Below are 54463 nucleotides of genomic sequence, written 5' to 3'. Positions count from 1 at the left end.
TACACCACCACCAAGGAATACGCCGAGATCGAGTTCAGCGGCGCGGTGTGGATGACCGTGGTGTGGGTGGCCTATGCGATCGTGTTTTTCACCACTGTGGTGCAGCGCAAGACCCGGCACATCTACGTCGGCAACTGGTTCTTCGGTGCGTTCATCGTGGTGATCGCGATGCTGCACGTGGTCAATCACCTGTCGATCCCGGTGGACTGGTTCAAGTCCTACCCGGTGTATTCCGGGGCCACCGACGCGATGGTGCAGTGGTGGTACGGGCACAACGCCGTGGGGTTCTTCCTGACCACCGGTTTCCTGGGGATGATGTACTACTTCGTGCCGAAGCAGGTCGGGCGGCCGGTGTATTCCTATCGCCTGTCCATCGTGCACTTCTGGGCGCTGATCACCCTGTACATCTGGGCCGGTCCGCACCACCTGCACTACACCGCGCTGCCGGACTGGGCGCAGTCGCTGGGGATGGCGATGTCGCTGATCCTGCTGGCGCCGAGCTGGGGCGGGATGATCAACGGCATGATGACGCTTTCCGGGGCCTGGCATAAATTGCGCACCGACCCGATCCTGCGCTTCCTGGTGCTGTCGCTGGCGTTCTACGGGATGTCGACCTTTGAAGGGCCGATGATGGCGATCAAGACCGTCAACGCCCTCTCCCATTACACCGACTGGACCATCGGCCACGTTCACGCCGGCGCCCTGGGCTGGGTGGCGATGATCACATTTGGCTCGCTGTACCACATGATCCCGAAAATCTTCGGGCACGCGCAGATGCACAGTGTGGGGCTGATCAATATGCACTTCTGGCTGGCGACCATTGGCACGGTGCTGTACATCGCGTCGATGTGGGTCAACGGCATCACCCAGGGCCTGATGTGGCGGGCGGTGAACGATGACGGCACCCTCACCTACTCGTTTGTGGAAGCGTTACAGGCCAGCCACCCGGGATTTGTGGTGCGATTCGTCGGCGGGGTGTTCTTCCTCAGCGGCATGTTGCTGATGGCGTACAACACCTGGCGCACGGTACGAGTGGCGGATTTGAAGGTGGCGCAGCTTGACGCGCAGATCGCCTGATGTGGGAGATAGCGCTGAACCTGGCGGCGGTGATCGGCCTGTATGGCGCGGTGGAGTATTGCCTGCGGGGCCAGTCGAAGGAGAGCCTGGATGAGGCCAGCCTGACGCCGTTCGCCGATGACCCGGAAGTGGCACGGCGGGTGGAGCGGGCCACGGGCAAGCGGGTCAACGCGGTGGCGCCTGAGGAAACAAAGCAGGACTGGGGCAATATAGAGATCTAATTGTGGGAGCGGGCTTGCTCGCGAATGCGGTGGTTCAGTCAACATATACAGCGACTGACACACCGCTTTCGCGAGCAAGCCCGCTCCCACACAAGCACCATATTGAGCGACTAGCCGCGTTCGCGGGGAATCAGGCTCTGCAACTGCAACGCCAGGAAGTTGGCATCGAAGCCGAACGTATCCGGGTCTTTCAAACCGTTGGTTTTCTTCCACAGCCAGTCGTTTTTCCCCGGCAGCAATACCAGGGAAATGCTGCCGTAGCGGGCGGCGGTCAAGCCCATCACCGACAGCGAAATCAAACCGCCGGCGCCCATCACATCCGGCACGAACTCCACCGGTTTGCCGGCGATATGGATGGTCAGTTTCTCGGTCTTGAAGGTGGAGGTCTCCACCGGCACGCTGGGGCCGGAAGCCACGTACGCCTCGCGCTGCACTTCCAGCAAACCGACCGTCTTCACAGGCGCAAGCCACTGCTCGATCTGGCCGAACAACTCGCCGATCTTCTGCGCCCAATGGGCCGACTGCACTTCGAACTGCTGTTTCTTGTGGGCTTCGCTGTCGGCGTAATGACGCAGCATCTCGCCCAGTTGTTGTACATCGTCCATTGCCGTGTTCCTTGGGTGACCCATGTTGCGAGCCTTGATCATGGCAGATGCCGCACACCGGCGTATGACTAAAGCGCAGCGCGCGGGTAATGTGGTGCCCTCGCCCGTCCAATTCAGGAGCATCGCATGCGCACCATCGGCCTTATCGGCGGCATGAGCTGGGAGTCCAGCGCCGAGTATTACCGCATCATCAACCAGAACGTGCGCGACCAGCTCGGGCCGCTGCGCTCGGCCCAACTGTTGATGTACAGCGTCGACTTCGGCCCGGTGGAGCAGGCCCAGCACGCCGGGCGCTGGGACGATGCGGCGCTGATCCTCGAAGACGCCGCCCGCCGCCTGCAAGCCGGTGGCGCCGAATGCATCGTGCTGTGTACCAACACCATGCACTTGGTAGCGCCGCAGATTGAAGCGGCGGTGTCGATACCGTTTCTGCATATTGCAGATGCTGCCGGCGCGGCGGCCGTGGAAGCTGGCACCCTGAGCGTTGGCCTGCTGGGTACCGCATTTACCATGGAGCAGGAGTTTCTCAAGTCACGCCTGGCGGCGCAGGGGCTGGCCGTGCTGGTGCCGGACGCTGAAGAGCGCCAGGCCGTGCACCGGATCATTTACGAAGAGTTGTGCGTCGGGGTGATCAGCGACGCATCGCGCGAGGTGTACCAGCGGGTGATCGAGTCTTTGGCCGCCCGTGGCGCCCAGGCCATCATCCTCGGCTGTACGGAAATCAGCCTGTTGATCAAGCCGCAGCACAGCGACCTGCCCTTGCTGGACACCACCGCGCTGCATGCGCAGGCTGCGGTGGCGTTTGCGTTGCAGGACGACTAGGCCGGCTTGCGGATGCGCGCCATGGTCAGCGTGTCGACGAATGCGCCGTCACGCACGGCGTAGTCGCGCAGCAGGCCTTCGGTCTCGAAGCCGAACTTGTGGTACAGGCGGTGGGCGGCTTCGTTGTCGGCGTACACCGTGAGTTCCACCCGGTGCAGGTTCATCCAGTTATCCGCCACCTCCAGCGCCGCGCCCAGCAGCCGGGAGCCCACGCCCTTGCCCTGCCAGGCGGTGGCGACGCCCATGCCGAATGAACCGACGTGGCTGCGGCGCACACGGGAATATTGCTCAAGCCCCAGGTTGCCGATCACCTCACCCGCATGCACGGCCACCAGTTGTAGCCGCCGTTCATCCCCGGGTGCCAGGCGTGCGCGCCAGGCTTCAACCGACTGGAAAGGCATTTGCAGCACCTGACGGCAGACAGCCGGGTCGTTGTAGAGCGCAGCGACGCCTTCAAGGTGGGCCTCGGTGAAGCGCGTGATCACGATTTTGGGTTCAGGTGTGTGCATGGTGTTTCGTCCTTTGAAAAACACGTGGCCGACCAGTGTAGGCGGCACAGCGGTTTTTTGGCGAGTACAAATCCTGCCGCACATCATGCATCTGTAGGATAGCGATCAGCCCCCGCAGCGCCGATACTTCACCCAGGCCCTGCCCCGTTTCGGCCTTTAAACCCTGTGACTAGAACAATAAAAAAGTCCCACAGAGGAACGCCCATGAGCCGTCTTGATCCCCCCGGCCTGTTACAGGCTTTCAGCACCCTGACGCTTGATCTGCAACGCCTGGCCCAGCATCAGGACATCGAACAGTTTCATGGCCATGCCCTGTCGCGCATCAGTCAACTGCTGCCCTTCGACAGCGCATGGTGGGGGCGTGCCGCGATCATCGATGGCCTGCCGGAAGAACACAGCAGCTACCTGCATCACCTGCCAGACACGTACTTGGCCGACTGGCAGTCGATCCGCCATGTGGACGTGACGGTCGGGCTGGTGCACGAAGCACCCGGCCAGGCAGTGATTGTCGACATGCTCGACCCCGCCAACGGCCCGGGCCAGAATTGGTTGGGTCAGCGCCATGACATTGGCGAGTTGTTGTGTGTGATCCACGTCGACCCGCAAACCCGCCTCAGTGACCACTTGAGCCTGTACCGCAAACCGGGAGCGCCACGGTTCAACCAGGACGACTGCCAACTGCTGAACAACCTGATGCTGCACCTGGTGGCGGCCGTCTCGGCGAACCAGATCCGCACCCTGGTGGCCATGCGCGAAACCCTTACCAGCCCGCGCAACCTGGCCCTGGCGGTCTGCGACCAGCGCGGGGTGTTGCAGTGTGCCGAACGCGGGTTTGTCGACCTGCTGCTCAGTGAGTGGCCGCAATGGAGCGGCCCCGCCCTGCCGGTGCCGTTGAATCAGCGCGGGCATGAGGGCAAGCACATCCATATCGAAGCCTCGGCCGTGGGCGATCAGTTTCTGTTGGCCGCGCGCCTCAACCGCGCCCTGCCCCAGCTCAGTCCCAGAGAGAACGACGTGGCCCAGGGCTTTGGCGAAGGCAAGACCTACAAGGAAGTCGCCCGCGACCTGGGCTTGTCGCCGAACACCGTGCGCCATCACATCCGCGCCATCTACAGCAAGCTCGGGGTCAAGGACAAGGCGCGCATCGCGCACTTGCTGCACGCCCCGCCCGACTGACCTCACCCCTTAATTCGTTGCTTTTTTGCGCTGTCGTTTTGACGGTCTCGGGCGCCCTTTGCCCATTTTCCGCTGCCATCCATCACATTCCATAAGAGATGCCTCGCGATGAATCACTCCACCTTGCGTCACCTGGCCATGCTGCTGGGCGGCACCCTACTGAGCCTCGACAGCCAGGCCGCCGACCTCAACGCCCGGGACTTTTTCGGCGCGCCGTCCGGTACCAGCCTCGGCGTGCTGTACTTGCCGGCGACGCGCTACGATGATTTCCACGGCCCGGCCGACACCACCGGCAAGGCCGACTTGAAGGTCAACGCCGTGGCGTACCGCCAGGTGTTTTTCACTGACGTCTGCGGCACGCTGTGCACCCCGCAATTTATCCTGCCCTTCGCCGACATCAATGCGCGCTTGCCCGGCGCCAGCCAGCACACCGGCGAGAGCGGCTTTGGTGACCCGCAGGTGGGCGGCACGCTGTTTTTCATCAACGACCCGGCCTCACGCACCTACAGCGGGCTGTTGAGCCTGATCACCGTGCCGGTGGGCGAGTACCACAGTAAAAACCCCGACGTGTCCCCCGGGGCCAATCGCTGGGGCGCGACCTTCGTTTACAACTACACCCAGGGCATTGGCGAGAAATGGGTGCTGGAAGCCAACCTCGAAGCCCAGTTGTACGGCACCAATGACGACTATTTCGGCAGCGACCTCAAGCAAGACCCGCTGTACCGCCTGCAAGCCTTCGCCTCCTACGACTTCAGCCCGGCCACCTACGGCGCCCTGCGTTTGATCCACGCCGATGGCGGCGAGCTGCGCATCAACGACCAGCGCATCAACGACACCCACAAGCGCTACACCCAGGTGGGTTTCGAGGTAGGGCATTGGCTCGACCGGCAGAACCAAGTGATGTTCAGCCTTTCGCAAAACGTCGCGGCATCCAACGGCTACGCAGGCACCGACGCCCTGTTGCGGCTGGTCCATGTGTTCTGAATCACTTTCCCGGAGCTTGCCCATGAACACTCAGACCCACGCTGCAACCGCCGGCCTTTCAGCACGGTCATGGCCGTTGCTGGCGGCGATCATTCTGTTCGCCGCCATCACCCCGACCATCCTGATGACCGCACCGGCGGTGGCCGCGCAACTGGCCAGCCAATGGCAGTTGAGCCCGTCCCACATCGGCGACCTGTTCTCCACCGAGCTGGGGGCGATGAGCCTGGCCACCCTGCCCGCCTTCTGGTGGCTGAAACGGGTGGACTGGCGCCTGGCAGCCCTGGTCGCCGCCGTGGCATTCATTGCCGCCAACCTGTTGTCGATGCTCGCCGACACCTACGCCACCTTGCTTGCCTTGCGTTTTATGAGTGCCTTGGCGGGCGGTTCGTTGATGATCATCTGCCTGGCCAGCGCGGCTGCCACTGCCAATCCAAGCCGGGTCTACGGCTTGTGGGTGATGGGGCAACTGGTGGTCGGAGCGGTCGGCCTTGGCGTGCTGCCCGGACTGTTTGCGCGCTATGGCCTCGGCGCCTGCTACCTGATTCTTGCGGGACTGATGACGCTGCTGTTGCCACTCGCCCGGTGTTTCCCGTCCGGCAGCCCGCCGCGCGAGCAAACCGATGCAGCGCCGATACCTGTCTCCCGGGTGAAGGCTGCGCTGGGCATCGCCGGGATCCTGGCCTTCTACGTCAGCCTCGGCGGTGTCTGGACCTTTATCGGCGCCATCAGCAGTGGCGCCGCAATCTCCGCGCAACACAGCGGTGAAGTGCTGGCCCTGGCCACCGTGATGGGCATCGTCGGCGCCGGCTGTGCCTCGCTGATCGGTACGCGCCTGCCACGCCTGCTGCTGTTGCTGGTGGGCTACGCCCTGATGGCCGGTGCGGTGCTGTTGCTGAGCGGTACGCCAACACTGCTGCGCTTTGCTCTGGCAGCGCTGCTGTTCAAATTCACCTGGACCTTCATCCTGCCGCTGATTCTCGCCTGTCTCGCCGACCTCGACCGCAGCGGCAAGCTGATGAACACCTCCAACCTGGTGATCGGTGCGGGCCTGGCCATCGGGCCGGCCATTGCCGGGCGGCTCATCGAAGCCAGCGGCGGGTTTGCCTCGCTGCTGGTGGGCGGCGCCGCCGTCACCCTGTTGTCCCTGGCGCTGATGCTCGGCAGCCGCGCCACGCCTGACGCTGTTTTAACCCGCTGAACTGGAGACTCTGATGAACCGAACCACCGCGTTTTTCTTTGATGAACTAAGCCTCTGGCACAGCGCCGGCGCCCACGCACTGACCTTGCCGGTGGGCGGTTGGGTGCAGCCGCCTGCCGGCAGCGGGCATGCCGAGTCGCCGGAGACCAAGCGGCGCTTGAAAAGCCTGCTGGACGTATCCAGGCTGAGCCGTCACCTGCAACAGCACAGCGCAGTTCCGGCCACTGACGAGGACTTGCGACGGGTACACGGTGCCGACTACCTGCAACGCTTCAAGGCCCTGAGCGATGCCGGCGGTGGCGAACTGGGCCCACAGGCACCGATCGGTCCGGGCAGTTACGAGATCGCCCGACTCTCCGCCGGGCTGGCCATCGCTGCAGTGGACTCAGTGCTGAGCGGGCAGGTCGAGAATGCCTACTCACTCTCGCGGCCGCCGGGGCATCACTGCCTGGCGGACGGCGCCATGGGCTTTTGCTTCCTGGCTAATATCGCCATCGCCATCGAGGCCGCCAAGGCGCGCCGCGGGCTGGGCAAGGTCGCCGTGATCGACTGGGACGTGCACCATGGCAACGGCACCCAGTCCATCTTCGAAACACGTGGCGATGTATTGACGATCTCCCTGCACCAGGACGGTTGCTATCCGCCGGGCTACAGCGGTGAACAGGACCGTGGCCGTGGCGCCGGCCTGGGCGCCAATATCAATATCCCGTTGCCGCCAGGCAGCGGCCACGAAGCCTATCTGCACGCGATGGAGCGCATCGTGGTACCGGCCCTGGAGCGCTTCGAGCCTGAACTGATCATCGTCGCCTGCGGCTATGACGCCAACGCCGTGGACCCGCTGGCGCGCATGCTGCTGCACAGCGAGTCGTTCCGCCTGATGACCCGCACAGTACGCCAAGCCGCCGAGCGCCTGTGCCAAGGGCGCCTGGTGCTGGTGCATGAAGGTGGTTACAGCGAAGCCTATGTGCCGTTTTGCGGGCTGGCGGCGCTGGAGGAGTTGGCCGGCGTGCGCACGGCGGTGGAAGACCCGATGCTGGAGTTTGTCCAGTTGCAGCAGCCCAAGGACGTACTGCTGGGGTTTCAGCGCCAGTGGATCGACCGACTGGCGCAGGGCTTTGAGGCTTAGACCGCCAGGGCGGCCACACGCCAAACCCGGGCAATGTCCGAGGCGCGCTCGCGCAACAGGCGCGGTGCCTCGCTGCAGGCCTGTTCCAGGGTAGTCGGGCCGGACGGCAAGGCGAACGCGGCATCCACGCCGTGGGCGTACATTTGCTCGTAGCCATCCCCCAATGTGCCGGCGATCACGATCACCGGCACGTTGTGCTGCCTGGCGATTCGCGCCACGCCAAACGGGGTCTTGCCGCGCAGGGTCTGGGCGTCGAACCTGCCTTCGCCGGTGATCACCAGGTCGGCGCCACGCACGGCTTGCTCAAGCCCAACAAGCTCTGCGACCACTTCAACACCCGCGCGAAACTGCGCGCCAAGGAACGCCTTGGCGGCGAAACCCAAGCCACCGGCGGCGCCGCTGCCGGGTTCGTCACGTACATCCTTGGGCAATACCTTGGCGCAGTGATCGGCGAAATGGCCGAGGGCCGCATCCAGTTGTTCGACTTGCTGGGGATTGGCGCCCTTTTGCGGGCCGAAAATCGCCGAGGCCCCGTGAGGACCGCATAGAGGGTTGTTCACGTCGGCGGCGATTTCGAAGCGCACTTCGTTCAGGCGGGGATCCAGTTGTTCAAGGCTGATGCGCGACAGCTTGCCCAGCGCCAGGCCGCCAAGGGGCAGCGCTGCTCCCTCGGCATCAAACAACTGCACACCCAGGGCTAGCATCGCCCCGGCGCCGCCGTCGTTGGTGGCGCTGCCGCCAATGGCCAGGATGATGCGCTGGGCGCCGGCATCCAGGGCGGCGCGGATCAGTTCGCCAGTGCCGAAGGTGCTGCTGGAACACGCATTTCGCTGACCCGGTGGCACGAGTTGCAGGCCGCTGGCTTCGGCCATTTCGATGATTGCGGTGTGGCTCTCGGCCAACCAGCCCCAATGCGCGTCGACACTGCCGCCCAATGGCCCTTGCACACGGCTGGTGCGCAGCTCGCCCTGGCAGGCGGCGAGTACCGATTCCACCGTGCCCTCACCACCGTCCGCCATCGGGCACTTGATCAGCTCGGCGTCGGGCCACACGCTGGCCAGCCCCTCGGCAATGGCGTTCGCCACGCCCTCTGCACTCAGGCTGTCCTTGAACGAGTCGGGGGCGATGATGATTTTCATGGGCTTTCTCCGGTTTTTATAACGCCCATGCTGCCAGTTGGCACCGGCAATAACGCCGGTCCATTGCACAAGAGTGGCTGGGGTTTGTTGTTCATTTGGACAATGCTTGCGGCAATAGCTGCACGCCGAGGTACAACGCGAGCATGCCGTCGAGGGTCAGCGGGTCGACGCCGCTCAGCTCGGCGATGCGTTCCATGCGGTAGCGCAGGCTGTTGCGGTGGATCCCCAGGGCATCGGCGCACGCCTGGCTTTGGCCGTCGTGGTCGCACCAGCTGCGCAGGGTCGCCAGCAACTGGCCGTTGCTGTCCTTGGCCAGCACCTTGCGCAGCGGGTTGAGCAGTTCGTCGAGGGCGTCGTCGTTGCGGTGGCGCCAGAGCATGACCGGCAGGCGGTAGCGATTGAGGGTCAGCAACCGCGATTCGGGCAGCACATCACGGCCATAGGCGAGCAGGTCGCCGACCCGCCGGTAACAACGGCGCAGGCCGGCCAGCCCGTCCGCTTGCCCGCCGACGGCGACCCGCAGGATGTTCCAGCCCAGGCCGTCGAGCTTTTCCAGCAGGCGCGGGTTATCGACTTGCACCGACGCAGGCCGGCACCACAGCAGGGAAAACTGCGCGGAGCTGACGCACCAGCTGTCGGGGTAGCGCGAGGTCAGCCAGGCGCTCAAGGCCTCGGCCGACTGGCCGCTGCCCAGCTCGAACAGGTACGGCGTGCGCGCCAGGTGCGGCTTGAGGCCCAGTTGCTGGGCTTCATCCACCAGGCGCGGCGAATCACCGGTCTCGGCCAGCAGCAGTGCCAGCAGATCATCGCAGCGCTGGCGCCGCCATTGCTGCTCGGCTTGCTGGTGACGCTGGCTGACCAGCATTTCGGCGGTCATGCGCACCAGTTCGGCATAGGTGCGCAGCAATTCCGGCTCACCGGTAATGCCCAGCACGCCGATCAGGCGCTGGTCGTGCAGCAGCGGCAGGTTGATCCCGGGTTGCACGCCCTTGAGGTGCTTGGCAGTCTGGCCGTCGATTTCCACCACCCGCCCGTTGGCCAGCACCAACTGCGCGCCTTCGTGGCGAGTGTTGATCCGCTCGGGTTCGCCGCTGCCCAGGATCAGGCCCTGGCTGTCCATAACGTTGACGTTATAGGGCAGGATCGCCATGGTGCGATTGACGATATCCTGCGCCAGGTCATGATCCAGCTCGAACATGGGGCTAAATTCCTGAAAAAAACCGGTTGTTCATAGGCACAGCGCAAACCATGCTTCACTGTGCGCGAGCACAAAGACAGCACCCCTTGAGGTGGCCGAGACTCGTTGGGCGATCAACGTTACCCTCGCATCGCGAAAAATCATAATAAAGAGAGACTGCCATGTCACAGAGCGCCGCTGTTACCCAGGCCACCGATGACGATAAAAACGCCGTATACAAGCGCATCACCCTGCGCCTGATCCCCTTCATTTTCATCTGCTACCTGTTCAACTACCTCGACCGCGTCAACGTCGGCTTTGCCAAGTTGCAGATGCTCGACGACCTGAAATTCAGCGAGACCGTGTACGGCCTCGGTGCCGGGATCTTCTTTATCGGCTACGTGCTGTGCGGCGTGCCGAGCAACCTGGCGTTGACCAAATTCGGTCCACGGCGCTGGATTGCGCTGATGATGATCGTCTGGGGCGCCCTGTCCACCTGCCTGTTGTTCGTTACCACGCCAACGCACTTCTACGGCTTGCGCCTGCTGACCGGCGCCGCTGAAGCCGGGTTCTTCCCGGGCGTGGTGCTGTACCTCTCGCAGTGGTTCCCGACCTTCCGCCGTGGGCGGATCATGGCGCTGTTCATGTCGGCGATTCCGGTATCCGGCCTGCTCGGCAGCCCGTTCTCCGGCTGGATCCTCAACCACTTCGCCGCCGGCCAGGGCGGGCTTGCGGGCTGGCAGTGGATGTTCCTGCTGCAAGGCGTGCCGACGGTGATCCTCGGCGCCCTCGCCTACTTCCTGCTCAGCGACAGCTTTGCCAACGCCAAGTGGCTCACGCCCCATGAGCGCGCGGTGCTGGAAGCCGACCAGGCGACCGACCTGGCCAACAAGCCGAAGACCACCAGCGACTCGCTGCTGGAAGTGTTCAAGAACCCGGCGATCTGGGCGTTCGGCCTGATCTACTTCTGCATCCAGAGCGGTGTGTACGCCATCAACTTCTGGCTGCCATCGATCATCAAGAACATGGGCTTCAGCGATAACCTGGTGATTGGCTGGTTGAGTGCGATCCCGTACCTGCTGGCGGCGGTGTTCATGCTGCTGGTGGGCCGCTCTGCCGACTTGCGCAAGGAGCGTCGCTGGCACCTGGTGGTGCCGATGCTGATGGGCGCGATCGGGCTGGTGATTGCGGTGAACTTTGCAACCACGCCGGCCATTGCGATCCTCGGCCTGACCATCGCCACCATGGGCGCCCTCACCGGCCTGCCGATGTTCTGGCCGGTGCCAACCGCGATGCTCAGCGCAGGTGCGGCAGCAGGTGGCTTGGCGTTGATCAACTCCATGGGCCAGATGGCGGGGTTCCTCAGCCCGTATATCGTCGGGTTTGTGAAAGATGCCACCGGGTCTACGGACCTGGCGCTGTACCTGCTGGCGGCGGTGATCGTCGCGGGCAGTGTGCTGGCGTTGCGCATGACGCGCACACTCAAGGCTTGAATCAGCGCTGACCGGTGCCGCGATATCGAGGGCGGCGCCGGTCATCTGTCTGCTCATATAAAGGCGTGTTTTTATAGGCAAACAACTGCCTGACAGCCGTATTAACCTTTACGCCCATTCCAGGTAACAAATAGGCTACAACCTTTACCCAGCCTTTACTTTCGTACCCCATCATCCCGTCCGAAACCGCTGTCTGAAGCCTATGCCCGGGGATATTATCAAGACCGGTTCGGTGCATACGTAGAGGACTTATCATGATCAGTCGACTCTCAAAAATGAAAGTAGCCCTGTTGCTCATTGCCACCCTCGCCATCGCAGGGCAAGCAGAAGCCCGTGGAGGATATGGCTATGGCTGGGGTCACGGTTATGGGTACGGGCATGGCGGTGGTTGGGGCTGGGGTGGCCCGGCTTTGCTGGGTGCGGTTGTCGGCGGTCTCGTAGTGGGTTCGGTGGTCGCCAACTCCCAGCCTCCGGTCTATGTGCAGCAGCAACCGGTTTACGTGCAACCGCAGCCGGTGTACATCCAACAGCCGCCGCCGGTCTATTACCAGGCGCCGCCTCCAGGCTATTACTACCCGCCACAACCGGTTCCGGTGCCACGTTATTAAGCACGGCCCTATTACTGATAATGCAGGTCCCGCCTGAAAGCGGGACCTTTTTTATTCAGCTGCCTTTAGAGTAATCCGCCGCCGTCGACATCAATCACGCTACCGGTAATAAACCCGTTCTCCATCGCCAACACATACCCGGCAGCCACTTCTTCGGCCTGCCCCACGCGCCCCACCGGCAACGCCCCGCCCGCCTTGGCAAACATTGCCAGTCGCTGCTCATCGGACAACCCGGCATACGCCTCGGTGTCGATCACCCCCGGGCTGACCACATTGACCCGGCGTGGCGCCAGTTCCTTGGCCAGTTGCTTGCCCAGCGCTTCGGTCGCCGCATTGATGCCGGTCTTGATGAATTGCCCCGCAACCGTTTTGCGCCCCAACTGCCCCGACGTCAGGGTGATGCTGCCGCGCTCGGCGAGAAATGGCAGCGCCGACTGGATCGCCCGCAGCGAACCCCAGAGCTTCACGTTGAAGTTGTCTTGCGCCAGGTTCAGGTCGGTCTCGATCAGGGCCTTGGCCTGCACCGCAGGCCCTGCGGTGTAGACCAGATGGTCAAACGGCCCCACGGTTTCGAACAAGCGCTGTAATGAGGCTGCGTCGGTCACGTCCACCTGCTCGCTGCGCACCCCGTTCTCCACGGTTGAAGACAAGCGCCGCCCGGCCAGCACCACATGGGCACCGCGTGCCACGGCCTGCTTTGCCACCGCGGCACCAATGCCGCTGCTGCCGCCAATGACGATGATGGTTGTGCCGTTGAGGGGAGATGTCATGGGGAAATACCTGGCTGAGAAAATGAGCTTTCATCTTCCCAGCTTGGCAATCGTTGAAAAATCCCGGTAAAACGACAAGATCTTTAAAGGATTTTTACAAATGAGCTCAATCCTCGACCTTGAAGTGTTCGTGCGCACCGCCGACACCGGCAGCCTGTCGGCAGCCGCCCGCAGCCTCAGCCTGACCCCGGCCGCAGCGAGCATTGCCCTCAAGCGCCTGGAAACCCGCCTGGGCATCCGGCTGCTGGCGCGTTCCACCCGCAGCATGCGCCTGACCGAAGAAGGCCGGCGCTACCTCGACAGTGTGCGCGTGGCCCTGGAGGCGCTGTCGGAAGGCGAACAGGCGGTCAAGCAGCAAGGCCAGAGCCTGAGCGGGTTACTGCAATTGGCCGCGCCCTCGGATTTCGGGCGCAATGTGCTGCTGGGCTGGCTGGATGAGTTCAAGCTCGAACACCCGAACGTGCGCCTTCAGTTGCTGCTCAACGACAGCAATGCCGACCTGTTCCGCGAAACCGTCGACATCGCCCTGCGTTTCGGCGTACCACGGGACTCCAGCCTGGTCGCGTTGCCGGTGGTGCCCGACCACACGCGGGTGGCGTGCGCCAGCCCCGACTACCTCGCGCGCCACGGTACGCCACGCCTCCCCCAGGACCTGGCACAACACAGCACGCTGCGCTATATGCGCCAGGGTCGGGCGAACAACACCTGGTACTTTCGCCAGGGCGAGGTGCTGCAGGAAGTCGAGGTCGGCGGCGACTACCTCAGTGATGACGGCGAGATCGTGCGGCGCTGGGCATTGGCCGGGCACGGCATCGCCTATAAAGCGCGGCTGGATGTAGCGCGCGATATCAAGGCCGGGCGCCTGGTGCCGTTGCTCACCGATTGGCAAGGCGAACCGACCCCGTTCAATCTGATGTGTCCCCATCGGTTGCAGGTGTCGGAGCGGGTCAAGGTACTGCATCGCTTCCTGCAACTGCGCTGCGCCGAACTATTACCGCAATAACCGTTGCGGGGCTTGTTCCAGAGCCTTGCTCTCTGGTATTGGATAGGGCCTGTCTCCCCCTTTTGAGGTGTTCACGATGATTTACCGCACACTGGGCCAGTCCGGGTTGAAGGTCAGCGCACTGACCCTGGGCAGCATGATGTTTGGCGAGCAGACCAACACCGAGGACTCGCTGCGCATCATCGACAAGGCCTGGGATCAAGGCATCAACTTTATCGACACCGCCGACGTCTACACCGGCGGGCGCTCCGAGGAAATCGTCGGCGAAGCCATCGCCCGCCAGCGCCAGGATTGGGTGCTGGCCTCGAAGGTCGGCATCGGCCCGGCGGATGGCCTGCCGAACCGCAGCGGCCTGAGTCGCAAGCGGATTTTCAATGCGCTGGAAGCCAGCCTGACGCGCCTCGACACCGATTACCTGGATATCTATTACCTGCACCGCGAAGACCACAACACGCCACTGGAAGTCACGATTTCAGCGATTGGCGACTTGATCCGCGAGGGCAAGATCCGCCACTGGGGCCTGTCCAACTACCGCGGCTGGCGGATCGCTGAAGTGATCCGCGTGGCCGAGCGCCTCGGGGTGGACAAACCGATCATCAGCCAGCCGCTGTACAACATCGTCAACCGCCAGGCCGAGGTGGAGCAGATCACCGCCGCCGCCGCGTATGGCCTGGGCGTGGTGCCTTACAGCCCGCTGGCCCGTGGCGTGCTCAGCGGCAAATATGCGCCGGACGTAACGCCTGAAGCCGGCAGCCGTGCCGGGCGCCAGGACAAGCGCATCCTGGAAACCGAATGGCGCGTTGAATCCCTGCGCATCGCCCAGCAGATCCAGCAATACACCCAGGGCCGTGGCGTGGGGATTGTCGAGTTCGCGATTGCCTGGGTCCTGAACAACTCGGCGGTCAGTTCGGCGATTGTCGGGCCGCGCACCGAGGCGCAGTGGGATGCCTACACCGGCGCGCTGGAGGTGAAGATCACGGCGGAGGACGAAGCATTCATCGACTCGCTGGTCACGCCAGGGCATGCGTCGACGCCAGGGTTCAATGATGTGAGCCACTTTGTGTCGGGGCGAGTTGCCCGGCCATAAGTCCCTTTTATGGGGGGACCTGAGAAATCCTCCCATAAACCGCTCCAAAACAGAGCAAACATCTCACCTCAAAAGCACTATATTCCCTCCCTGAAATCCCCCCTTCTTTTGTATCAATCGGCTTTCGTGAGGACAGTGTGTCTAAAGGTGTTGTGTTATCGGTCTTGGCCTCGGTGTTGTTTGCCGTGATGTATTACTTCACGTCGCTGCTTACGCCCTTGAGCGGCCTGGAGATCTTCGGCTGGCGCATGTTGTTGACGGTGCCCTGCATGACCGTGTTCATGATTGTCAGCGGCGAGTGGCGACGGGTGTGGGAACTGGTTCGGCTGGTTGCGGCCAAACCCGCGCTGATCGGCGGGGTCGTGGTGTCTTCGGCCCTGCTGGGGGTGCAGTTGTGGCTGTTCATGTGGGCGCCGCTCAACGGTCGCAGCCTGGATGTATCGCTGGGCTATTTCCTGCTGCCATTGACGATGGTGCTGACCGGTCGGCTGGTGTATGGCGAACAATTGTCACGCCTGCAAAAGATTGCGGTGTTCTTCGCCGGTGCTGGTGTGCTGAACGAGTTGTATCAGGTGGGCGGATTCTCCTGGGCAACCCTGGTAGTGATCATCGGCTACCCGGTTTACTTCGTACTGCGCAAACGCCTGAAGACCGACCACCTCGGCGGGCTGTGGCTCGATATGGCGCTGATGTTGCCGGTGGCACTGTGGTTCGTGCAAAGCGGCGAACAGGGTTTTGCCGTGCTCGACGCCCACAAGGGCTTGTACGCCTTGATCCCGATGTTGGGCTTGATCAGTGCGTCGGCGCTGGTGTGCTACGTCGTCGCCAGCCGCTTGTTGGCCTTCAGCCTGTTCGGGCTGCTCAGCTATGTAGAACCGGTGCTGCTGCTCGGCGTGGCCTTGTTGTTGGGCGAAAGCATCAAGGCGGGGGAATGGCTGACGTATCTTCCGATCTGGCTCGCGGTGATGGTGCTGGTGTTTGAAGGCTTCAAGCATTTGGTGCGTCAGCAGAAGGCCTGACAGCGCTTTTTTTTGCTGCCATTTCGAGCATTACAGCCGTTTGCGACAACCCCCCTCGGATGGCCCCGTAATACGGAATCCTGCCTTGGATTTCGTCGCCTATTTGCGTCAGTGCGGCGTCCATTTGCGCCTTTTCAACGCCAAACAGCTTACCGAGCCGGTTGTTCTGGTTGAGTTCAAGCAAGGTGCCGGTGACGGGGTTTTTGACGATTTTTTCGATGGACTGCGCCACATCCTCAGGCACGCCCAGTGCGATCAAGGCCGTCCCAATGCCTGAACCCGGATTCTTCAGTTGGCGGATGAACTCGTCGAACAGCCCCCATAAATCGTTGGCACCTACATTATCCAGGCTGACACTGACGACCGTTTTCAAGTATTGCTCTCGCGAGACAGGCGACAGCGGCTGGTCATTGTTCAGGCCGTTTTTCACAAAGTAGAAGTTGCCCTTGTTACCTCCTCCATGGAAGTTGCCGTAGGCATCGTACTGATAGAGTACGGTTTCTCCGTCCGGACGTGTGCCTGCGAAAGTCACCCGGCCATCACGGGTCTCAACTTTCAGGTAGGTCCCCGTCAGCCCGTTGACCGGTACCGGCGGCACGCTTGTGTGCTTGTCCAGGCGATTGAAAATATCGCCCTTTTCGTAGCCAAAAGGCCCGACCACGGCATTGATATCGCCTGCGGCGAAGCGCGTCATCGTGTCTTTTACCCGCTTTGTCTGATCGGCAGGCGCATTGCGGGAAAAATGCCCGGCAAATACATCCAACTTGTCAGGGTCGATGGCGACCTCTTTGAGCCAGGCGTTCATTTCTTCAAGGTTATTGAATTCGAAGAACGAATTGCCCTCCACGTCAGGAATGTACAACAGGATATTCGTTCCGGTTTCAGAGGCGGGTACGCGTTTGACCACCAGAATGTCGCTCGACTGGATCCCGTCCACCGCGAACGTGCAGACCTGCGCGCCGACGGTTGATGAGGTACCCGGGGCCAATACGGCATTGGCCAGTTCGACGCCTGCGGCGGTCAGCTCGCCCTGCGCACTGCTCCATTCCACGTTCGAGGAAAACGTCACGCGGGCGACAGTGGCAGGACTTAATGGGGAGGGAACAGTTGGGGCCAAGGGACTGATGGCGGGTACGTCGTTGACGGCTGCTGCCTGATTCAAACCTGGAGGTGGACTACCGGTGTGCGTAATGACTGTCATACATGAACCTCAACTGGGCATATGACACTGAGTAACGCTGGCAGTGAATTCCGTTCCTGGCCGCTGGCAACCGCCTATGTCCCGATGTTTCTGCCGGGCAACAAAAAGCCCGGCCAGGTGCAATCCCGGTCGGGCTTTTTTGTGTATCGCCCAGGCGATCAGTCAGCGGTCAACACACCACGACGCACTTGGTCGCGCTCGATGGATTCGAACAGCGCCTTGAAGTTGCCTTCACCAAAGCCGTCGTCACCCTTACGCTGGATGAACTCGAAGAACACCGGGCCCATCAGGGTTTCCGAGAAGATCTGCAGCAGCAGGCGCTTGTCCCCCGCCACTGACGAGCCGTCCAGCAGGATGCCCCGTGCCTGCAGTTGATCCACCGGCTCGCCGTGGTTCGGCAGGCGGCCTTCGAGCATCTCGTAGTAGGTGTCTGGCGGCGCGGTCATGAAGCGCATGCCGATCTTCTTCAACGCATCCCAGGTCTTGACCAGGTCATCGGTGAGGAAGGCAACGTGCTGGATGCCCTCGCCGTTGAACTGCATCAGGAACTCTTCGATCTGCCCGGCACCCTTGGACGATTCTTCGTTCAGCGGGATGCGGATCATGCCGTCCGGGGCGCTCATGGCCTTGGAGGTCAGGCCGGTGTATTCGCCCTTGATGTCGAAATAGCGCGCCTCACGGAAATTGAACAGCTTCTCGTAGAAGTTCGCCCAGTAGGCCATGCGGCCGCGGTACACGTTGTGGGTCAAGTGGTCGATGACCTTGAGGCCCGCGCCCACCGGGTTGCGCTCGACACCTTCGAGGTACACGAAGTCGATGTCATAGATCGAGCTGCCTTCACCAAAGCGGTCGATCAGGTACAGCGGCGCGCCGCCAATGCCCTTGATCGCCGGCAGGTTCAGCTCCATCGGGCCGGTTTCGATATGGATAGGCTGGGCGCCCAGTTCCAGGGCCCGGTTGTAGGCCTGTTGCGAGTCCTTGACGCGAAACGCCATGCCGCACACCGACGGGCCGTGCTCGGCCGCAAAGTAGGAGGCGATGCTGTTGGGTTCGTTGTTGAGGATCAGGTTGATCTCGCCCTGCCGGTACAGGTGTACGTTCTTGGAACGGTGGGTCGCGACCTTGGTGAAGCCCATGATCTCGAAGATCGGCTCCAGGGTGCCCGGGGTTGGCGATGCGAATTCGATGAACTCAAAGCCCATCAGGCCCATTGGGTTTTCGTACAGGTCTGCCATTTTCGGTGCCTCATCATCATTCTTGTAATTAACAAATGTTTATTTGCGAGCAAGGATGAGGTCAGCGGGTGGCGCACAGGAGATACCCCGCACGCTGCGGGCGAGGAAGTCACCAAAGATGAGGGGGGACCCGAGTAGCTTCATGGTTACATCAGTCTCTGACGGGCGAGGCTTGCGTTAGCGCAAGCCCTTATTCTTGTATGCGTAAATCGATTCTACACAGCGTAAACAGATTTGTCCGTACTCTTATCAAATCCCCATTGCCCTGGCCCGCGCAAGGGGTTTGTTGCACAGATAGATGCCCAGCAGGATGACCGCCCCACCCAGCAGCATCGGCACGGTCAGTTGCTCGCCAAGCAGCAATGCGCCGCAGATCACTGCCGTCAGCGGATTGAGGGCGATAAATACACCCGCACGGGTGGCGCCGATGCGGCGCAGGCCATCGTAGTAGCCGATGTAGGCCAGTGCCGAGCCCAGCACGCCCAGGTACAGCAAACTCATCAGTTGGGGCAGATCAATCCGGCCCAATGCGGCCACCGTTAGTCGGCCCGTCACCAGCGTGGTGATCGTCAGCATCAGCGTGCCCAGCAGGATCGACCAGGTCACGGTTTGCAATGGCCCCAGGCGCTGGTTGAGACCCCTGGAAAACAGCGAGTACACGCCCCACCCCACCACGCAGCCGAAAATCAGCAAGTCGCCGACCCACGCATCTGCCGTGCCCTGCAGCAACTGCGGGTTGCGACTGACGATCACCAGCCCTGCGCCACCCAGGCACAGCGCGATCCCCACCAGCTTGAAGCAGCCCAGGCGTTCCTTGAACAGCAGCCACGAGGCCAGGCCAATCACTGCCGGGTTCAGCGCCACGATCAACGACGCCCGGGACGCATTGATGTAATGCAGGCCGTAGAAAAAACACAGGTTGTAGAAAAAGATCCCGAAAAAGCCCAGCACCATCAATTGCACCCATTGCGCGGTGGTCGGACGCACCAGGCGAATACGCGCGACGCCCAGGAAGGCCAGCAGCGCCAGGCTGGCCAGTGCAAAGCGCACGGTCGCCGCCAACAGTGGGTCCAGGCCTGCCGCCAGATAGCGCCCGGCAACGAAGGTGCCGCCCCAGATCATGGTCACGGCCGCCAGCTTCAGATACGTCAGACGGTCAGGGCTCGGGTTCATCAGATTTCTACTCACAAGACACGGGATTGGCTTATTGTTTGGTTAATCCCCGATCATCGTAAAATGAGTAAATACTCATGACCCTTACCCAACTGGAAATCTTTTCCCTGGTGGCCGAACTGCAAGGTTTCACCAGCGCCGCCAATCGCCTGGGCATCAGCCAATCGGCGGTGTCCCATGCGATCAAATCCCTGGAGCAGGAACTGGGTGTGGAGTTGATCCGACGTCATCAGTCCCAGGTCGAACTCAGCGATATCGGCCAACAACTGCTGTTGCGCGCCCGGGCCATGCTCGGGTTGGCCAACACGCTGCAACAGGAAGCCGCCGATGCCCGCGGGATGAAGCGCGGCACGCTGCGCATCGGCTCGTTCGGGCCGACCTCATCGATTCGCCTGTTGCCCGCGATCCTGCAGCATTTTCGCGAGCAGCATCCGGGCATCGAGGTGCATGTCGACGAAGGCCCCGATCGCCAGGTGACGCAGTGGCTGGAAGAGCGGCGCGTCGACGTTGGGTTTGTGGTGCTGCCTGAAGAGCGCTTCGATACGTTCCCGTTGATTGAGGACCAACTGGTCGCGCTGCTGCCCTTGGGGCATCACTTGGGCGCGCAGCCAAGTGTCAGCCTGAAAGCGCTGTGTGGTGAACCTTTTATCCTGACCCAGGCCGGTTCGGCCGAACTGGTCTCAAGGCTGTTCGTCGGTGCAGGGTTGCAGCCGGATGTGCGTTACCGCTGCTCACAGCTGCTCAGCACCCTGGACACCGTGCGCCGGGGCGACGGCGTGACCATTGTCGCCGAGTTGTCGCTGCCTGAATCCACGCAGGCGGATTACCTGATCAAACCGCTCAAGCCTGCCGTCAAACGCCAGGTGGGGCTGGCGGTACTGGACCGTCGGCAGTCCTCGCCGGCAACCCTGGCATTTATTCAACTGGCCACACGGTTGAAGCTTTATTGAACATGCACAGACGCCTGCCGCCATCTATCATGGCCAATACCGATACGCTTTGTTGGAAGGCCACCGAGGTTGTCCCGACCGCATTTGAGCGTCCTATTGCCCTCTCCCGCTACAGGCTGCGCAAATGCCACTGACCGTCAAAGGCCCCCGAAAAGCCTTCACTCGCCACCTGATCACCCTGCTCAGTGGCGCGCTGCCCATTTTGCTGGGTGTGCTTATCCTGTATTGGCAAGCCGGGCGCACCCTCGAGCACAGCACCGCGCAAACCGCCCAGGAGGCCGTGCGCCAGTTTGACCTGATGCTCGACAACACCGCCCTCGCCGCCCAGGACCTGCTGCCACTGGCCGGCCATGAATGTGATAACCCGACTCAACTGAAGCTGCGGGAACAGGTCACCCGCCGGCCGTTCGTGCGCGCCACCACCTTGTCCTGGCAGCGCAACATCTATTGCAGCTCGTTGTTTGGTGGCAACTACCAGTCACCGGTCAACCCTGAGGACTACGTCGGCGGCCGTCTCTGGCTGATGAAAGGCAACCCGGTGACACCCGACACCGCATTGCTTGTTTATCGCCTCACCGAGGGAGAACGGGGGGCCTTTGCCTCCATCGATGGCTACCACCTGACAAACGCCTTGCGCCTGATCAGCCGATATACCGACCTGGTGTTGCAGGTGGGGCCTAACTGGCTGGCGGCGGATGGCAAGGTGCACAGCACAACGCTGCCGACATTTTCCGTCGCGCATCATCATCTCGACTCCACACGGTATACCTACAGCGTGGAAGCCGGGATGCCGGAGGGTGAAACCTGGCGCTACATGCAGGCGCGGTATCCTGCACTGTTCGTTCTGGTGGTGTTTTTCGGCGTGCTGGCAGGCATCCTCGCCCACTGGCTGCAAAAGCGCTCATCGGCACCGACCCTGGAACTGCAACGGGCCCTGGGCGCCAATGAATTTGTGCCCTATTACCAGCCAGTGGTGCGTGGCGACAACATCCGGCAGTGGGCCGGCTGTGAAGTGCTGATGCGCTGGAATCATCCCAGGGAAGGCCTGGTGCGCCCGGACCTGTTCATTCCCCTGGCCGAACATTCGGGCCTGATCGTACCGATGACCCGCGCCCTGATGCGCCAGACCGCCGCACAGTTGGCGCCCCACACCGCGCAGTTTGCCGACAATTTTCACGTGGGCATCAACATTACCGCTCGCCATTGTCACGACCTGGAGCTGGTGGAGGACTGCCGGGAGTTCCTCGCTGCCTTCCCGCCGGGCAAGGTGATCCTGGTCCTTGAGTTGACCGAGCGCGAGTTGATCGAGCCCACGGATATCACCCGCCAGCTGTTCCAGGCGCTGCATGAAATGGGGGTAATGATCGCGATCGACGACTTTGGCACCGGCCACTCCAGCCTGGGTTATTTGCGCAACTTCAATGTCGATTACTTGAAGATAGATCAAAGCTTCGTGGCAATGATCGGTGTTGATGCACTCTCGCGGCATATACTCGACAGCATCATTGAACTGTCTGCCAAGCTGGACCTGGGCATCGTTGCCGAAGGCGTCGAAACACAAGAACAATGCGACTATCTGGCGGCCCAAGGCGTTGATTTCTTGCAAGGCTACCTGTTTGGCAAGCCTGTACCTTGCGACGAGTTCATTAGATTCCTGAACAGCCATTGAATAGCCAGCCACTTCAACGGAAATATTGTTATTTATACAAAAGACATGATTTACTCATGACTGATTAACTACTACAATTTTTCCTGCCTGTGCTGAATTGGCAGGAAGGCCACTTTCATTGAGTCGCCTTAAGGCTCTTGGCTTATCGCTTTGTTTGCAGTAGATATCAGCCAAATACACTATTGGAGTATAGATTTTGTCCAGACTCGCCGAATTTCGCGCAGCAGAAAAAGCCCTTCAAGAGCAGCTTGCCCAGCTGGAATCCCTGAAGAACGATGCTGGTTTGAAGAAAGAAATCGAATTCGAAGAAAAGCTGCAAGGGCTGATGAAGACCTACGGCAAAAGCCTGCGCGACATCATCTCCATCCTGGATCCTAACCCGGGCAAGTCCGGCGCTTCCGTCGCTGCCGCACCCAAACAGCGCCGTGCCCGCGTCGTCAAGGTTTACCACAACCCGCACACGGGTGAACTGATCGAAACCAAGGGCGGCAACCATCGCGGCCTGAAGGCGTGGAAAGAACAGTACGGCGCAGCCACTGTAGACTCCTGGCTTCGCGGCTAATGCTTTGCGGCTAGTACAAACGCACTAAGAAAAGCCCTGCACATGCAGGGCTTTTTTGTTTACAGGCATCGATAGTGAAACAAATCAGGACGCTGGCACTTTCAAAAGCGAACTTTAAAAAACATTTCACTTTGTTCAAATCGACTTATTTGTCGCGATGCCTACAACGCTCAAAGTTTAAGGCTGTCACGCACCGAACTGACTTCATCCTTGCTTGATTCGTAAGCGTCGGCCTGGCCTGCGTATGAAAAAACATAGGCCTTATCGGTATCGACAGCCCCCACCAACGTTTGCGACAGCACATGCCGACCGTTCTCGGTGATTACACAGGTAGTTTCCAATGCCTCAAGCCGGCTCAATGTTGTGGGGTGCATCTTGGTGCACACACTTTGATAACCACCCTGGGCAAAGTCCTTCTGGATGGATTTGCGCATTTCCAGCAGCACACCTTGCAGGTTGACCGTATGCCCCGCTTCGATTGGCGTGCCTGTCAACTCCATGACCATCAAGGTCGCGCCATTCTCATCATTCTTTATGGCCCGCTGGCGGGACACCGCCGACGGTTGCGCCGGGGCCTGGTCGTCGGGCGCCACTTCCTCTACCTGCCAGCCGCTGGGCCAATGAATTTCCGGGTCAGACGCCCATGCAGCGGTGCTGCCCAGCAACAGGCCCAGGGTACTCAACAACGGTGCGCGAAATCCGGTCATTACGAAAAACACTCAAGGTTCAAGCGACAAAGTTTGGGCCCCTGCACCCGCTGGCCGCAAGGGTTGCGTGACCTTTTTCATTTGGCGCAACCGGCAGGGCTGCGTATCATGGACCGGCTGCACGGATGCCAGCCGCAAGCCAAGGGATGCTCCAACCGGAGCCACGTTTGCCCCATTTTTCTCTGGAGGGCCCATGAGCCTGCACGAACTGAACACTTTCCCGGGCGTCACCGCCCAGCCTGACGCCGCCACCACGAACTTCGTATTCAACCACACCATGCTGCGGGTCAAGGACATCACCAAGTCGCTGGATTTCTACACCCGCGTACTGGGTTTTTCCCTGGTTGAAAAACGTGACTTCCCGGAAGCCGAATTCAGCCTGTACTTCCTGGCCCTGGTCGACAAGGCCCAGATCCCGGCCGACGCTGCCGCCCGCACCCAGTGGATGAAGTCGATCCCGGGCATCCTCGAACTGACCCACAACCACGGCACCGAAAACGACGCGGACTTTGCCTACCACAACGGCAACACCGACCCGCGTGGCTTTGGCCATATCTGCATCTCGGTGCCGGACATCGTTGCTGCCTGCGCGCGCTTTGAAGAACTGGGCTGCGACTTCCAGAAGCGCCTGAGTGACGGCCGCATGAAAAGCCTGGCCTTCGTGAAAGACCCCGATGCGTACTGGGTTGAAATCATTCAGCCAACGCCGCTGTAAGGTTCCGCCGGCAATAAAAAACCCCATGATCACTCATGGGGTTTTTCATTTCCGGGCCGGAATTTACGCCGGGGCGGAAGTGCGGATCAGGTGATCGAAAGCACTCAGGGAAGCCTTGGCGCCCTCGCCTACTGCAATCACGATCTGCTTGTACGGCACAGTCGTTACGTCGCCGGCGGCAAAAACGCCTGGCAGCGAAGTCTCACCACGTGCATCGACGATGATCTCGCCACGTGGAGTCAATTCCACAGTGCCTTTGAGCCAGTCGGTGTTGGGCAGCAAACCGATCTGTACAAAGATGCCTTCCAGGTCGATAGTCTTGAATTCGCCACTGTCGCGATCCTTGTAGGCCAGGCCGGTAACTTTCTGGCCATCCCCCTTGACCTCACTGGTCAGCGCGCTGGTAATCACGTCAACGTTCGGCAGGCTGTACAGCTTGCGCTGCAACACGGCGTCGGCGCGCAACTTGCTGTCAAACTCAAGCAAGGTCACGTGGCTGACGATACCGGCCAGGTCGATGGCTGCTTCAACGCCGGAGTTACCGCCGCCGATCACCGCCACGCGCTTGCCCTTGAACAGCGGGCCGTCGCAGTGCGGGCAGAAGCACACGCCTTTGGCCTTGTATTCCTGCTCGCCCGGTACACCCATTTCACGCCAGCGGGCACCGGTGGCCAGGATCACGGTCTTGGACTTGAGGGTCGCACCGCTTTCGAAACGGATTTCGTGCAGCTCACCGTTGTTTTTCGCCGGGATCAGCGCAGTAGCACGCTGCAGGTTCATGATGTCCACGTCGTACTGACGCACGTGGGCCTCCAGGGCGCTGGCGAGTTTCGGCCCTTCGGTTTCCTGTACCGAGATAAAGTTCTCGATCGACATGGTGTCCAGCACCTGCCCGCCGAAGCGCTCGGCTGCAACACCGGTACGGATGCCTTTACGTGCAGCGTAGATAGCCGCTGCCGAACCCGCTGGGCCACCGCCGACGACAAGTACGTCGAACGCATCTTTGGCGCTGATTTTCTCGGCGGCTTTTTCGATACCGCTGGTGTCGAGCTTGGCGAGGATTTCTTCCAGGCCCATGCGGCCCTGGCCGAAGTTCACACCATTCAAGTAAACGCTGGGCACGGCCATGATCTGACGATCATCGACTTCTGCCTGGAACAGCGCACCGTCGATGGCGACGTGGCGGATGTTCGGGTTCAATACTGCCATCAGGTTCAGCGCCTGGACCACGTCCGGGCAGTTCTGGCACGACAGCGAGAAGTAAGTCTCGAAGCTGAACTCGCCTTTAAGGGCGCGAATCTGTTCAATCACTTCGACACTGGCCTTCGAGGGGTGGCCGCCGACTTGCAGCAGCGCCAACACCAGCGAGGTGAATTCATGGCCCATTGGGATGCCGGCAAAACGCAGGCTGATATCGGCACCCGGGCGGTTGATGGAGAACGATGGCTTGCGCGCATCATTGCCATCGCTTTTCAGGGTAATCAGCGTCGAAAGGCTGGCTACATCCTGCAAGAGGGCAAGCATTTCCTGGGATTTCGCACCGTCATCGAGGGAGGCGACGATCTCGATCGGCTGGGTGACCCGTTCCAGGTATGACTTCAACTGAGCTTTAAGATTGGCGTCCAACATACGGGCGATTTCCTATTAATTCGGTTTATTGCAGACAAAAAAACGCCCGAGCGAATCTCGCCCGGGCGTTTCGAGGGCGGATGCAGCTTACTTAGGTGCGGTAACCCGCCCTTGGCATTTCACAGACTTAGATCTTGCCGACCAGGTCCAGGGACGGAGCCAGGGTGGCCTCGCCTTCTTTCCACTTGGCTGGGCAGACTTCGCCCGGGTGAGCAGCAACGTACTGGGCCGCCTTGATTTTGCGCAGCAGCTCGGAAGCGTCACGGCCAACGCCGCCATCGTTCAGTTCAACGATTTTGATCTGGCCTTCAGGGTTGATCACGAAAGTGCCACGGTCTGCCAGGCCAGCTTCTTCGATCAGCACGTCGAAGTTGCGGGAGATGGTCAGGGTCGGGTCGCCGATCATGGTGTACTGGATTTTGCCGATGGCTGGCGAGGTGTTGTGCCAGGCAGCGTGGGCAAAGTGGGTGTCGGTGGAAACGCTGTAGATTTCGACGCCCAGTTTCTGGAATTCGGCGTAGTTGTCAGCCAGGTCTTCCAGTTCGGTTGGGCAGACGAAGGTGAAGTCGGCTGGGTAGAAGAAGACGACAGACCATTTGCCTTTCAGGTCAGCATCAGTCACGTCTACGAAGTTGCCGTTTTTGTAGGCGGTAGCTTTGAACGGTTTTACTTGGCTGTTGATGATAGGCATCGTTGACTCTCCGTCAGGTTTGTAGAAGGGCTTAGTAAGTTGATGAGGTGAATCCTACCCACTCTCCCGGCCGATGGCTCATTGGCAAACCTGATGCTGACGATTGGTTTTCACTATCAAGAGACTGTATTAATAGAAGAAACCTTGAATCATTCGAGGGATGCCCGGGTCATGCCGAGAAAGGGCGTCGCTTCAACATAGCGCATGGCCGATTTCATGTCTTTCCAGCCGACGTAAGTCATCAACGACTTCAAGTCCCAGCCACTGCGATGAGCCCAGGTAGCGAAGCCCCGGCGCAGGGAGTGGCTGGTGTACTGATCGGCCGCAATCCCGGCGCGCTCCAGCGCCTGGCGCAATAGCGGGATCACGCTGTTGGCGTGCAAGCCCTCCTCGCCCAGGTTGCCCCAGCGATCAATGCCACGAAACACCGGGCCGCGTACCAGCGCTGAAGCGCTGAGCCATTCGCCGTAGGCTTGCACCGGGCACAGCCGCAGCAGCGCCGGCGTCTGGTAGGTGCGGCCGATATTTTCCCGATCACTTTTGCTGCGCGGTAGATACAGGGTGATGCCCGAACCGGGCAACGCCTGCACGTGCTCGATATTCAACCGGCATAACTCATCGCTGCGAAAGCCACGCCAGAAACCCAGCAGGATCAACGCCGCGTCACGCTTGGCCCGCAGCCATCGAGGATGGTCTTCTGCGCGCCGGGCGTCGTGGCCTTCCTGTTCGAGGAACTGGATGACCTGCTCCAGGTGCTGCAGTTGCAATGGCTCTGCCTGCTTTTCCTGAGCCGGGTGCAGGGCACGAATGCCTTTCAGGACTTTGCGCACCACTGGCGCCTTGGTCGGATCAGGAAACCCCTGGCTGGTGTGCCACTGGGCCAGCGCCGATAAACGCAGCTTCAACGTGTTGACCGACAGCACGCCCGCATGCGCCACCAGATAGCGCGCCACGCTGTCGCTGGTCGCCGGCAGGAATCCACCCCAATTCACCTCGAAATGCTCGATTGCCGCTCGATAGCTGCGGCGGGTGTTATCGCGGGTGGCCGCATTCAGATAACGGTCCAGCTCACTCATGCCTGTACTGCCATTGGCTGTTGTCCATTTCAAAACCTGTATCACACGGGATAATACGCCAATATCCCATCTGATAAATCATCAATTTCGACTTTAAAACAATCGTGATATAGTACGTATATACATACTACGTACCACAGTACTAAATCGACGGAGACTCCATGGCTCGCGGCGGCATCAATAAAGCAGTAGTTCAAACGGCACGCCTGGCAATCCTTGCCCGTGGCGAAAACCCGAGCATCGATGCAGTACGCATCGAGATGGGCAATACCGGCTCGAAAACCACGATTCATCGCTATCTGAAGGAGCTGGACGAAAGCGAAACCCGCCAGACCATCACCGAAGCGCCCATTGACGACGAACTGGGTGAACTGGTGGCGCGACTGGCCCAGCGCCTGAAGGAGAAGGCCCAGGAGCCTATCGACCTGGCCCTGGCGCAGTTCCAGCAACAGAAAACCGCCCTGCTCGCCCAGGTTGAGGAGCTGGAAGCGGCCCACTCCCAGCTCAAGCAGCAGTTCGATATCCAGTCCGCCGCCCTGGCCGATGAAAGCGCGGCCTTGCAAAGCACTCGCTCCAGCCTGCAAACCGAGCAAACCCGCAACGCCGGGCTGAGCCAGGCGTGCAGCGATTACGAGTTGCGGATCAACGACAAGGACGAGCAGATTCGCTCACTGGAAGAAAAGCACCTGCATGCCCGGGACGCCCTGGAGCATTACCGCAATGCGATCAAGGACCAGCGTGAGCAGGAACAGCGTCGCCATGAAGGCCAGTTGCAGCAGGTCCAGGCAGAGCTGCGCCAGGCCCAGCAGAGCGCGATGGTGCGCCAGGATGAAATCACTCAGTTGCACCGCGATAACGAGCGCCTGCTGATCGAGCATCGAGTGACCGTAAAGGAATTGAGCGCACTGCAGGAACAGGCTCGCCAGGACCGTGAACAGCAGCGTCAATTGAGCGAGCAAGTGAGTGTGATCGACAGCGAGCGTACCCTGTTGCAGGAGCGCTTGCGGGTTGCCCAACTGGAGAATCAGGCGCGCCAGGAAGCGCTGGCCGAGCATCAGAAGGCCAACAAAACCCTGGAACTGGACCTGGTCAAGGCCCAGGCCAGTATTGATGCGCTGCGCCTGGCAGCCGTCGTTGCGACGGTGCCAGACGCAACTATTGAGGGCTGATCATTGCGCCACTGGCGTGCGCATGGTGACGAATTCTTCCGCCGCCGTTGGGTGCACGCCGATGGTTTCATCGAAATGCTGCTTGGTCGCGCCCGCCTTGAGCGCGATCGCCAGGCCCTGCACGATCTCGCCAGCGTCGGGGCCGACCATGTGGCAACCCAGGACCTTGTCGGTCTCGGCGTCGACCACCAGCTTCATCAGGGTCTTTTCCTGGCAGTCGGTCAGGGTCAGTTTCATCGGCCGGAAGCGGCTTTCGAACACCTGCACCTTGTGCCCGTCTTCACGGGCCTGCTCTTCGCTGAGGCCCACGGTGCCGATATTCGGCAGGCTGAACACCGCCGTCGGGATCATCGCGTAGTCCACCGGACGATATTGCTCAGGCTTGAACAAGCGACGTGCCACGGCCATGCCTTCAGCCAGGGCCACTGGCGTCAGTTGCACGCGGCCGATCACATCACCAATCGCCAGGATCGACGGTTCGGCGGTCTGGTACAGCTCATCCACTTCGACAAAGCCGCGCTTGTCCAACTTGACGCCAGTGTTTTCCAGCCCCAGGTTATCGAGCATCGGGCGTCGGCCAGTGGCGTAGAACACGCAATCGGCTTCCAGCACGCGGCCATCTTTCAAGGTGGCCTTGAGGCTGCCATCGGCCTGTTTGTCGATACGCTCGATGTCGGCGTTGAACTGCAGGTCCAGGCCACGCTTGGTCAGCTCCTCCTTCAAGTGCGTACGCACCGAGCCGTCAAAACCGCGCAGGAACAGGTCGCCGCGATACAGCAGCGAAGTCTGTGCGCCCAGGCCATGGAAAATCCCGGCGAACTCGACGGCGATATAGCCACCGCCGACTACCAGCACACGCTTGGGCAGCTCCTTGAGGAAAAACGCCTCATTGGAGCCAATGGCGTGCTCGCGCCCCGGGATGTCCGGGATCTGCGGCCAGCCACCGGTGGCTACCAGAATGTGTTTGGCGGTAAAACGCTCGCCGTTGATTTCTACCTGGTGCGGGTCCACCAGCCGCGCATGCCCTTCGTGCAGGGTCACGCCGCTGTTGACCAGCAGGTTGCGGTAGATGCCATTGAGGCGGTTGATTTCACGATCCTTGTTGGCGATCAGGGTCGCCCAATCGAAATTCGCTTCACCCAGGGACCAGCCAAAACCGCTGGCCTGCTCGAAGTCTTCGGCGAAATGCGCGCCGTATACCAACAGTTTCTTCGGTACGCAGCCCACATTCACGCAGGTACCGCCCAGGTAGCGGCTTTCAGCCACTGCCACTTTGGCGCCAAAACCCGCAGCGAATCGTGCAGCGCGCACACCGCCGGAACCGGCACCAATTACATAAAGGTCAAAATCGTAGGCCATTTCACTCTCCTCGGCAGGACAACAGCATACCTGCTGCCGCGCCAGAGGTCAGCGCCTTACCAGCGATACGTCGCGCTGGCCTGCAACGAACGGGTTGCGCCCCAGTAGCAAAGGAAACCGTTGCTGCAGTAGGCCAGGTATTCCTTGTTGAACAGGTTGCTGGCGTTGAGGGCCAGGCGCCAGTTCTGCACGTCATAGTGCGCCGCGGCATCAAACAGCGTGCGCGATGATACCTCCAGCGTGTTGTCGGCGCTGCCGTAGCTCGGCCCGAAGTAGCGCGCACCCGCCGCGAAACCGACGCCCTGCAGCGGGCCGTCGTGGAAGGTGTAGTCCGCCCACAGCGAGGCACTCTTGCCCGGGATGCCGGTCGGGTGTTCGCCCTGGTCGCCGTCATTGGATTTGAGGATGCGCTGGTCCATCCAGGTGTAAAAACCGATCAGGCTGAGGTTCGAGGTGACCTCGGCATGGGCTTCCAGTTCGATGCCGCGGGAGCGGATTTCGCCTTTCTGGGTGGCAAAATTGGGGTCGACATCGTCGGTGGTCAGGACGTTTTGCTGACGCAGGTCGAACACTGCCGCGCTGTACAGGCTGCGGGAGCCCACAGGCTGGTATTTAACGCCGGCTTCGTACTGCTTGCCGGTGGTCGGCACAAATGTCGCGCCCAGCCGGTCAGTGCCCAGTTGCGGCTGGAACGATTCGCTGTAGCTGACATACGGCGCAACGCCGTTATCAAACACGTAGCTCAGGCCCGAACGCCAGGTGAGTTTCTCGTCGTGCTGGCGCGTGTTGCTCAGGTTGGCGCCGGTCAACGCGCTGTCCTGATTGTCGTAGGTACGCGCCCAGTCTTGCCGCACACCGATCAGCCAGCGCCAATGGTCGAAGCTGAGCTGGTCCTGCAGGTACACGCCAAACTGGCTCTGGGTGGTGTATTGGTTGATGGACACCGGCACCCTCGGCAAGGCGCTGAAGTCGGGGTTGTAGATATTGATCGCACTCGGGAAATACTGACCGCCCCGGTTGATGGTCTGCAACAGCCGCTGGAAGTCCGCCCCCATCAGCACAGTGTGCTTGACCGGGCCGGTGCTGAAGTCGGACTGCAACTGGTTATCAAGGGCGAACTGGCCAAGGTGCTCATGATTGACGTTGGCCCACAGCGGCGCGGTGGCAAGGTTGGCGTCCAGCGGCCCGGTGAGGGAAGTCTGGTAGTAGTCGACGTCATCATGCATATAGCGCAGGTGCTGGCGAAAGCTCCAGGTGTCGTTGAACCGGTGGCTGAACGCGTAGCCCAGGGAAAACTGATTGCGCTTGAAGCGATCGCGGTCCGGGTCGCCCAGGTAATCATCGGGGCGCAAGCGCCCATTCGGGTTGTGCAGCGCGGTGCCATACGCGGGTACCGGGTTGAACAGCCCACCTTCCGGGTCGTATTGATAGTTGGCCAGCAGGGTCAGGCTGGTGTCGTCGTCGATGTTCCAGGTGATGGCCGGCGCGATGGCGATGCGCTGGTCCTTGATGTGATCGGTCTGGGTATCGGCCATGCGGCCCAGCCCGGTCAGCCGATAGGTCACATCGCCCTGCTCGTCCAGGCGCCCGCCAAAATCGAAGCCGGCCTGATAGCGGTTGTCATTGCCCACGCTCATTTGCAACACGTGCAGTGGCTCATCCGTCGGCCGCTTGCTCTGCATGTCCACCAGGCCGCCCGGCCCGCTCTGGCCGTACAGCACGGAAGCTGGCCCGCGCAGCACGTCGATGCGCTCCAGAAACCAAGGGTCGACCCGAGGCGTAGCGAACCAGGTCGTGCGATTGAGCTTGAGCCCGTCGAGGTAGGAGTCGGCATCGAAGCCGCGAATGCTCAACTGGTCAAACCGCAGGTCGTTATCCTGGGAGTAAACCCCTGGTGTGTAGCGCAATGCCTGGTCGACGGTTTGCGCCGCCTGGTCATCCATCTGCTGGCGGCTGACCACCGAGATCGATTGCGGCGTCTCCACGATCGGCGCGCCGGTTTTGGTGCCCACGGTGGTGTTGCGCGCCACATAGCCTGGCACCACGCCGTCTGCCGGCTCGGCCTCGGCGGCTGTCACCGCGGTGTCCTTCAACACGATGGGCGCGTCATCGGCCCACACAACAGGAGCAAGCGCCAACACCACCAGCGCCAGCCTGGAAAGGTAAAACGGAGGAGAAGACAACGCACCGGACATGACGATTCCTTGAAAAGTCTTTTTGTTAATCGTTCTTATTTAATATTGAATCGCGTTAAAGATCCGGTCATTCTTCTACGCGCACGGGTCAATTAATGACCGTTCCAACCTACATCTCAGGAATCATTCTTGATTGGACAACATCTGGCGTAAACGCTTTGGGGCGCCCGCTCGCAGCACCAGCGAGGAATTGCGGGTTCGGGCCCATGACTATGTCGATGGCGCACGAGAGATTTGGCACAGCCATGAATATGGCCAACTGGTGCACGCCACCCAAGGCGTGATCCGGGTGTTGACCCGCATGGGCGCCTGGACCGTCCCGCCGGCATACGGCTTTTGGATTGCGCCGGGTGTCGACCATGAATTGCACATGGTCGGTGAGGTTGCGATGCGCGCACTGTACGTGGAAAGCGATCAATTACCCACGGCGTGGCAATCCTGCCGATTGATCAGGGTAGAGCCGCTGCTGCGGGAGCTGATTCTGGGCATGCTCGCACCCGACGCCCACACTGCCCTGCTCACGCCATTGCTGCTGCACCAGTTGATATCCGCAACTCAAACCGAAGGCTGCAGCCTGCCATTGCCCCGGGACAAACGCCTGCTCAGTGTGTGTGAAATGCTTCTGGAAGACCCGGCGAACCCGGCCACCCTGGAAGACTGGAGTGAATCCATCGGCGCCAGCGTGCGCACCCTGCGCCGGCGGTTTCGGGATGAAACCGGGCTGAGCTTCAACCAATGGCGCCAGCAGCTACGGATTGCCGAAGCCGTTTGCCAGTTAGCCCAGGGCCGACCATTGGGGGCTATTGCACGGGACATGGGCTATGCCAACGGCAATGCGTTTGGTGCAATGTTCAAGCGGGTACTGGGCGAAACCCCCAGCCGCTATTTGGGCAAGGCATAAAAAAACCTGCGGTCTTTCGACTCGCAGGCTTTTTCAACGGGCTGGCAACGATGAATCAGTAAGCCTTGCCAGTCTTGTAGAAGTGCTCGTAGCAGAAGTTGGTCGCTTCGATGTAGCCTTCAGCGCCACCGCAGTCAAAACGACGACCCTTGAACTTGTAGGCAATCACGCAACCGTCTTTTGCCTGCTTCAGCAGGGCATCGGTGATCTGGATCTCGCCACCCTTGCCTGGCTCGGTTTCTTCGATCAGCTTGAAGATGTCAGGGGTCAGGATGTAGCGGCCGATGATCGCCAGGTTCGACGGAGCATCTTCCGGCGCTGGCTTTTCAACCATGTCGCGTACGCGGATCAGGCCATCACCGATATCGTCGCCGGCAATCACGCCGTACTTGTTGGTTTCCTGAGGATCGACCTCTTGAACCGCGACGATGGTGCAACGGTACTTCTGGTACAGCTTGACCATCTGGGTCAGGACGCCGTCGCCTTCCAGGTTTACACAAAGGTCATCGGCCAGTACCACGGCGAACGGTTCGTCACCGATCAGCGGACGACCGGTCAGGATCGCGTGCCCCAGGCCTTTCATTTGGGTCTGGCGGGTGTAGGAGAACGAACACTCGTCGAGCAGCTTACGGATGCCGACCAGGTATTTTTCCTTGTCGGTGCCCTTGATCTGGTTTTCCAGCTCGTAGCTGATGTCGAAGTGGTCTTCCAGGGCGCGTTTGCCACGGCCGGTCACGATCGAGATTTCGTTCAGGCCGGCATCCAGTGCTTCTTCCACGCCATACTGGATCAGTGGCTTGTTCACCACCGGCAGCATTTCTTTGGGCATGGCCTTGGTCGCTGGCAGGAAGCGAGTGCCGTAACCGGCTGCTGGGAACAAGCATTTCTTGATCATATGAGTCCTTACAAAGGGCTGTGCGTACGAAATTCGGCGCAGTCTAATCAGGCCGCAGTCACCTTACAATGGGTCCTGCTGGCGTTGCGATGTCAACATAGAGAAAAAATGTCGGCGTAAGTTCCGCCGGCATTCAATCAAGTACCTTCGCCGCTGTTAGAAATCGTCGGCTTGTGCCCGTCATTCAAAGGGCTCCAACCTTTTTAGCACGCTTTATGACGATCGGCACTGACCTGCAACAACTTGCGCCGTCCCACGCCGTTTGGCGCTATCATTACGCCCTTGAACCAGACAACGAGATTGATAGATGTCAGAACCAAAAGGCGTGAACGGCTACCTGATCACCAAGCGAGCGGACGGCTGGCACTTGATCAACTTCCATGGCGACAGCGTTGCCGGCGCATTCGCGACCGAAGCTCAAGCCTGTGCCGTGGCCGAAGTGTTTGTGGATGAGGCCGGCCACGCGTCGAGCAAGCGTCCGAAAACCAAGTAACACCGCGGTAACGCCAATCAAGCCTCGTTTGACGGGGCTTTTTTGTGTTTGTCTGTACGTTGATGGCGGTTCGCTATAATCTCGCCTGTAACGCCCCACGACAGTGTCAGCGCTCCCCTCCAACACCCTGATGACGACTCCTACATGAACAAGATCCTGGCACTGATTGCGGTACTGGCGCTTACCGGTGGCTGCACCACCACTTCCGACACGGTCCTGAAGAACGGCGAACAAGGACTGGCCATCGACTGCTCCGGCGAAGCCAACTCCTGGGCCAGCTGTTATGAAAAGGCTGATGCGTCCTGCGCGGGCACCGGCTACCGGATTGTCGGCACCGAAGGCACACCGGCCCTGAAAGAAAGCGACAAGACCCTGGGCAAGGATGTCGGCAACTACAAGACCCGCAGCGTGACGGTGGTCTGCAAATAATTACATGTGAATTTCGGCGAACTTGATGCCCAGGCCGCGAATGGTCTCGATCAAGTCGTCCAGGCGGGAGAAGGATTCGACTTCATCCTGGTCATCCACCAGGAAGTAACTGCGACCGCCGCTCTTCTTGAAGAACACGATCCACTCGCCCGTATCCGCGGGATTTTGAATCACATGGGTCGCAGAAATATGCCCCCCTGCATGCTGTTCCCTGACTTGCTCACGTTTCATGACTGAGTTTCCGAAAAGACAATGCCGCTGATTCAGCGGCATTTTTCATGGGTTATCGACAGTTTAACGGATGCCTTGCCCGATCAGTACGCCATCGACCGTCTGCCCGTAAAGATTGACGCCGTCATTGGCGTGGAACTTCACCCGGGTTTTCTCCACGGAGCCGTCCACGAGGCGCGGGTCCTGAGGACGCTCGTGACGGTTGACGTAGGCCGCCACGTCCCAGGCTTGCTGGTCGGTCAGGCTGCCGCCCTGGCCCAGGGGCATGTTGTGCTTGATGAAGGACGCTGCCGTATTGATTCGATGCATCCCGGCGCCCCAGTTGTAGGAGTCTTTACCCCAGAGCGGCGGCATCACGTAGTTGTCGCCCACTTTCTGGCCCTGGCCTTCGGCGCCATGGCACACCGCGCACTGGCCCTTGTAGACCTCTGCGCCCTGGGCCAGGTCGTAACCCTTGGCGGGTGCCGGCACGTCCGGGTAGCCACGGCCCGGCAGTTCGACGCCCAAGGGAGCCTTGCTCGCCAGCCAGTAGGCATATACCGACAGCGCGGTAATCTCCGGGCTGTCTGCAGCCGGTGGCGTGCCGCCATTCATGCTGAACTGGAAACAGCCCTGCAAACGCTCGGCGAAGGTGTTGACCTTGTCGTTCTTTTTTCGATACGCCGGGTACATCGGGTAGGCACCCCACAGCGGCGCCGAATTGGCCAGGCGACCCTGGTCCAGGTGGCAATTGCTGCAATTGAGGCCATTGCCGACAAATTGCGGCGCCAGGCGCTTGGTGTCGACAAACAGCGCGTAGCCCTGTTTCACCAGCTTGCCGTAGGCGTTGTCCGGCAGCTCGCTTTCTTTGGGCGGCTGGAACTGCACGGCAGCCCCATGAGCGCCGGCTGGCTGCAACTGTGACTGGTCTTCCATGGCAATAGGGGCGGCATGGACGGGTACGCCGATCAGGCTTCCCAGCAGCGGAGCAAACAAGAAGCGCTTCATGGCTTGGCCTCCTGGCCGCTCAACGAGGCAAAATAGGTGGCCACGGCCTGCACTTCTTCAGCGCTGAGGGATTTGGCGATATGGCCCATCAGATCATTCGGATCGTTATGGCGCGTGCCGCTGCGCCAGGCGTTCAACTGCGCCGCGAGGTAGGCCGCAGATTGTCCGGCCAGGGGTGGAAACCCGTCGCCGACGCCCACGCCGGCCGGGCCATGACAGCTGACACAGGCCGGAATCTGGCGCTCCCACGCACCTTGCAGGGCAATCTTTTGCGCAGCGTCAGCAGGCATCTCGCTGCGGTGCACCGGCACAGGTGCGGGCGCAGGCATTGCCGCCAGCTGCCGGGTTACAGCGCTGACTTCCTCTTCCGTCAGGGCGTTGGCCAGTGGCTGCATCACCGGGCTGTTCCGGGCGCCACTTTTAAAATCCTGCAGCTGCTTACGCAAATACACCGCCGATAAACCGGCCAAACGGGGAAAAACCCGCGGCTGCCAGCCCCAGGCCATCAGCCCCGTGGCAGGCCGCGCACGGCGCAGCTCCCGGCTGCGAGCCGCCCTGCATATAAACGTTTTTCCCCTCCAGCGCGTGGGCATTGCCCAACATCAGCAACAACGCGCTACCCATCAGAACTCGTTCCAGAGACATCATCACGACTCCATTTTTATAGTTATATGCTTAGGCGAATTAGGCATAAGCCTACAAATGGTAGGGCAATGGCCCGGTCGCGACAACACTCATCCGCGAGCAAATGGACGGTGTACTGAACCTCGCGCACAAAAAAGCCCGACGCTGCGGCAGCAGGGTCGGGCTTCTTGATCGGATTCGAGGTGGGCGGCTAAAGACTCAGCCGGAAATGCACGCTTCCCCCGCAGCCTTCACGTCACCTGGACGAATAGGCACATTGGACATGCTCTCGTAGAGCTTGATACTGCTCCCGCTGGAGCGCTCTTCAATTTCAAAAATGGCCGACGGGTCGGCAGAAAACTTCTGCGGTACGATAACTTGAACACCATCCTTGTGAGGCTCGATCTGCGAAGGCCTGCGGGTTTTAGACAATTTCTGGACAACGCACGCCGCGTATTCCTGTGGTTTTTTCCCGGAGATCACTGCCAGCGTTGGTGGGGTCTGCTTGATATCCGCCACCGAAGCACATCCACCCAACGCCAGGGCCAGAACCAACACACTCCACTTCATATAAAAACCTCCGATAAAGACCCTACGACAGCGAAGAAGGTATTTTTCTCCCGCCCACGTAGGATTTATCCCTGATAACTCGGTAAATAACTGTTTTAAATTGTCGAAGTCGTCGACGACGGTCCGATAATAAACGTGCTGGGGCTGATAAACTCCATCTTAACCTACGTATCGTTCTGATTTTTCAGAAAAAGCCCTTCTGGAGACACCTTATGAAATTCATCCACCAGCGTGAGCACCTCAATGAAGGAGATATTGTCGTCATTGAATGCTCGCAAACCTGCAACATCCGCCTGATGAGCGATGCCAACTTTCGCAGCTTCAAGAACGGCGGCCGCCATACTTACCACGGCGGCGCGTTCGACAAGTTCCCGGCAAAAATCACTGCGCCCAGCACCGGGTTCTGGAACATCACCCTGGACGTCGTGACCCGCCGCGCCATCAGCGTGACCAAAAAGCCGACCTTGTCCCACAAGATCCGCATTGTGCGCCGCACCAATTCGAAACTGAGCTGACAGGAATGCCCGTGACTACCACCAAATATGTGATCAAGTACAAACTCAACGGTGAGCGCCGCTTCGAGTTCGCCCAACTGCAAGCAGGCAGCGTGGAGGAAGCCAAGGAAGCCCTGGCGAAAATCCACGATGCCAGCGATGAGATTACCGACATCAATGTGAGCAAGGCGCTGTAATTCGAGCGCAAGCATCGGAGTGTTCTGACCCTGACGACTTTCTAGACTGGCAGCCCTAATGCGCTGCCACAGGAACTTGTCGATGCCTTCCACTCCACTGCATGAACGCCTGGCCAAGCTGGACTGGGCCGCCATCGAGCAAGCCCTCGATGAACAGGGTAACGCACTGATTCCGGCCCTGCTGGATCAGCAGGAATGCGCTGAACTGAGCGGCCACTACCCCCGACCCGAACTGTTTCGCTCCCATGTGATGATGGCCAGGCACGGCTTTGGCCGGGGCGAATACAAATATTTCCGCTACCCGCTGCCAGCGCCGATCTGCGCGCTGCGTGAACAGCTGTATGGGTTCCTGGCGCCCCAGGCCAATCGCTGGAACGAACAGATGAACCTGCCGATCACCTATCCGGCGCACCATGCCGACTTCATTGCCCGCTGCCACGCTGCCGGGCAGCAACGCCCTACCCCGTTATTGCTGCAATACGGCCCAGGCGACTACAACTGCCTGCATCAGGATCTGTACGGGGAACATGTGTTTCCCCTACAAGTAGCCATCCTGTTGTCGCAGCCGGGAGAGGACTTTCGTGGCGGGGAGTTGGTGCTGACGGAGCAGCGGCCAAGAATGCAATCCCGGGCTCAGGTCGTCCCTCTTAACCAGGGTGACGCGGTAATCTTCGCGGTCAATCAGCGACCCATGCCGAGTGTGAGGGGGTTTCATCGGGTGACCTTGCGCCATGGGGTCAGTGTTCTGCACAGTGGTACCCGGCATACCTTGGGAGTGATTTTTCACGATGCGCAGTAAGACCCTTCCCGGATCAACCGCCGATTTGTTCGCCGATGAGGCGCTGCAACAGCCCCCGGGGCGCGAGCAAATCGGTGAACAATCCTACGTCCTCAGGGGCTATGCCCTGCCCTGGCTCGAGCGTTTGCTACCGGAGCTGCGACAGGTATTGGCTCAGTCGCCCTTCCGGCAAATGGTCACGCCCGGTGGTTTTACCATGTCGGCGGCGTTAAGCAGTTGCGGTGAATTGGGCTGGACGACCGACTCCACCGGTTATCGCTACTCCCCGATTGACCCGAATAACCAACAACCCTGGCCAGCCCTGCCGGCCGCATTGCGCGAACTGGCCATGATGGCCGCAGCAGATGCAGGTTTCGACGATTTCGAGCCGGATGCCTGTCTGATCAACCGCTATGTGCCAGGCGCGAAAATGTCCCTGCACCAGGACAAGAACGAGCGTCGCTATGCCGCCCCGGTGGTCTCGGTGTCATTGGGTTTACCGGCGATCTTCCTGTTCGGCGGCCATGAGCGCAGCGACAAGACGCAAAAAGTCTCGCTGTTCCATGGCGACGTAGTGGTATGGGGCGGCGTGGACCGCCTGCGCTTTCACGGCGTGATGCCGATCAAGCCCGGCACGCATCCGGTCATGGGGCCGCAGCGCATCAACCTGACGTTTCGCACGGCCGGATGAATTTGACCGCAAGCATCGGAGTGATGGGAATGCCCCACGGGACTAACCTGGCATTCTTCAACCAGGAGCCACCACCATGACCGCGCGCCACGCCACCGAACAAGACCCCCGCTGGGCCGCGATTGTCGCCCGTGACGCCAAGGCCGACTTGACCTTCGTCTATGGTGTGAAAACCACCGGTGTGTACTGTCGCCCCAGCAGTTCCGCACGGCGCCCGCGCCCGGAGAACGTCGAGTTCTTCGACACCCCGCAACAGGCTGAAGCAGCGGGCTACCGGCCCAACAAGCGCGCGTCGGGGGACCAGACCCAGGTGGCCGCACGCCATGCGCAACTGGTGGCAGCGGCCTGTCGGCACATCGAACAGGCCGAAACCCTGCCGCCCCTTGAAGATCTGGCCGCCCTCGCCGGCTTGAGCCCGTTCCATTTTCATCGGGTGTTCAAGGCCGTGACCGGCCTGACGCCAAAGCGTTACGGCAGCGCTCATCGCTCGCGCAAGGTGCGCGACGGCCTCAAGGACCAGCACTCGGTGACCGATGCGCTGTACGACGCCGGCTTCAATTCCAACAGCCGCTTTTATGAGGCTGCCGACCAATTGCTCGGCATGAAGCCCCGCGACTACAAAGCCGGCGGCACCAACACGGATATTCGCTTTGCCGTTGGCCAATGCTCGTTGGGCGCCATTCTGGTGGCCCAGAGCAATCGCGGTGTGTGCGCGATCCTGCTGGGGGATGACCCGGACAAACTGGTGCGCGACCTGCAGGACCAGTTTCCCCGCGCCAATCTGCTGGGTGCCGATCACGACTTTGAACAATTGATCGCCCAGGTGGTGGGCTTCATCGAAGCGCCGGCCCTGGGCCTGGACTTGCCCCTGGACTTGCGCGGCACTGCGTTTCAGGAACGCGTGTGGCAAGCCTTGCGGGAAATCCCGGTGGGGTGCACCGCCAGCTACGCCGAGATCGCCCAGCGCATCGGCGCGCCGACCGCCTATCGCGCCGTGGCCCAGGCGTGTGGTGCCAACAGCCTGGCGGTGGCGATTCCCTGCCATCGCGTGGTGCGCGCCGACGGCAATCTGTCGGGCTACCGCTGGGGTGTCGAGCGCAAGCGGCAGTTGCTGGAGCGCGAAAGCCCGGCAGAATCCTGAGGACGTCTACACCAGTTTGCGCTTGCGAAACTCGGCCACCTTATGCCGATTGCCACACAGCGCCATGCTGCACCAGCGGCGCCTGTGGCCCTTGGTGCGGTCGTAGAACCACAGCACGCACTCGGGATGTTCGCAGGTGCGGACCAGGCCGAAATCCCCTTCCACCAGTAACGTCGCGGCGGCTTCGGCAATCGGCGCCAGGAACTGCTCGGCAGTCTGCACCTTGCGCTGGCGCTCCAGCCGCAACTCGCCAGGCGCCGGCCAAGCCAGTTGCGGGTGACTGACCGCCTTGCGCAGGAACGCATTCAGCGCGCCGGGATCGCCCTGCTGGCCGGCCTTGCGCTGTTCCAGTAACACGCGGATCACTTCCCGCAATCCCCGCGCCGCGCCCAGCAGTGCCCCCTCCTCAAATACCGGTACTGCGCCCTCCTCGGCCCAGCCAAGCCGCACCAGCCAGCGCTCGACATCGGCATCGCCTTGCCAGAATTCAAAGGGCACACCGTCGACATTCGCCCGGGTATTGAGCATGTCCAGCACGGGATGATCAGCCAGGACGTAGGGTTCCAATGGGGATGGGGTGATGGCGGGCATGGCGAATCCTCTTCAAGTCCGCGCCATCGTAACCGCTGATTTCGCTTTTGAATAGTTACTAAATTCGTCAATCAGTAACCCATTAAATTAATTTGACAGGTTACATTTTCAAGCGCAGCCTGCAAAACCAGTAACCCAACAAATCAATTTAACCAGTTACAAAAAGGACTCCGATCATGTCGATTTCAGCCCCGGTTGTTCGCTATCAGCACGTTGATGCCGATGGTGTGCGCATTTTCTACCGTGAAGCCGGCGACCCGTCCGCGCCGGTGTTGCTGCTGCTGCATGGCTTTCCCAGTTCGTCCCATATGTACCGTGACCTGATCCCGCTGCTTGCCACCCGCTACCGGATCATCGCCCCGGACTTGCCAGGCTTCGGCTTCACCGAAGTCCCCGCCGAACGCAATTACCACTACAGCTTCGATAACCTGGCGATCACCGTTGGCCACTTCGTCGACGCCCTGAACCTCAGTCGCTATGCCCTCTATGTGTTCGACTACGGCGCACCGGTGGGCCTGCGCCTGGCCGTGGCCCACCCGGAACGGGTCAGCGCGCTGATATCGCAAAACGGCAATGCTTACCTGGAAGGTTTGGGTGACGCCTGGGATCCGATCCGGGCCTACTGGGCCGAGCCGAGCCCGGCCAATCGCGAGGTGATCCGCAACGCGGTCATCAGCCTGGAAGGCACGCGTTATCAGTACCTGCATGGCGTGTCGCAACCGGAGCTGGTGGCGCCGGAGTCCTACATGCTCGACGTGCTCCTGATGCAGCGTCCAGGCAATGACGAGATCCAGTTGGACCTGTTCCTCGACTACCGCAACAACCTGACGCTGTACCCGGCGTTCCAGGCGTTTTTCAAGGCCACGCAAGTGCCGGCGCTGGTGATCTGGGGCCAGAACGATCCCTTCTTCATCCCGCCGGGCGCCCATGCCTACAAAGGCGACAACGCCAACGCCGTGGTGGAATTACTCGACACCGGCCACTTCGCCCTGGAAACCCACGCCGCGCACATTGCCCAGCGGATTCATGCAGTACTGGGTGACGCCATCAACTGATAACCGCCCATGAAACACTGGATTCGTCCAGTGAATAATACAGACTGGCCTGGTGCTGCCTGGCCCTGCTAAAACGACGGAACAGCATTCCACCGTTGGAGAAGCGTCCCATGAGCACCTGGCCAGACACCCGAATTCTTGACCTGCTGGGCATCGAGTTACCGATCATTCAGGCGCCCATGGCCAATGCCACGAGCACGGCCATGGTGATTGCGGCCAATCAGGCCGGCGCCCTCGGTTCAATGCCGGCGGCGGCGCTCAGCATCGAGCAACTGCGCGAAGCACTCACCACGATTCGCCAGGCCAGTTCGCGGCCGCTGAACGTAAATTTCTTCTGCCATCAGCCACCGACGCCGGATGCTCACCGCGACCTTCAGTGGAAGAACCTGCTGGAAACCTACTACCGCGAGCTGGGCGCCGATTTTGACGCGCCGACGCCCGTCTCCAACCGCGCACCGTTCAACAACGCCGCCTGTGAAGTGGTGGAAGAATTCCGCCCGGAAGTGGTGAGCTTTCACTTCGGCCTGCCGGAAAAATCCCTGCTGGACCGGGTCAAGGCCACCGGGGCGAAAGTGCTGTCGTCGGCTACCACCGTCGAAGAAGCCATCTGGCTGGAACAGCACGGCTGCGATGCAATCATCGCCATGGGCAGCGAAGCCGGTGGCCATCGCGGGATGTTCCTCAGCGACGACCTGAATAGCCAGATCGGCACCATGGCGCTGGTGCCACAGGTTATCGATGCCGTGCGCGTGCCGGTGATTGCGGCCGGCGGCATCGGGGATGCCAGGGGCATTGTCGCGGCCTTCGCCCTTGGCGCGTCAGCGGTGCAGATTGGCACCGCGTACCTGTTTACCCCCGAGGCCACCGTCTCGAAGTCACACCACCACGCCTTGCGCACTGCCCAGGCCAGTGAAACCGCGCTGACCAACCTGTTCACCGGGCGCCCGGCGCGGGGCATCATCAACCGCGTAATGCGTGAGTTGGGCGCGATCAACCCCACGGCGCCGGCGTTCCCGCTGTCCGGCGGTGCGTTGATGCCGCTCAAGGCCAAGGACGAAGCCGGCTTCAGCAACTTGTGGTCGGGCCAGGCGCTGCGCCTCGGCAAAGACATCTCCAGCCATGACCTGACGCTGCAACTGGCCGCGCAAACCCTGGAAAAACTCGGCCGACGCTGAACCTGAACTCCCGGGACAACTTTGCGCTGTACCGGCAGTGGCCAACCGCTATATATTCCCATACATAGCGGTAGTCCCCCTCTGCCTAACAAGCCGCAAACCCCAAGGAGCTTCTTGATGATGATTCGCGCCTCACGCCTGGCCCCCACGGCCCTCGCCACCCTGATCGCCGCGTTTGGCTTCTCCTCGGCGAATGCCGATGAAGTACAGGTGGCCGTGGCTGCCAACTTCACCGCACCGATCCAGGCGATTGCCGCCGACTTTGAAAAAGACACCGGCCATAAACTGGTCGCTGCCTACGGCGCTACCGGCCAGTTCTACACCCAGATCAAGAACGGCGCGCCGTTTGAAGTGTTCCTCAGCGCCGACGACACCACCCCGCAGAAGCTCGAAGCCGAAGGCGACACCGTCAAGGGCTCGCGCTTCACCTACGCGGTCGGCACCCTGGCGCTATGGTCGGCCAAGGAAGGCTACGTCGATGGCAAGGGCGAAGTGCTGAAGAAAAACCAGTTCCAGCACCTGTCCATCGCCAACCCGAAAGCCGCGCCTTATGGCCTGGCCGCCACCCAGGTGCTGGCGAAGGAAGGCCTGACCGAGAAGGTCAAGGACAAGCTCGTTGAGGGCCAGAACATCACCCAGGCCTATCAGTTCGTCTCCACCGGCAACGCCGAACTGGGTTTTGTAGCGCTGTCGCAGATCTACAAGGACGGCAAAGTCACCAGCGGTTCGGCCTGGATCGTGCCGTCGTCGATGCATGACCCGATCAAGCAGGACGCGGTAATCCTCAACAAGGGCAAGGACAGCGCCGCCGCCAAGGCCCTGGTTGAATACCTGAAAGGTCCGAAAGCCGCCGCGGTGATCAAGTCCTACGGTTACGAGCTGTAAATGCCGCTGTCGAGTGCCGATTTTTCCGCGATCTGGTTGACCCTGAAACTGGCATCGCTGACCACGGTCATCCTGCTGATCATCGGCACTCCGATCGCCCTGTGGCTGTCGCGCACCCGCTCGTGGTGGCGCGGCCCCATTGGCGCGGTGGTGGCCTTGCCGTTGGTGTTGCCACCCACGGTGATCGGCTTCTACCTGCTGCTGACCATGGGCCCCAATGGCTACTTCGGCCAGTTCACCCAATGGCTGGGCCTGGGCACCCTGACCTTCAGCTTCGCCGGGCTGGTGATTGGCTCGGTGATCTATTCGATGCCGTTCGTGGTGCAGCCGTTGCAAAACGCCTTCTCCGCCATTGGCACTCGCCCGCTGGAAGTGGCCGCGACCTTGCGGGCCAATCCCTGGGACACCTTTTTCACGGTGATCCTGCCCCTGGCGCGCCCGGGGTTTATCACCGCGTCGATTCTCGGTTTTGCCCACACCGTCGGCGAGTTCGGCGTGGTACTGATGATCGGCGGCAATATTCCCAACAAGACCCGGGTCGTCTCGGTGCAGATCTACGACCACGTCGAAGCCATGGAATATGCCCAGGCCCACTGGCTGGCCGGGTCCATGGTGGTGTTTTCTTTCCTGGTGTTGCTGGCGCTCTACTCCAGCCGTAAAACCAAGGCGGGCTGGAGCTGATGTCGATGATCGAGGTACGCCTGCAACTGAAGTATTCCGGGTTTGCCCTGGACGTCGACCTGCACCTGCCCGGTCGCGGGGTGACGGCGCTGTACGGCCATTCCGGCTCCGGCAAGACCACCTGCCTGCGTTGCATCGCCGGGCTGGAGCGGGCTGAAGAGGGTTTCGTGCAGATCAACGACGAGGTCTGGCAAGACAGCCGCAAAGGACTGTTCGTGCCACCCCACAAACGCGCCCTGGGCTACGTGTTTCAAGAAGCCAGCCTGTTCCCGCATTTGTCGGTGCTGGCCAACCTGGAGTTCGGCCTCAAGCGCATCCCGCGCCAGCAACGCCGGGTGGAGATGAGCCACGCCACCGAACTATTGGGCATCGGCCACCTGCTGGAGCGCCATCCGCAGCACCTTTCCGGCGGTGAGCGCCAGCGCATCGGCATCGCCCGCGCCCTGCTCACCAGCCCGAGCCTGTTGCTGATGGATGAACCGTTGGCCGCGCTGGACAGCAAACGCAAAAGCGAGATCCTGCCGTATCTCGAACGCCTGCATGACGAACTGGAGATTCCGGTGCTGTACGTCAGCCATGCCCAGGACGAAGTGGCGCGCCTGGCTGATCACATCGTGTTGCTCAGCGACGGCAAGGCCCTGGCCAGCGGTCCTATCGGCGAAACCCTGGCCCGGCTGGACCTGCCAATGGCCCTGGGCGACGACGCCGGTGTGGTGATCAACGGCACCGTCAGCGCCTACGACGCGCACTACCAGTTGCTCACCCTGCAATTGCCCGCGAGCCAATTGCAGATGCGCGTGGCCCATGCACCATTGGCGCTGGGCAAACAGTTGCGTTTCAAGATCCAGGCGCGGGACGTCAGCTTGAGCCTGCAGGCCGAGGAACACAGCAGCATCCTCAATCGCCTGCCGGTGACGGTGACCCAGGAAATCCCGGCGGACAACGCAGCCCACGTGCTGGTGAGCCTGGACGCCGCCGGCACGCCGCTGCTGGCGCGCATCACCCGTTACTCGCGGGACCAGTTGCAGCTGCATCCCGGCCAGACGCTGTGGGCGCAAATCAAGGCGGTGGCGGTACTGGCCTGACTGCCCGACAGCTGCTACGGGGGAGCAAACTTGTTGGCACGACCGCAAAACCCTGCGGTCAATCAGAAATACCTGCCAAGGAATTTGCGCCATGCCCGATCCTGCGTTGCTTGCCGACCTGCCCCGCGACCTGCATTACGTCGACGATACCCAGCCCGGGATCTCCCGCAAAAAGCTGCGGGGCAAATTCCAATACTTCAAGGCCGACGGCACACGCATAACCGATGCCGACGAAATCAAACGCATCAACGCACTGGCAGTGCCGCCGGCCTATACCGATGTGTGGATCTGCGCCGACCCGCGCGGCCATCTGCAGGCCACCGGGCGGGATGCCCGGGGGCGCAAGCAGTACCGCTACCACCCGCGCTGGCGCGAGGTGCGCGACACCGACAAATACTCCCGGCTGCAACAGTTCGGCAGCGCGCTGCCCAAGTTGCGCAAACAGTTGGAAGCACAGATCGAGGCGCCCGGGTTCAATCGGGAAAAGGTCCTGGCCACGGTGGTGCTGCTGCTCGACGCCACCCTGATCCGCGTCGGCAATACCCAATATGCCCGCGACAACCGCTCCTACGGCCTGACCACCCTGCGCACCCGCCATGTGGACATCAAGGGCAGTGAGATCCTGTTCCAGTTTCGCGGCAAGAGCGGCATCGAGCACCAGATCAGCGTCAAGGACCGGCGCCTGGCCACGGTGATCAAGCGTTGCCTGGAGTTGCCGGGGCAGAACCTGTTCCAGTACCTGGACGAGAACGGCGAGCGCCATACCGTCAGTTCCACCGATGTGAATGCCTACCTGCACACCCTGACCGGCGCGGATTTTACCGCCAAGGACTACCGCACCTGGGCCGGCAGCGCCCTGGCGCTGGCAGTGCTGCGCGAGCTTGAGTGGCAGCCGGAATCCGACGCCAAGAAACATGTGGTGGAGATGGTCAAGAACGTTGCCAAGCAACTGGGCAACACGCCGGCGGTGTGTCGCAAGTGCTACATCCACCCGGCGGTGCTGGAGCATTTCAGCCTGGGCGAACTGGCGAAACTGCCCAAGCCCCGAGTGCGCAAAGGCTTGAAAGCCGAGGAAGTCGGGCTGGCGATGTTTCTGGAGCAACTGGCCGAACGCCTGTAAGTGCGCCAAGTCATTGCAGCGGAGCACGAAGCGCCCTACGGTAGTGGCCGGATAATCTCACCGAGGAACCCGGCCCCATGCTGCCTTCATCCCTGAAGCCCTACACCAACGCCGCCTTGCTGCATCGCCACAAATGGCGCGGGCGTGTCGGGTTGCTGCTGGTGGCCAGCCTTTCCGTGCTGGCGGGCATGACCGATGCGATTGGTTTCATGGCCAGCGGGGATTTTGTGTCGTTCATGAGCGGCAACACCACGCGCCTCGCCGTGGCGATCAGCGAAGGCGACCTGGGCCTTACCGCGCGCCTGACACTGCTGGTGGCGACGTTTATCGCCGGGAATGCGCTGGGCGTGATGGTCAGCCGCGTCAGCCGGCGCCACGCCCTGCCCCTGTTGCTGTGCATCGCCACCCTGCTGTGCGGGGCTGCGGCCTGGCCGTTCGCCGATCAATTGCCGGCGTTGCTGGCAGCGATCATCGCCATGGGTATGCTGAATGCCGCCGTCGAAGAAGTGAACGGGTTGCCCGTGGGGCTTACCTATGTCACCGGGGCGCTGTCACGCTTTGGTCGCGGACTGGGCCGCTGGATCCTCGGTGAACGCCGCAACGGCTGGCGCGTGCAACTGATCCCGTGGGCCGGGATGTTTGTGGGTGCGGTGATCGGTGCGTTGCTGGAGCACCACATGGGGATTCGTGCGCTGCTGGTCAGCGGGGTGCTGTCGGCGCTGTTGGGGCTGGTGTCGCTGAAGATTCCGCGGCGCTGGCACCTGGGGTACATGCCCCGCTAGAAAACAGCTGCCCTCCCGACGCTCCGGCCTCGACATCCCTGTACCGGTAAAGAGCCGTCACGCCGGGTGAGCGGGAAAATACTAAAACAATGCCTGCGGGACTGTCCGCAGGGCATTTCTGAACTTTTCTAACGGAATGGATTACAGGCAGGTCGCCAGTGCCGCCAGGCGGCGCTTGGCCGGATAGTCATCCTGGGCCGCGTAATAGTTGACGGAGGCGCCGGCGCCGGCACTGCGCACGTCGACAAAATAGTCACCTGCCGTGGTGTAGATGGTGAAGCCACCAGCCTGTGCAGGCTCCATGAAACCACCGGCATCCACCCCGAACACCGCTTCATCCTGCCAGCCGAACTGGATGCACTGGGCAACCACCAGCGGAGCCTTGTCCGAGGCCAGGGTTTTGTAGGGCGCGCCGGTACGCGCCTCTTTCATCTTCGAGCCCGCGCAACCGGCCAGCGATGCCAGGACCAAAGCGCCAATTACCACCATCCGCATACCGAAGCTTCCTTGGAAAAAACGCGACTGTACCATTAGCAGGCGACACCGAAGGATTATTGCGTCACCCTGCCGCCTACTTACGAACCCGCTTTTACCCGGAAACCCCATGACACCCAATGCCGAGCGCTACAACCCCTCCACCGACTACGCCGACAAGCTGATCAGCCGCATCGGCCAGACGCCTTCGTGGATCGCCAAACGCATCGGCGTGACCGACAAGCGCATCCGCTACATCCTTGACGGCGAGCGCACCGTGAAGGGCGAAAGCACCCCGATCCAGATGACCTACACCGAGCAGTTTGCCCTGGAATGCCTGGCGGCCGAGGCGAAAGCCAACAAGAAAGCCGCCGCCCCGGTTATCGAATAGCTGACAGATTCATGAACTTTGTTTCACTGTGAAGGAAGACCTCGCCGCCTATAGTCGGCAGGCTCATTTTTAAGAAGTCTCCCTTCCAGCCTGCCCTCCCGCAGGCTTTTTTTTGCCTTGGTTTTGCTCCCTCCGTAGCAGGAGTTTGTTGGTCAGAGCAGCCAGCGGAACAGATAGAACAGCGCCATGCTCAGCAACACGGTGATCAGCACGCTACGGGTCCAGAACATCAGCGCCACGGCGCTGATTCCGGCCAGCAGGTAGGGGTTGCCCACACTCAGGTTGAGCTTGTGATCAGCCAGGAAAATGATCGGGCCGCAGATGGCGGTGAGCATCCCCGGTACGGCAAACCCGAGAAACTCCCGCGCCCCGCGATTGAGGCGCACCGGCAGGCGCGGCTCGAGAAACAGGTAGCGGTTGAGAAACACGATCAGGCCCATGCCAAAAATCATCACGAAGATCATTGCTGCCCTACTCCCAGCCGCTTGCAGGCATACCCTGCGCTCATCCCCAACACACCGGACACCACCACCGCCGATTCCCAGTGCAGGTAGCTCAGCCAAACCGAGCACAGCAACGACACGGCTACGCAGACAATGGTCGGCACGTCGCGCACTACCGGGGTGATCAGGGCGATAAAGGTCGCGGCAATCGAGAATTCCAGGCCCAGTTGATCCAGCCCGGGAATGCTTTTGCCGAGCACGATGCCGGCGAAGGTAAAGACGTTCCAGATGATATAGAACGTCAGGCCGACGCCCAGGGCGTACCAGCGATTGAAGGTCTGGCGGTCGTACTGGCTGACCAGGGCGAAGAATTCGTCGGTCAGCAAAAAGCCCAGGCTCATGCGCCACCGTGGCTTGAGCGGCGACAGCGTGGGACGCATGTGCATGCCGTAGAGCAAATGCTGGGAGGTCAGCAGCAAGGTGGTCAGCAGGATCGAAATCAGGCTGGCGCCGCTCTTGACCATGCCGATGGCCACCAATTGTGCGGCACCGGCAAACACGATGGTCGACAGCCCCTGGGCTTCCAGTGGCGTGAATTGGGCATCAATTGCAGTCGAACCGGCCAGCAATCCCCACGGCGCACACGCCAGGGACAATGGAATGATCGCAATCGCGCCACGGGAAAAGGCATTCAGAGGCAGAGCGTTAGGCATACACAACAAGCTCATCGACAGTCAGTCGACAAGCATGCCAGCGGTATCAGGGATTGTCTTGAACGATCGTGCTCAAGCCAGTTTGACCGACACCCGCTCCACCGCGTCCCGGGCTTCGCGCAGTTCGTGGGCGTCCTGGTTGAGCCGGTGGATGGTATTGAGCAGGCGCTGGCGCAGCACTTCATCGCTGAGCTTTTCGACGGCGCGCATCAGGTCAAACGCCGCGGTTTCGTTATTGTCCGCGACGGAATCCAGGGTCTTGCGCAGGTTGCGAGTGGCACGGGTCACACGTTTTCTTCCTTCATCACCAATGGGCAGGCACTTTAGGACATTTGTGTTTCAGTTTAATTTCAACCACTTGTCATCGATTGTCGGGCACTTGACGCAGGTCAATCGAAACAAGGTTTGACCAATACATATGGAAATACGTATATTCGTATTTCCATATGTATCAAGGCACTGACCATGTCAGATCTTTTCTCCCCGCCCAACGTCTTCAAATGCCTGGCCGACGCCACCCGCGCCAGGCTGACGTTGTTGATCCTGCGTGAAGGCGAACTTTGCGTGTGCGAATTGATCCATGCTCTGGACGACAGCCAGCCGAAAATCTCCCGCCACCTGGCGCAACTGCGCAGTTGCGGGTTGCTGCTGGACCGTCGCCAGGGCCAGTGGATTTATTACCGCCTCAACCCGGCCTTGCCGGAGTGGGTGACGGCAGTGCTCGACACCACCCTGCAAGCCAACCAAGCCTGGTTAAAAACAGACGCCCAGCGTCTGGAAACCATGGGTGACCGACCACAACGGGCCAGCGCCTGCTGCTGATCCTGCGGAGAGCTTTTCATGCTTGTTGCCGTTGCTATCTTTCTGTTCACCATCATTTTGGTCATCTGGCAGCCCAAGGGCCTGGGCGTGGGCTGGAGCGCCACGATGGGCGCGATCCTGGCCCTGGCGTGCGGGGTTATCAGCCTGGCCGACATCCCGGTGGTGTGGCACATCATCTGGAACGCCACCGGGACCTTCGTCGCGCTGATCGTCATCAGCCTGCTGCTGGATGAGGCGGGCTTCTTTGCCTGGGCTGCCTTGCATGTGGCGCGCTGGGGCCATGGGCGCGGTCGGCGACTGTTCGCGTACATGGTGCTGCTGGGCGCGCTGGTATCGGCTTTGTTCGCCAACGACGGCGCGGCGCTGATCCTCACGCCCATCGTGATGTCGATGCTGTTGGCGTTGCGCTTTTCTCCGGCGGCCACCCTGGCGTTCGTCATGGGCGCCGGGTTTATCGCCGACACCGCGAGCCTGCCGCTGGTAGTCTCCAACCTGGTGAACATCGTCTCGGCCGACTATTTCAAGATCGGCTTCAACGAATACGCCGCAGTGATGGTGCCGGTGAACCTGGTGAGCGTCGCCGCGACCCTCGCCGTATTGCTGTGGTTTTTCCGCCGGGACATTCCGCAAACCTACGACCCGGCAGACCTCGACGACCCTGCCAGTGCGATCCACGACCGCGCCACCTTCCGCGCCGGCTGGTGGGTGCTGGGCATCCTGCTGGTGGGCTGCTTTGCCCTGGAACCGCTGGGCATTCCCATCAGCGCAATTTCTGCCGCCTGCGCCATATTACTGCTGGTGATCGCCTCCAAGGGCCACAAAATCTCCACCCGCAAGGTGCTGAAGGAAGCGCCCTGGCAGATCGTGATTTTCTCCCTGGGCATGTACCTGGTGGTCTACGGCCTGCGTAACGCCGGGCTGACCGACTACCTCGCGACCTGGCTCGACACCTTCGCAAGCTATGGCGTATGGGGCGCGGCCTTGGGCACCGGTGTACTCACCGCGCTGCTGTCTTCGGCGATGAACAACCTGCCAACCGTGCTGATCGGCGCGCTCTCCATCGAGGCCAGCCACGCCGTGGGCGTGGTCAAGGACGCGATGATCTACGCCAACGTGATCGGCAGCGACCTCGGCCCCAAAATCACCCCTATCGGCAGCCTGGCGACCTTGCTCTGGCTGCACATCCTGGCACGCAAAGGCATCACCATCACCTGGGGTTACTACTTCAAGGTCGGGATCGTGCTGACCCTGCCGGTACTGTTGATCACCCTCGCCGCCCTGGCCTTGCGCCTGAGTTTCTGACGGAGTTCGCTTGATGAAAGTCCTGTTCATGTGCACCGCCAACAGCTGCCGCAGCATTCTTTCGGAAGCCTTGTTCAACCATCTGGCGCCGGACGGTTTCCAGGCCATCAGCTCCGGGAGTTTCCCCAAGGGCCAGGTGCTGCCACGCAGCCTGACCACGCTGAAAGCCGCCGGCATCAGCACCGAAGGCTTGTACAGCAAGGGCAACGACGCCTTTGAAGGCAGCCCGCCAGACATCGTCGTCACCGTGTGCGACAAGGCTGCTGGAGAAGCTTGCCCGGTGTATTTCGGCCCGGCCATGAAGGCACATTGGGGGTTGGAGGACCCGTCGGATGTTCAAGGCGATGAAGCCCAGGTCGACGCCGCGTTCCGCGCCACCCTGGAAATCATTGAACGGCGCTGCCGGGCTTTTTTCGAGATTCCGTTCGCCAGCCTCAGTCCCATCGAAATCAAGGCCGAGCTTGATCGCATCGCCACGCCGTAACCGAAGAGCCGGGCGAGTAGTCGATCTGAAGGTCTTTTCCGGCGTATGCTCGCGGGCAACGGTCACAGCGAGCCCCCTCAATGAGTTCCATGCAGCACGCCTGGCTGGGCAACTACGAAGTCAGCAGCACCACCTGCACCGGCCTGACATTTGCCCGCCACAGCCATGATGAATGCGTGATCGGCGTCAACCTGCTCGGCGAGGAACAGGTGTGGCTGGATCGTCGCACCTTCGAGGCCGGCCCCGGCAGCATCACCCTGTACAACCCGGGGCAGATTCAAGGCGGCGGCGCGGCCGAAGGGCAGCCGTGGCGGTTTGTCAGCTTGTATGCGACTGCCGAGCAATTGGCGGCTGATCTGGGTCTGGCGCACCTGGAGTTCGACCGTTCGCTGTGCTTCCAGCCGGCGTTGGCGATGAAACTCGCCGGGGCGATTGAAGGTGCGTTGAGTGTCGATCCGCTGGCCCGGGAGCTGAGTGAGGAAGCCCTGGTGGTGCTGCTCGGCGAAGTCGTCGGTTGCAGCGGCGTCCGCTTGCCTGGCAGCACTGCGGTGGGACGCGGGTTGGTGATCAAGGCCCAGGAATTGCTGGCTGAAAACCTGCACCAGGCGGTGGCACTCGAGACCCTTGGTGACGAGTTGGGCCTGTCGAAATTCCATCTGCTGCGGGCTTTTCAGAAAGAAACCGGGCTGAGTCCACGCCAGTGGGCGATGCAACTGCGTACCCGGCGCGCCAAGGGGCTGTTGCGCTCAGGCGTTGCGGCGTCGCAGGTTGCCCATGCCTTGGGGTTTGCTGACCAGAGCCATCTGAATCGGCATTTCCGGGCGGCCTACGGGATCACACCGGGGCGCTATCAACGCGTGCTCAAGGGCTGAAAAGCGCAATCTGGTTCAAGACGACTTACACACCCTTCCCTAAAATGCCGGCCATCACTTGAAGGAAGGCAGGCATGTTGACGATCTTTTTTTCGGCGCTGGTGTTTGGGTTTGTGTTTTGCCTGTCGCCGGGGGCGGTGCTGGCGGAGACGCTGCGCCGTGGGCTGCTGCATGGGTTTGCCCCTGCGCTGTTGGTGCAGATCGGTTCGCTGGTGGGCGATGCCGTGTGGGCGGTGATCGGGCTTACGGGCATGGCGTTGTTGATCCAGCATGAGTCGGTGCGGGTGCCGCTGACGGCCGTTTGTGGGCTGTATCTGGCCTGGCTCGGGATTCGCAGCCTGATGGATGCCTGGCACTTGCCAGAGGCCGGGAGTGCGCCGGCCAGGTCCGGGCAGAATGCGCTGGTGGTGGGGGCGGCGATTTCCCTGGCCAATCCGAAGAACATTGTCTATTGGGGGGCGCTGGGGAGTGCGTTATCGGGGATAGTCGGGGCGGCGCCTAGCCATGGGCAGACGTTGATGTTTTTTGCGGGGTTTATGCTGGCTTCGGTGTTGTCGTGCTTTTTGATTGCGGGGTTGGTCAATTTGCTGCGGCGGAATGCTTCGCCCATGTGGCAGAGGGTTAGCTATGGGGCTTGTGGGGTAGTGCTGCTGTATCTGGCGATGTTGGCGTTGCGGGGGATTTGAGGGGGCATATCCGCTATTTGGGTGACGGCGGCCTATGGTTCCGCTCTTACAGCGGCTCACTTTGGAAAAGCCGGAATGCCGGCCCAGCCCAAAGTGGGCAAAGGGCTCCGCAATACCTGCGTTCGG

60 protein-coding genes and 2 pseudogenes (1 of these 62 running past the window's edge) are annotated in these 54463 nt (G+C 61.0%); 38 read left to right on the top strand and 24 right to left on the bottom strand.

All coding sequences use genetic code 11. The features are described 5' to 3' along the window. Window positions 1-1077: pseudogene (gene ccoN, locus HX817_RS06105) on the top strand (cytochrome-c oxidase, cbb3-type subunit I); it begins 350 nt to the left of the window's first position. Continuing rightward, entirely contained in the window at window positions 1077-1298 is a 222-nt protein-coding gene (locus HX817_RS06100; protein WP_003212553.1) for a hypothetical protein, read from the top strand. The pseudogene ccoN and the gene HX817_RS06100 overlap by 1 nt, the downstream one beginning before the upstream one ends. A gap of 110 nt (window positions 1299-1408) precedes the next feature. Here the strand turns inward: HX817_RS06100 and HX817_RS06095 are convergent, their stop codons facing one another. Further along, window positions 1409-1903, bottom strand: coding sequence for a hypothetical protein (locus HX817_RS06095; RefSeq protein WP_003212554.1), 495 nt, complete (start codon window positions 1901-1903; stop codon window positions 1409-1411). A 126-nt stretch (window positions 1904-2029) separates the two neighbouring features. Between HX817_RS06095 and HX817_RS06090 the strand changes: the two genes are divergently transcribed. Beyond that, window positions 2030-2725 (top strand): aspartate/glutamate racemase family protein, encoded by a 696-nt coding sequence (locus HX817_RS06090; RefSeq protein ID WP_177039955.1) that lies wholly within the window; start codon window positions 2030-2032, stop codon window positions 2723-2725. Here HX817_RS06090 and HX817_RS06085 read toward each other — a convergent pair. After that, window positions 2722-3234, bottom strand: coding sequence for a GNAT family N-acetyltransferase (locus HX817_RS06085; RefSeq protein WP_177039954.1), 513 nt, complete (start codon window positions 3232-3234; stop codon window positions 2722-2724). The two genes, HX817_RS06090 and HX817_RS06085, sit on opposite strands and share 4 nt — an antisense overlap. Window positions 3235-3438: 204 nt before the next feature. Here HX817_RS06085 and HX817_RS06080 point away from each other — a divergent pair, with 204 nt between their 5' ends. The 4 genes from HX817_RS06080 to HX817_RS06065 all read left to right on the top strand — a co-directional run bounded on the left by HX817_RS06080 (window position 3439) and on the right by HX817_RS06065 (window position 7718). After that, a complete protein-coding gene (locus HX817_RS06080; protein ID WP_087693883.1) occupies window positions 3439-4410 on the top strand; it encodes a helix-turn-helix transcriptional regulator in 972 nt (323 codons plus the stop codon). A gap of 138 nt (window positions 4411-4548) precedes the next feature. Continuing rightward, the gene (locus HX817_RS06075) at window positions 4549-5394 is read left to right on the top strand and encodes a transporter (protein WP_371317770.1); all 846 of its coding nucleotides are present in this window, start codon (window positions 4549-4551) and stop codon (window positions 5392-5394) included. Window positions 5395-5416: 22 nt separating this feature from the next. Further along, the gene (locus HX817_RS06070) at window positions 5417-6592 is read left to right on the top strand and encodes an MFS transporter (protein ID WP_134326581.1); all 1176 of its coding nucleotides are present in this window, start codon (window positions 5417-5419) and stop codon (window positions 6590-6592) included. 13 nt (window positions 6593-6605) lie between these two features. Beyond that, a complete protein-coding gene (locus HX817_RS06065) occupies window positions 6606-7718 on the top strand; it encodes a class II histone deacetylase (RefSeq protein WP_177039952.1) in 1113 nt (370 codons plus the stop codon). Here the strand turns inward: HX817_RS06065 and HX817_RS06060 are convergent. Further along, complete coding sequence (locus tag HX817_RS06060) at window positions 7715-8857, bottom strand: glycerate kinase (RefSeq protein ID WP_177039951.1); 1143 nt, start codon at window positions 8855-8857, stop codon at window positions 7715-7717. The two genes, HX817_RS06065 and HX817_RS06060, sit on opposite strands and share 4 nt — an antisense overlap. Window positions 8858-8948: 91 nt before the next feature. Beyond that, the gene (locus HX817_RS06055) at window positions 8949-10055 is read right to left on the bottom strand and encodes a sugar diacid recognition domain-containing protein (protein WP_177039950.1); all 1107 of its coding nucleotides are present in this window, start codon (window positions 10053-10055) and stop codon (window positions 8949-8951) included. Between the two features lie 161 nt (window positions 10056-10216). Between HX817_RS06055 and HX817_RS06050 the strand changes: the two genes are divergently transcribed. Next, window positions 10217-11527, top strand: a complete 1311-nt coding sequence (locus HX817_RS06050; RefSeq protein WP_003212559.1) for an MFS transporter — start codon at window positions 10217-10219, stop codon at window positions 11525-11527. A 275-nt stretch (window positions 11528-11802) separates the two neighbouring features. Then, window positions 11803-12135, top strand: a complete 333-nt coding sequence (locus HX817_RS06045) for a hypothetical protein (RefSeq protein WP_256348660.1) — start codon at window positions 11803-11805, stop codon at window positions 12133-12135. Between the two features lie 65 nt (window positions 12136-12200). On the opposite strand, the gene HX817_RS06040 is transcribed toward HX817_RS06045, so the two are convergent. After that, the gene (locus HX817_RS06040) at window positions 12201-12905 is read right to left on the bottom strand and encodes an SDR family oxidoreductase (protein WP_003212561.1); all 705 of its coding nucleotides are present in this window, start codon (window positions 12903-12905) and stop codon (window positions 12201-12203) included. Window positions 12906-13005: 100 nt separating this feature from the next. On the opposite strand from HX817_RS06040, the gene HX817_RS06035 reads away from it, so the two are divergent. From HX817_RS06035 to rarD, 3 genes are all read left to right on the top strand, one after another. Beyond that, window positions 13006-13908, top strand: a complete 903-nt coding sequence (locus HX817_RS06035; RefSeq protein ID WP_008432540.1) for a LysR family transcriptional regulator — start codon at window positions 13006-13008, stop codon at window positions 13906-13908. Between the two features lie 76 nt (window positions 13909-13984). Continuing rightward, window positions 13985-14995 carry an aldo/keto reductase gene (locus tag HX817_RS06030; RefSeq protein WP_008432538.1) on the top strand — a complete coding sequence of 337 codons (1011 nt, stop codon included), beginning with the start codon at window positions 13985-13987 and terminating at the stop codon, window positions 14993-14995. A 137-nt stretch (window positions 14996-15132) separates the two neighbouring features. After that, window positions 15133-16014 carry an EamA family transporter RarD gene (gene rarD / locus HX817_RS06025; RefSeq protein ID WP_023658818.1) on the top strand — a complete coding sequence of 294 codons (882 nt, stop codon included), beginning with the start codon at window positions 15133-15135 and terminating at the stop codon, window positions 16012-16014. On the opposite strand, the gene HX817_RS06020 is transcribed toward rarD, so the two are convergent. The 3 genes from HX817_RS06020 to HX817_RS06010 all read right to left on the bottom strand — a co-directional run bounded on the left by HX817_RS06020 (window position 15983) and on the right by HX817_RS06010 (window position 19623). After that, a complete protein-coding gene (locus HX817_RS06020; RefSeq protein ID WP_256348659.1) occupies window positions 15983-17215 on the bottom strand; it encodes a dermonecrotic toxin domain-containing protein in 1233 nt (410 codons plus the stop codon). The two genes, rarD and HX817_RS06020, sit on opposite strands and share 32 nt — an antisense overlap. A 158-nt stretch (window positions 17216-17373) precedes the next feature. Further along, entirely contained in the window at window positions 17374-18450 is a 1077-nt protein-coding gene (gene hppD / locus HX817_RS06015) for a 4-hydroxyphenylpyruvate dioxygenase (RefSeq protein WP_003212566.1), read from the bottom strand. Between the two features lie 249 nt (window positions 18451-18699). Beyond that, window positions 18700-19623 carry a DMT family transporter gene (locus HX817_RS06010; protein ID WP_177039948.1) on the bottom strand — a complete coding sequence of 308 codons (924 nt, stop codon included), beginning with the start codon at window positions 19621-19623 and terminating at the stop codon, window positions 18700-18702. A gap of 77 nt (window positions 19624-19700) precedes the next feature. On the opposite strand from HX817_RS06010, the gene HX817_RS06005 reads away from it, so the two are divergent. The 3 genes from HX817_RS06005 to HX817_RS05995 all read left to right on the top strand — a co-directional run bounded on the left by HX817_RS06005 (window position 19701) and on the right by HX817_RS05995 (window position 22804). After that, on the top strand, window positions 19701-20573 hold the full coding sequence (locus HX817_RS06005) for a LysR family transcriptional regulator (RefSeq protein ID WP_003212568.1): 873 nt from the start codon (window positions 19701-19703) through the stop codon (window positions 20571-20573). 124 nt (window positions 20574-20697) lie between these two features. Next, entirely contained in the window at window positions 20698-22242 is a 1545-nt protein-coding gene (locus tag HX817_RS06000; RefSeq protein WP_177039947.1) for an EAL domain-containing protein, read from the top strand. Between the two features lie 196 nt (window positions 22243-22438). Beyond that, on the top strand, window positions 22439-22804 hold the full coding sequence (locus tag HX817_RS05995; protein WP_003212570.1) for a histone-like nucleoid-structuring protein, MvaT/MvaU family: 366 nt from the start codon (window positions 22439-22441) through the stop codon (window positions 22802-22804). Window positions 22805-22974: 170 nt separating this feature from the next. Here HX817_RS05995 and HX817_RS05990 read toward each other — a convergent pair whose 3' ends face one another. Next, on the bottom strand, window positions 22975-23511 hold the full coding sequence (locus tag HX817_RS05990; RefSeq protein ID WP_177039946.1) for a DUF4946 domain-containing protein: 537 nt from the start codon (window positions 23509-23511) through the stop codon (window positions 22975-22977). 193 nt (window positions 23512-23704) lie between these two features. Between HX817_RS05990 and gloA the strand changes: the two genes are divergently transcribed. Then, complete coding sequence (gloA, locus tag HX817_RS05985; RefSeq protein WP_008432524.1) at window positions 23705-24226, top strand: lactoylglutathione lyase; 522 nt, start codon at window positions 23705-23707, stop codon at window positions 24224-24226. Window positions 24227-24289: 63 nt separating this feature from the next. Here the strand turns inward: gloA and ahpF are convergent, their stop codons facing one another. The 3 genes from ahpF to HX817_RS05970 all read right to left on the bottom strand — a co-directional run bounded on the left by ahpF (window position 24290) and on the right by HX817_RS05970 (window position 27622). Continuing rightward, entirely contained in the window at window positions 24290-25855 is a 1566-nt protein-coding gene (gene ahpF, locus HX817_RS05980) for an alkyl hydroperoxide reductase subunit F (protein WP_003212573.1), read from the bottom strand. Window positions 25856-25982: 127 nt separating this feature from the next. Continuing rightward, window positions 25983-26546 carry an alkyl hydroperoxide reductase subunit C gene (gene ahpC / locus HX817_RS05975; protein WP_003173835.1) on the bottom strand — a complete coding sequence of 188 codons (564 nt, stop codon included), beginning with the start codon at window positions 26544-26546 and terminating at the stop codon, window positions 25983-25985. A gap of 149 nt (window positions 26547-26695) precedes the next feature. Then, entirely contained in the window at window positions 26696-27622 is a 927-nt protein-coding gene (locus tag HX817_RS05970; RefSeq protein WP_177039945.1) for a site-specific integrase, read from the bottom strand. Window positions 27623-27783: 161 nt separating this feature from the next. Between HX817_RS05970 and HX817_RS05965 the strand changes: the two genes are divergently transcribed. Then, window positions 27784-28791 (top strand): DNA-binding protein, encoded by a 1008-nt coding sequence (locus tag HX817_RS05965; RefSeq protein WP_177039944.1) that lies wholly within the window; start codon window positions 27784-27786, stop codon window positions 28789-28791. On the opposite strand, the gene gorA is transcribed toward HX817_RS05965, so the two are convergent. After that, a complete protein-coding gene (gorA, locus tag HX817_RS05960; RefSeq protein ID WP_102369015.1) occupies window positions 28792-30150 on the bottom strand; it encodes a glutathione-disulfide reductase in 1359 nt (452 codons plus the stop codon). A 56-nt stretch (window positions 30151-30206) separates the two neighbouring features. Further along, window positions 30207-32345: a TonB-dependent siderophore receptor gene (locus HX817_RS05955; RefSeq protein ID WP_134326572.1), complete on the bottom strand. Its 2139-nt coding sequence runs from the start codon at window positions 32343-32345 to the stop codon at window positions 30207-30209. A gap of 133 nt (window positions 32346-32478) precedes the next feature. Between HX817_RS05955 and HX817_RS05950 the strand changes: the two genes are divergently transcribed. After that, the gene (locus HX817_RS05950) at window positions 32479-33246 is read left to right on the top strand and encodes a helix-turn-helix domain-containing protein (RefSeq protein WP_177039943.1); all 768 of its coding nucleotides are present in this window, start codon (window positions 32479-32481) and stop codon (window positions 33244-33246) included. 55 nt (window positions 33247-33301) lie between these two features. On the opposite strand, the gene galU is transcribed toward HX817_RS05950, so the two are convergent. After that, window positions 33302-34141 (bottom strand): UTP--glucose-1-phosphate uridylyltransferase GalU, encoded by an 840-nt coding sequence (gene galU / locus HX817_RS05945; RefSeq protein WP_003212579.1) that lies wholly within the window; start codon window positions 34139-34141, stop codon window positions 33302-33304. A 307-nt stretch (window positions 34142-34448) separates the two neighbouring features. Between galU and HX817_RS05940 the strand changes: the two genes are divergently transcribed. Beyond that, window positions 34449-34634, top strand: coding sequence for a hypothetical protein (locus HX817_RS05940; RefSeq protein WP_003212580.1), 186 nt, complete (start codon window positions 34449-34451; stop codon window positions 34632-34634). Between the two features lie 144 nt (window positions 34635-34778). Then, the gene (locus HX817_RS05935; protein WP_003212581.1) at window positions 34779-35063 is read left to right on the top strand and encodes a hypothetical protein; all 285 of its coding nucleotides are present in this window, start codon (window positions 34779-34781) and stop codon (window positions 35061-35063) included. On the opposite strand, the gene HX817_RS05930 is transcribed toward HX817_RS05935, so the two are convergent. The 4 genes and pseudogenes from HX817_RS05930 to HX817_RS05915 all read right to left on the bottom strand — a co-directional run bounded on the left by HX817_RS05930 (window position 35064) and on the right by HX817_RS05915 (window position 37475). Beyond that, window positions 35064-35294, bottom strand: coding sequence for a hypothetical protein (locus tag HX817_RS05930; protein WP_003212582.1), 231 nt, complete (start codon window positions 35292-35294; stop codon window positions 35064-35066). Between the two features lie 63 nt (window positions 35295-35357). Beyond that, a complete protein-coding gene (locus tag HX817_RS05925) occupies window positions 35358-36281 on the bottom strand; it encodes a c-type cytochrome (RefSeq protein WP_003212583.1) in 924 nt (307 codons plus the stop codon). Beyond that, window positions 36278-36929: pseudogene (locus HX817_RS05920) on the bottom strand (cytochrome c). The gene HX817_RS05925 and the pseudogene HX817_RS05920 overlap by 4 nt, the downstream one beginning before the upstream one ends. A gap of 195 nt (window positions 36930-37124) precedes the next feature. Further along, window positions 37125-37475 (bottom strand): hypothetical protein, encoded by a 351-nt coding sequence (locus HX817_RS05915; protein WP_003212585.1) that lies wholly within the window; start codon window positions 37473-37475, stop codon window positions 37125-37127. Window positions 37476-37687: 212 nt separating this feature from the next. Between HX817_RS05915 and HX817_RS05910 the strand changes: the two genes are divergently transcribed. The 5 genes from HX817_RS05910 to ada all read left to right on the top strand — a co-directional run bounded on the left by HX817_RS05910 (window position 37688) and on the right by ada (window position 40776). Further along, entirely contained in the window at window positions 37688-37990 is a 303-nt protein-coding gene (locus HX817_RS05910) for a DUF1883 domain-containing protein (RefSeq protein ID WP_003212586.1), read from the top strand. Between the two features lie 11 nt (window positions 37991-38001). Next, window positions 38002-38166 carry a hypothetical protein gene (locus HX817_RS05905; RefSeq protein ID WP_166742130.1) on the top strand — a complete coding sequence of 55 codons (165 nt, stop codon included), beginning with the start codon at window positions 38002-38004 and terminating at the stop codon, window positions 38164-38166. Window positions 38167-38248: 82 nt separating this feature from the next. Further along, window positions 38249-38965, top strand: a complete 717-nt coding sequence (locus tag HX817_RS05900) for a 2OG-Fe(II) oxygenase (protein ID WP_008432503.1) — start codon at window positions 38249-38251, stop codon at window positions 38963-38965. Then, window positions 38955-39635, top strand: coding sequence for a DNA oxidative demethylase AlkB (alkB, locus tag HX817_RS05895; RefSeq protein ID WP_177039942.1), 681 nt, complete (start codon window positions 38955-38957; stop codon window positions 39633-39635). Before HX817_RS05900 ends, alkB begins: the two co-directional genes overlap by 11 nt. 76 nt (window positions 39636-39711) lie before the next feature. Continuing rightward, window positions 39712-40776, top strand: a complete 1065-nt coding sequence (gene ada / locus HX817_RS05890) for a bifunctional DNA-binding transcriptional regulator/O6-methylguanine-DNA methyltransferase Ada (protein WP_008432501.1) — start codon at window positions 39712-39714, stop codon at window positions 40774-40776. 6 nt (window positions 40777-40782) lie between these two features. Here the strand turns inward: ada and HX817_RS05885 are convergent, their stop codons facing one another. Then, window positions 40783-41367 carry an ABATE domain-containing protein gene (locus tag HX817_RS05885; RefSeq protein WP_177020092.1) on the bottom strand — a complete coding sequence of 195 codons (585 nt, stop codon included), beginning with the start codon at window positions 41365-41367 and terminating at the stop codon, window positions 40783-40785. Between the two features lie 176 nt (window positions 41368-41543). On the opposite strand from HX817_RS05885, the gene HX817_RS05880 reads away from it, so the two are divergent. The 7 genes from HX817_RS05880 (at window position 41544) to HX817_RS05850 (ending at window position 48150) form a co-directional block, all read left to right on the top strand. Continuing rightward, window positions 41544-42422, top strand: coding sequence for an alpha/beta fold hydrolase (locus HX817_RS05880; RefSeq protein ID WP_177039941.1), 879 nt, complete (start codon window positions 41544-41546; stop codon window positions 42420-42422). Window positions 42423-42532: 110 nt separating this feature from the next. After that, window positions 42533-43597, top strand: coding sequence for a nitronate monooxygenase family protein (locus HX817_RS05875; protein WP_177039940.1), 1065 nt, complete (start codon window positions 42533-42535; stop codon window positions 43595-43597). A gap of 117 nt (window positions 43598-43714) precedes the next feature. Continuing rightward, a complete protein-coding gene (modA, locus tag HX817_RS05870) occupies window positions 43715-44482 on the top strand; it encodes a molybdate ABC transporter substrate-binding protein (RefSeq protein ID WP_256344303.1) in 768 nt (255 codons plus the stop codon). Beyond that, window positions 44483-45163 carry a molybdate ABC transporter permease subunit gene (gene modB, locus HX817_RS05865; RefSeq protein ID WP_003212595.1) on the top strand — a complete coding sequence of 227 codons (681 nt, stop codon included), beginning with the start codon at window positions 44483-44485 and terminating at the stop codon, window positions 45161-45163. Continuing rightward, window positions 45163-46248, top strand: coding sequence for a molybdenum ABC transporter ATP-binding protein (gene modC / locus HX817_RS05860; protein WP_177020089.1), 1086 nt, complete (start codon window positions 45163-45165; stop codon window positions 46246-46248). Before modB ends, modC begins: the two co-directional genes overlap by 1 nt. Before the next feature lie 91 nt (window positions 46249-46339). Then, a complete protein-coding gene (locus tag HX817_RS05855) occupies window positions 46340-47368 on the top strand; it encodes a DNA topoisomerase IB (protein ID WP_008432490.1) in 1029 nt (342 codons plus the stop codon). A 77-nt stretch (window positions 47369-47445) separates the two neighbouring features. After that, on the top strand, window positions 47446-48150 hold the full coding sequence (locus HX817_RS05850) for a YoaK family protein (protein WP_177039939.1): 705 nt from the start codon (window positions 47446-47448) through the stop codon (window positions 48148-48150). A gap of 141 nt (window positions 48151-48291) precedes the next feature. Here the strand turns inward: HX817_RS05850 and HX817_RS05845 are convergent, their stop codons facing one another. Further along, window positions 48292-48645 carry a hypothetical protein gene (locus HX817_RS05845; RefSeq protein WP_087693907.1) on the bottom strand — a complete coding sequence of 118 codons (354 nt, stop codon included), beginning with the start codon at window positions 48643-48645 and terminating at the stop codon, window positions 48292-48294. Between the two features lie 109 nt (window positions 48646-48754). Between HX817_RS05845 and HX817_RS05840 the strand changes: the two genes are divergently transcribed. Further along, window positions 48755-49015: a hypothetical protein gene (locus HX817_RS05840; RefSeq protein WP_003212600.1), complete on the top strand. Its 261-nt coding sequence runs from the start codon at window positions 48755-48757 to the stop codon at window positions 49013-49015. Between the two features lie 152 nt (window positions 49016-49167). Here HX817_RS05840 and HX817_RS05835 read toward each other — a convergent pair whose 3' ends face one another. From HX817_RS05835 to HX817_RS05825, 3 genes are all read right to left on the bottom strand, one after another. Continuing rightward, window positions 49168-49479 (bottom strand): AzlD domain-containing protein, encoded by a 312-nt coding sequence (locus tag HX817_RS05835; RefSeq protein WP_008432487.1) that lies wholly within the window; start codon window positions 49477-49479, stop codon window positions 49168-49170. Next, window positions 49476-50171, bottom strand: coding sequence for an AzlC family ABC transporter permease (locus HX817_RS05830; RefSeq protein ID WP_087693909.1), 696 nt, complete (start codon window positions 50169-50171; stop codon window positions 49476-49478). The genes HX817_RS05835 and HX817_RS05830 overlap by 4 nt, the downstream gene beginning before the upstream one ends. A gap of 72 nt (window positions 50172-50243) precedes the next feature. Continuing rightward, complete coding sequence (locus tag HX817_RS05825; protein WP_003212603.1) at window positions 50244-50459, bottom strand: hypothetical protein; 216 nt, start codon at window positions 50457-50459, stop codon at window positions 50244-50246. A 177-nt stretch (window positions 50460-50636) separates the two neighbouring features. On the opposite strand from HX817_RS05825, the gene HX817_RS05820 reads away from it, so the two are divergent. The 5 genes from HX817_RS05820 (at window position 50637) to HX817_RS05800 (ending at window position 54337) form a co-directional block, all read left to right on the top strand. Continuing rightward, window positions 50637-50993, top strand: coding sequence for a metalloregulator ArsR/SmtB family transcription factor (locus HX817_RS05820; protein WP_003212604.1), 357 nt, complete (start codon window positions 50637-50639; stop codon window positions 50991-50993). Window positions 50994-51011: 18 nt separating this feature from the next. Then, on the top strand, window positions 51012-52295 hold the full coding sequence (locus tag HX817_RS05815) for an arsenic transporter (protein WP_177039938.1): 1284 nt from the start codon (window positions 51012-51014) through the stop codon (window positions 52293-52295). A gap of 13 nt (window positions 52296-52308) precedes the next feature. Continuing rightward, window positions 52309-52779: an arsenate reductase ArsC gene (locus HX817_RS05810; RefSeq protein WP_087693911.1), complete on the top strand. Its 471-nt coding sequence runs from the start codon at window positions 52309-52311 to the stop codon at window positions 52777-52779. 80 nt (window positions 52780-52859) lie between these two features. Further along, window positions 52860-53651 carry an AraC family transcriptional regulator gene (locus tag HX817_RS05805; RefSeq protein WP_177035512.1) on the top strand — a complete coding sequence of 264 codons (792 nt, stop codon included), beginning with the start codon at window positions 52860-52862 and terminating at the stop codon, window positions 53649-53651. Window positions 53652-53725: 74 nt separating this feature from the next. Continuing rightward, the gene (locus HX817_RS05800; RefSeq protein ID WP_177039937.1) at window positions 53726-54337 is read left to right on the top strand and encodes a LysE family transporter; all 612 of its coding nucleotides are present in this window, start codon (window positions 53726-53728) and stop codon (window positions 54335-54337) included. The last annotated feature ends 126 nt before the right edge of the window (window positions 54338-54463 follow it).

Origin of the sequence: Pseudomonas sp. C6002 (assembly GCF_013385805.1) — a bacterium.
Classification (GTDB): Bacteria; Pseudomonadota; Gammaproteobacteria; order Pseudomonadales; family Pseudomonadaceae; genus Aquipseudomonas.
Note: the sequence above shows the minus strand (reverse complement) of the source record. Positions and strands in the feature narration are given on the sequence as shown.

What these genes read in the sequence shown, in the direction of transcription:
- HX817_RS06100 (WP_003212553.1), top strand. Translation starts at nt 1,077, where the DNA reads ATGTGGGAGATAGCGCTGAACCTGGCGGCGGTGATCGGCCTGTATGGC.
- HX817_RS06095 (WP_003212554.1), bottom strand. Translation starts at nt 1,903, where the DNA reads ATGGACGATGTACAACAACTGGGCGAGATGCTGCGTCATTACGCCGAC.
- HX817_RS06090 (WP_177039955.1), top strand. Translation starts at nt 2,030, where the DNA reads ATGCGCACCATCGGCCTTATCGGCGGCATGAGCTGGGAGTCCAGCGCC.
- HX817_RS06085 (WP_177039954.1), bottom strand. Translation starts at nt 3,234, where the DNA reads ATGCACACACCTGAACCCAAAATCGTGATCACGCGCTTCACCGAGGCC.
- HX817_RS06080 (WP_087693883.1), top strand. Translation starts at nt 3,439, where the DNA reads ATGAGCCGTCTTGATCCCCCCGGCCTGTTACAGGCTTTCAGCACCCTG.
- HX817_RS06075 (WP_371317770.1), top strand. Translation starts at nt 4,549, where the DNA reads ATGCTGCTGGGCGGCACCCTACTGAGCCTCGACAGCCAGGCCGCCGAC.
- HX817_RS06070 (WP_134326581.1), top strand. Translation starts at nt 5,417, where the DNA reads ATGAACACTCAGACCCACGCTGCAACCGCCGGCCTTTCAGCACGGTCA.
- HX817_RS06065 (WP_177039952.1), top strand. Translation starts at nt 6,606, where the DNA reads ATGAACCGAACCACCGCGTTTTTCTTTGATGAACTAAGCCTCTGGCAC.
- HX817_RS06060 (WP_177039951.1), bottom strand. Translation starts at nt 8,857, where the DNA reads ATGAAAATCATCATCGCCCCCGACTCGTTCAAGGACAGCCTGAGTGCA.
- HX817_RS06055 (WP_177039950.1), bottom strand. Translation starts at nt 10,055, where the DNA reads ATGTTCGAGCTGGATCATGACCTGGCGCAGGATATCGTCAATCGCACC.
- HX817_RS06050 (WP_003212559.1), top strand. Translation starts at nt 10,217, where the DNA reads ATGTCACAGAGCGCCGCTGTTACCCAGGCCACCGATGACGATAAAAAC.
- HX817_RS06045 (WP_256348660.1), top strand. Translation starts at nt 11,803, where the DNA reads ATGAAAGTAGCCCTGTTGCTCATTGCCACCCTCGCCATCGCAGGGCAA.
- HX817_RS06040 (WP_003212561.1), bottom strand. Translation starts at nt 12,905, where the DNA reads ATGACATCTCCCCTCAACGGCACAACCATCATCGTCATTGGCGGCAGC.
- HX817_RS06035 (WP_008432540.1), top strand. Translation starts at nt 13,006, where the DNA reads ATGAGCTCAATCCTCGACCTTGAAGTGTTCGTGCGCACCGCCGACACC.
- HX817_RS06030 (WP_008432538.1), top strand. Translation starts at nt 13,985, where the DNA reads ATGATTTACCGCACACTGGGCCAGTCCGGGTTGAAGGTCAGCGCACTG.
- HX817_RS06020 (WP_256348659.1), bottom strand. Translation starts at nt 17,215, where the DNA reads ATGACAGTCATTACGCACACCGGTAGTCCACCTCCAGGTTTGAATCAG.
- hppD (WP_003212566.1), bottom strand. Translation starts at nt 18,450, where the DNA reads ATGGCAGACCTGTACGAAAACCCAATGGGCCTGATGGGCTTTGAGTTC.
- HX817_RS06010 (WP_177039948.1), bottom strand. Translation starts at nt 19,623, where the DNA reads ATGAACCCGAGCCCTGACCGTCTGACGTATCTGAAGCTGGCGGCCGTG.
- HX817_RS06005 (WP_003212568.1), top strand. Translation starts at nt 19,701, where the DNA reads ATGACCCTTACCCAACTGGAAATCTTTTCCCTGGTGGCCGAACTGCAA.
- HX817_RS06000 (WP_177039947.1), top strand. Translation starts at nt 20,698, where the DNA reads ATGCCACTGACCGTCAAAGGCCCCCGAAAAGCCTTCACTCGCCACCTG.
- HX817_RS05990 (WP_177039946.1), bottom strand. Translation starts at nt 23,511, where the DNA reads ATGACCGGATTTCGCGCACCGTTGTTGAGTACCCTGGGCCTGTTGCTG.
- gloA (WP_008432524.1), top strand. Translation starts at nt 23,705, where the DNA reads ATGAGCCTGCACGAACTGAACACTTTCCCGGGCGTCACCGCCCAGCCT.
- ahpF (WP_003212573.1), bottom strand. Translation starts at nt 25,855, where the DNA reads ATGTTGGACGCCAATCTTAAAGCTCAGTTGAAGTCATACCTGGAACGG.
- ahpC (WP_003173835.1), bottom strand. Translation starts at nt 26,546, where the DNA reads ATGCCTATCATCAACAGCCAAGTAAAACCGTTCAAAGCTACCGCCTAC.
- HX817_RS05970 (WP_177039945.1), bottom strand. Translation starts at nt 27,622, where the DNA reads ATGAGTGAGCTGGACCGTTATCTGAATGCGGCCACCCGCGATAACACC.
- HX817_RS05965 (WP_177039944.1), top strand. Translation starts at nt 27,784, where the DNA reads ATGGCTCGCGGCGGCATCAATAAAGCAGTAGTTCAAACGGCACGCCTG.
- gorA (WP_102369015.1), bottom strand. Translation starts at nt 30,150, where the DNA reads ATGGCCTACGATTTTGACCTTTATGTAATTGGTGCCGGTTCCGGCGGT.
- HX817_RS05955 (WP_134326572.1), bottom strand. Translation starts at nt 32,345, where the DNA reads ATGTCCGGTGCGTTGTCTTCTCCTCCGTTTTACCTTTCCAGGCTGGCG.
- galU (WP_003212579.1), bottom strand. Translation starts at nt 34,141, where the DNA reads ATGATCAAGAAATGCTTGTTCCCAGCAGCCGGTTACGGCACTCGCTTC.
- HX817_RS05940 (WP_003212580.1), top strand. Translation starts at nt 34,449, where the DNA reads ATGTCAGAACCAAAAGGCGTGAACGGCTACCTGATCACCAAGCGAGCG.
- HX817_RS05935 (WP_003212581.1), top strand. Translation starts at nt 34,779, where the DNA reads ATGAACAAGATCCTGGCACTGATTGCGGTACTGGCGCTTACCGGTGGC.
- HX817_RS05930 (WP_003212582.1), bottom strand. Translation starts at nt 35,294, where the DNA reads ATGAAACGTGAGCAAGTCAGGGAACAGCATGCAGGGGGGCATATTTCT.
- HX817_RS05925 (WP_003212583.1), bottom strand. Translation starts at nt 36,281, where the DNA reads ATGAAGCGCTTCTTGTTTGCTCCGCTGCTGGGAAGCCTGATCGGCGTA.
- HX817_RS05915 (WP_003212585.1), bottom strand. Translation starts at nt 37,475, where the DNA reads ATGAAGTGGAGTGTGTTGGTTCTGGCCCTGGCGTTGGGTGGATGTGCT.
- HX817_RS05910 (WP_003212586.1), top strand. Translation starts at nt 37,688, where the DNA reads ATGAAATTCATCCACCAGCGTGAGCACCTCAATGAAGGAGATATTGTC.
- HX817_RS05900 (WP_008432503.1), top strand. Translation starts at nt 38,249, where the DNA reads ATGCCTTCCACTCCACTGCATGAACGCCTGGCCAAGCTGGACTGGGCC.
- alkB (WP_177039942.1), top strand. Translation starts at nt 38,955, where the DNA reads ATGCGCAGTAAGACCCTTCCCGGATCAACCGCCGATTTGTTCGCCGAT.
- ada (WP_008432501.1), top strand. Translation starts at nt 39,712, where the DNA reads ATGACCGCGCGCCACGCCACCGAACAAGACCCCCGCTGGGCCGCGATT.
- HX817_RS05885 (WP_177020092.1), bottom strand. Translation starts at nt 41,367, where the DNA reads ATGCCCGCCATCACCCCATCCCCATTGGAACCCTACGTCCTGGCTGAT.
- HX817_RS05880 (WP_177039941.1), top strand. Translation starts at nt 41,544, where the DNA reads ATGTCGATTTCAGCCCCGGTTGTTCGCTATCAGCACGTTGATGCCGAT.
- HX817_RS05875 (WP_177039940.1), top strand. Translation starts at nt 42,533, where the DNA reads ATGAGCACCTGGCCAGACACCCGAATTCTTGACCTGCTGGGCATCGAG.
- modA (WP_256344303.1), top strand. Translation starts at nt 43,715, where the DNA reads ATGATGATTCGCGCCTCACGCCTGGCCCCCACGGCCCTCGCCACCCTG.
- modB (WP_003212595.1), top strand. Translation starts at nt 44,483, where the DNA reads ATGCCGCTGTCGAGTGCCGATTTTTCCGCGATCTGGTTGACCCTGAAA.
- modC (WP_177020089.1), top strand. Translation starts at nt 45,163, where the DNA reads ATGTCGATGATCGAGGTACGCCTGCAACTGAAGTATTCCGGGTTTGCC.
- HX817_RS05855 (WP_008432490.1), top strand. Translation starts at nt 46,340, where the DNA reads ATGCCCGATCCTGCGTTGCTTGCCGACCTGCCCCGCGACCTGCATTAC.
- HX817_RS05850 (WP_177039939.1), top strand. Translation starts at nt 47,446, where the DNA reads ATGCTGCCTTCATCCCTGAAGCCCTACACCAACGCCGCCTTGCTGCAT.
- HX817_RS05845 (WP_087693907.1), bottom strand. Translation starts at nt 48,645, where the DNA reads ATGCGGATGGTGGTAATTGGCGCTTTGGTCCTGGCATCGCTGGCCGGT.
- HX817_RS05840 (WP_003212600.1), top strand. Translation starts at nt 48,755, where the DNA reads ATGACACCCAATGCCGAGCGCTACAACCCCTCCACCGACTACGCCGAC.
- HX817_RS05835 (WP_008432487.1), bottom strand. Translation starts at nt 49,479, where the DNA reads ATGATCTTCGTGATGATTTTTGGCATGGGCCTGATCGTGTTTCTCAAC.
- HX817_RS05830 (WP_087693909.1), bottom strand. Translation starts at nt 50,171, where the DNA reads ATGCCTAACGCTCTGCCTCTGAATGCCTTTTCCCGTGGCGCGATTGCG.
- HX817_RS05820 (WP_003212604.1), top strand. Translation starts at nt 50,637, where the DNA reads ATGTCAGATCTTTTCTCCCCGCCCAACGTCTTCAAATGCCTGGCCGAC.
- HX817_RS05815 (WP_177039938.1), top strand. Translation starts at nt 51,012, where the DNA reads ATGCTTGTTGCCGTTGCTATCTTTCTGTTCACCATCATTTTGGTCATC.
- HX817_RS05810 (WP_087693911.1), top strand. Translation starts at nt 52,309, where the DNA reads ATGAAAGTCCTGTTCATGTGCACCGCCAACAGCTGCCGCAGCATTCTT.
- HX817_RS05805 (WP_177035512.1), top strand. Translation starts at nt 52,860, where the DNA reads ATGAGTTCCATGCAGCACGCCTGGCTGGGCAACTACGAAGTCAGCAGC.
- HX817_RS05800 (WP_177039937.1), top strand. Translation starts at nt 53,726, where the DNA reads ATGTTGACGATCTTTTTTTCGGCGCTGGTGTTTGGGTTTGTGTTTTGC.